Source organism: Pseudomonas putida, assembly GCF_028682395.1.
Lineage (GTDB): Bacteria > Pseudomonadota > Gammaproteobacteria > Pseudomonadales > Pseudomonadaceae > Aquipseudomonas > Aquipseudomonas putida_AB.
The window spans coordinates 1-57,671 of record NZ_JANHLC010000003.1 but is presented as its reverse complement, the minus strand read 5'-3'; the positions used below and the strand labels follow the sequence as shown (position 1 = coordinate 57,671).

The 57,671-nt window shown below is 60.8% G+C and carries 47 protein-coding genes (1 of these 47 running past the window's edge); 18 read left to right on the top strand and 29 right to left on the bottom strand.

What is annotated here, in order from left to right; genetic code table 11:
• The 3 genes from creB to creD all read left to right on the top strand — a co-directional run.
• Nucleotides 1-10 carry the end of a two-component system response regulator CreB gene (gene creB, locus NPS46_RS08520; RefSeq protein WP_274106139.1) on the top strand. Its footprint begins 671 nt before the window's first position, so the window shows 10 of its 681 coding nt (coding positions 672-681); its start codon lies beyond the left edge, outside the window; the stop codon is at nt 8-10.
• Entirely contained in the window at nt 10-1,431 is a 1,422-nt protein-coding gene (gene creC / locus NPS46_RS08515; protein WP_274106137.1) for a two-component system sensor histidine kinase CreC, read from the top strand. The genes creB and creC overlap by 1 nt, the downstream gene beginning before the upstream one ends.
• Before the next feature lie 91 nt (nt 1,432-1,522).
• Complete coding sequence (gene creD, locus NPS46_RS08510; protein WP_274106135.1) at nt 1,523-2,899, top strand: cell envelope integrity protein CreD; 1,377 nt, start codon at nt 1,523-1,525, stop codon at nt 2,897-2,899.
• Between the two features lie 77 nt (nt 2,900-2,976).
• On the opposite strand, the gene NPS46_RS08505 is transcribed toward creD, so the two are convergent.
• From NPS46_RS08505 to NPS46_RS08470, 8 genes are all read right to left on the bottom strand, one after another.
• Nucleotides 2,977-3,606: a glutathione S-transferase gene (locus tag NPS46_RS08505; RefSeq protein ID WP_274106133.1), complete on the bottom strand. Its 630-nt coding sequence runs from the start codon at nt 3,604-3,606 to the stop codon at nt 2,977-2,979.
• A gap of 85 nt (nt 3,607-3,691) precedes the next feature.
• Nucleotides 3,692-3,868, bottom strand: a complete 177-nt coding sequence (locus NPS46_RS08500) for a hypothetical protein (RefSeq protein WP_274106131.1) — start codon at nt 3,866-3,868, stop codon at nt 3,692-3,694.
• The gene (locus NPS46_RS08495) at nt 3,865-4,971 is read right to left on the bottom strand and encodes a PepSY-associated TM helix domain-containing protein (RefSeq protein ID WP_274106129.1); all 1,107 of its coding nucleotides are present in this window, start codon (nt 4,969-4,971) and stop codon (nt 3,865-3,867) included. Before NPS46_RS08495 ends, NPS46_RS08500 begins: the two co-directional genes overlap by 4 nt.
• An 87-nt stretch (nt 4,972-5,058) precedes the next feature.
• Complete coding sequence (locus NPS46_RS08490; RefSeq protein ID WP_274106127.1) at nt 5,059-7,470, bottom strand: TonB-dependent siderophore receptor; 2,412 nt, start codon at nt 7,468-7,470, stop codon at nt 5,059-5,061.
• 206 nt (nt 7,471-7,676) lie between these two features.
• Complete coding sequence (locus NPS46_RS08485) at nt 7,677-8,666, bottom strand: FecR domain-containing protein (RefSeq protein ID WP_274106125.1); 990 nt, start codon at nt 8,664-8,666, stop codon at nt 7,677-7,679.
• Nucleotides 8,663-9,181 carry an RNA polymerase sigma factor gene (locus tag NPS46_RS08480; protein ID WP_274106123.1) on the bottom strand — a complete coding sequence of 173 codons (519 nt, stop codon included), beginning with the start codon at nt 9,179-9,181 and terminating at the stop codon, nt 8,663-8,665. Before NPS46_RS08480 ends, NPS46_RS08485 begins: the two co-directional genes overlap by 4 nt.
• 111 nt (nt 9,182-9,292) lie before the next feature.
• On the bottom strand, nt 9,293-10,000 hold the full coding sequence (locus NPS46_RS08475) for a 3'-5' exonuclease (RefSeq protein ID WP_274106121.1): 708 nt from the start codon (nt 9,998-10,000) through the stop codon (nt 9,293-9,295).
• Nucleotides 9,997-11,937 carry a putative nucleotidyltransferase substrate binding domain-containing protein gene (locus tag NPS46_RS08470; RefSeq protein ID WP_274106119.1) on the bottom strand — a complete coding sequence of 647 codons (1,941 nt, stop codon included), beginning with the start codon at nt 11,935-11,937 and terminating at the stop codon, nt 9,997-9,999. Before NPS46_RS08470 ends, NPS46_RS08475 begins: the two co-directional genes overlap by 4 nt.
• A gap of 224 nt (nt 11,938-12,161) precedes the next feature.
• Here NPS46_RS08470 and NPS46_RS08465 point away from each other — a divergent pair, with 224 nt between their 5' ends.
• Entirely contained in the window at nt 12,162-12,608 is a 447-nt protein-coding gene (locus NPS46_RS08465; RefSeq protein WP_274106117.1) for a response regulator, read from the top strand.
• Between the two features lie 81 nt (nt 12,609-12,689).
• Here NPS46_RS08465 and NPS46_RS08460 read toward each other — a convergent pair whose 3' ends face one another.
• Nucleotides 12,690-14,867, bottom strand: coding sequence for a malate synthase G (locus NPS46_RS08460; protein ID WP_274106115.1), 2,178 nt, complete (start codon nt 14,865-14,867; stop codon nt 12,690-12,692).
• Nucleotides 14,868-15,291: 424 nt separating this feature from the next.
• Here NPS46_RS08460 and NPS46_RS08455 point away from each other — a divergent pair, with 424 nt between their 5' ends.
• The gene (locus NPS46_RS08455; protein ID WP_274106113.1) at nt 15,292-15,810 is read left to right on the top strand and encodes a glycine cleavage system protein R; all 519 of its coding nucleotides are present in this window, start codon (nt 15,292-15,294) and stop codon (nt 15,808-15,810) included.
• A gap of 216 nt (nt 15,811-16,026) precedes the next feature.
• Here the strand turns inward: NPS46_RS08455 and rarD are convergent, their stop codons facing one another.
• The 5 genes from rarD to NPS46_RS08430 all read right to left on the bottom strand — a co-directional run bounded on the left by rarD (nt 16,027) and on the right by NPS46_RS08430 (nt 21,745).
• Complete coding sequence (gene rarD / locus NPS46_RS08450) at nt 16,027-16,914, bottom strand: EamA family transporter RarD (protein WP_274106111.1); 888 nt, start codon at nt 16,912-16,914, stop codon at nt 16,027-16,029.
• 160 nt (nt 16,915-17,074) lie between these two features.
• Nucleotides 17,075-18,049 carry a serine/threonine protein kinase gene (locus tag NPS46_RS08445; RefSeq protein WP_274106109.1) on the bottom strand — a complete coding sequence of 325 codons (975 nt, stop codon included), beginning with the start codon at nt 18,047-18,049 and terminating at the stop codon, nt 17,075-17,077.
• Nucleotides 18,050-18,175: 126 nt separating this feature from the next.
• Complete coding sequence (locus NPS46_RS08440) at nt 18,176-20,077, bottom strand: PhoX family protein (protein WP_274106107.1); 1,902 nt, start codon at nt 20,075-20,077, stop codon at nt 18,176-18,178.
• Between the two features lie 106 nt (nt 20,078-20,183).
• On the bottom strand, nt 20,184-20,948 hold the full coding sequence (locus NPS46_RS08435; RefSeq protein ID WP_274106105.1) for a TOBE domain-containing protein: 765 nt from the start codon (nt 20,946-20,948) through the stop codon (nt 20,184-20,186).
• Nucleotides 20,949-21,004: 56 nt separating this feature from the next.
• Nucleotides 21,005-21,745 carry a ComF family protein gene (locus NPS46_RS08430; protein WP_274106103.1) on the bottom strand — a complete coding sequence of 247 codons (741 nt, stop codon included), beginning with the start codon at nt 21,743-21,745 and terminating at the stop codon, nt 21,005-21,007.
• Between the two features lie 93 nt (nt 21,746-21,838).
• Between NPS46_RS08430 and bioB the strand changes: the two genes are divergently transcribed.
• The 9 genes from bioB to NPS46_RS08385 all read left to right on the top strand — a co-directional run bounded on the left by bioB (nt 21,839) and on the right by NPS46_RS08385 (nt 32,432).
• Complete coding sequence (gene bioB / locus NPS46_RS08425; protein ID WP_274106101.1) at nt 21,839-22,894, top strand: biotin synthase BioB; 1,056 nt, start codon at nt 21,839-21,841, stop codon at nt 22,892-22,894.
• 104 nt (nt 22,895-22,998) lie between these two features.
• Nucleotides 22,999-24,171: an 8-amino-7-oxononanoate synthase gene (gene bioF / locus NPS46_RS08420; RefSeq protein ID WP_274106099.1), complete on the top strand. Its 1,173-nt coding sequence runs from the start codon at nt 22,999-23,001 to the stop codon at nt 24,169-24,171.
• Nucleotides 24,164-24,895, top strand: coding sequence for an alpha/beta fold hydrolase (locus NPS46_RS08415; protein ID WP_274106097.1), 732 nt, complete (start codon nt 24,164-24,166; stop codon nt 24,893-24,895). Before bioF ends, NPS46_RS08415 begins: the two co-directional genes overlap by 8 nt.
• Nucleotides 24,888-25,700, top strand: coding sequence for a malonyl-ACP O-methyltransferase BioC (gene bioC, locus NPS46_RS08410; protein WP_274106095.1), 813 nt, complete (start codon nt 24,888-24,890; stop codon nt 25,698-25,700). The genes NPS46_RS08415 and bioC overlap by 8 nt, the downstream gene beginning before the upstream one ends.
• A complete protein-coding gene (bioD, locus tag NPS46_RS08405) occupies nt 25,697-26,377 on the top strand; it encodes a dethiobiotin synthase (RefSeq protein ID WP_274106094.1) in 681 nt (226 codons plus the stop codon). Before bioC ends, bioD begins: the two co-directional genes overlap by 4 nt.
• 107 nt (nt 26,378-26,484) lie before the next feature.
• Nucleotides 26,485-26,781 carry a pyrroloquinoline quinone biosynthesis protein PqqE gene (locus tag NPS46_RS08400; RefSeq protein ID WP_274106092.1) on the top strand — a complete coding sequence of 99 codons (297 nt, stop codon included), beginning with the start codon at nt 26,485-26,487 and terminating at the stop codon, nt 26,779-26,781.
• Nucleotides 26,782-27,040: 259 nt separating this feature from the next.
• Entirely contained in the window at nt 27,041-28,846 is a 1,806-nt protein-coding gene (locus NPS46_RS08395; protein ID WP_274106090.1) for a phenylacyl-CoA dehydrogenase, read from the top strand.
• Nucleotides 28,847-29,124: 278 nt separating this feature from the next.
• A complete protein-coding gene (locus NPS46_RS08390) occupies nt 29,125-30,417 on the top strand; it encodes a GGDEF domain-containing protein (RefSeq protein ID WP_274106088.1) in 1,293 nt (430 codons plus the stop codon).
• 236 nt (nt 30,418-30,653) lie between these two features.
• Entirely contained in the window at nt 30,654-32,432 is a 1,779-nt protein-coding gene (locus tag NPS46_RS08385) for an acyl-CoA dehydrogenase C-terminal domain-containing protein (RefSeq protein WP_274106086.1), read from the top strand.
• Between the two features lie 223 nt (nt 32,433-32,655).
• Here the strand turns inward: NPS46_RS08385 and NPS46_RS08380 are convergent, their stop codons facing one another.
• Nucleotides 32,656-33,585 carry a LysR family transcriptional regulator gene (locus NPS46_RS08380; RefSeq protein ID WP_274106085.1) on the bottom strand — a complete coding sequence of 310 codons (930 nt, stop codon included), beginning with the start codon at nt 33,583-33,585 and terminating at the stop codon, nt 32,656-32,658.
• A 102-nt stretch (nt 33,586-33,687) separates the two neighbouring features.
• Between NPS46_RS08380 and NPS46_RS08375 the strand changes: the two genes are divergently transcribed.
• The 4 genes from NPS46_RS08375 (at nt 33,688) to NPS46_RS08360 (ending at nt 36,729) form a co-directional block, all read left to right on the top strand.
• A complete protein-coding gene (locus tag NPS46_RS08375; RefSeq protein WP_274106083.1) occupies nt 33,688-34,386 on the top strand; it encodes an MOSC domain-containing protein in 699 nt (232 codons plus the stop codon).
• Entirely contained in the window at nt 34,383-35,663 is a 1,281-nt protein-coding gene (locus NPS46_RS08370) for an aspartate aminotransferase family protein (protein ID WP_274106081.1), read from the top strand. The genes NPS46_RS08375 and NPS46_RS08370 overlap by 4 nt, the downstream gene beginning before the upstream one ends.
• Nucleotides 35,664-36,389: a type 1 glutamine amidotransferase gene (locus NPS46_RS08365; RefSeq protein WP_274106079.1), complete on the top strand. Its 726-nt coding sequence runs from the start codon at nt 35,664-35,666 to the stop codon at nt 36,387-36,389. It begins immediately after the preceding gene.
• A 181-nt stretch (nt 36,390-36,570) separates the two neighbouring features.
• Nucleotides 36,571-36,729 (top strand): YqaE/Pmp3 family membrane protein, encoded by a 159-nt coding sequence (locus tag NPS46_RS08360; protein ID WP_003228885.1) that lies wholly within the window; start codon nt 36,571-36,573, stop codon nt 36,727-36,729.
• Nucleotides 36,730-36,756: 27 nt separating this feature from the next.
• Here the strand turns inward: NPS46_RS08360 and NPS46_RS08355 are convergent, their stop codons facing one another.
• From NPS46_RS08355 to NPS46_RS08290, 14 genes are all read right to left on the bottom strand, one after another.
• Nucleotides 36,757-38,592, bottom strand: a complete 1,836-nt coding sequence (locus NPS46_RS08355) for a S9 family peptidase (RefSeq protein WP_274106077.1) — start codon at nt 38,590-38,592, stop codon at nt 36,757-36,759.
• On the bottom strand, nt 38,558-39,733 hold the full coding sequence (pqqE, locus tag NPS46_RS08350; RefSeq protein WP_425312714.1) for a pyrroloquinoline quinone biosynthesis protein PqqE: 1,176 nt from the start codon (nt 39,731-39,733) through the stop codon (nt 38,558-38,560). Before pqqE ends, NPS46_RS08355 begins: the two co-directional genes overlap by 35 nt.
• Nucleotides 39,705-39,980, bottom strand: coding sequence for a pyrroloquinoline quinone biosynthesis peptide chaperone PqqD (gene pqqD, locus NPS46_RS08345; RefSeq protein ID WP_274106075.1), 276 nt, complete (start codon nt 39,978-39,980; stop codon nt 39,705-39,707). Before pqqD ends, pqqE begins: the two co-directional genes overlap by 29 nt.
• On the bottom strand, nt 39,977-40,729 hold the full coding sequence (pqqC, locus tag NPS46_RS08340; RefSeq protein WP_274106073.1) for a pyrroloquinoline-quinone synthase PqqC: 753 nt from the start codon (nt 40,727-40,729) through the stop codon (nt 39,977-39,979). The genes pqqD and pqqC overlap by 4 nt, the downstream gene beginning before the upstream one ends.
• A 286-nt stretch (nt 40,730-41,015) precedes the next feature.
• Nucleotides 41,016-41,090, bottom strand: coding sequence for a pyrroloquinoline quinone precursor peptide PqqA (pqqA, locus tag NPS46_RS08335; RefSeq protein ID WP_274107098.1), 75 nt, complete (start codon nt 41,088-41,090; stop codon nt 41,016-41,018).
• A 152-nt stretch (nt 41,091-41,242) separates the two neighbouring features.
• Complete coding sequence (pqqF, locus tag NPS46_RS08330) at nt 41,243-43,708, bottom strand: pyrroloquinoline quinone biosynthesis protein PqqF (protein WP_274106071.1); 2,466 nt, start codon at nt 43,706-43,708, stop codon at nt 41,243-41,245.
• 49 nt (nt 43,709-43,757) lie between these two features.
• Nucleotides 43,758-44,552, bottom strand: a complete 795-nt coding sequence (locus NPS46_RS08325) for a carbon-nitrogen hydrolase family protein (RefSeq protein ID WP_274106069.1) — start codon at nt 44,550-44,552, stop codon at nt 43,758-43,760.
• Between the two features lie 69 nt (nt 44,553-44,621).
• On the bottom strand, nt 44,622-46,304 hold the full coding sequence (locus NPS46_RS08320) for a flavin monoamine oxidase family protein (protein WP_274106067.1): 1,683 nt from the start codon (nt 46,302-46,304) through the stop codon (nt 44,622-44,624).
• Nucleotides 46,305-46,456: 152 nt separating this feature from the next.
• Nucleotides 46,457-46,918 (bottom strand): Lrp/AsnC family transcriptional regulator, encoded by a 462-nt coding sequence (locus NPS46_RS08315; RefSeq protein ID WP_274106065.1) that lies wholly within the window; start codon nt 46,916-46,918, stop codon nt 46,457-46,459.
• Nucleotides 46,919-47,708: 790 nt separating this feature from the next.
• Nucleotides 47,709-49,619, bottom strand: coding sequence for a DUF4365 domain-containing protein (locus NPS46_RS08310; protein ID WP_274106063.1), 1,911 nt, complete (start codon nt 49,617-49,619; stop codon nt 47,709-47,711).
• Between the two features lie 39 nt (nt 49,620-49,658).
• Complete coding sequence (locus tag NPS46_RS08305) at nt 49,659-51,422, bottom strand: ATP-binding protein (protein ID WP_274106061.1); 1,764 nt, start codon at nt 51,420-51,422, stop codon at nt 49,659-49,661.
• A complete protein-coding gene (locus NPS46_RS08300) occupies nt 51,419-52,363 on the bottom strand; it encodes an SIR2 family protein (protein WP_274106060.1) in 945 nt (314 codons plus the stop codon). The genes NPS46_RS08305 and NPS46_RS08300 overlap by 4 nt, the downstream gene beginning before the upstream one ends.
• 196 nt (nt 52,364-52,559) lie before the next feature.
• On the bottom strand, nt 52,560-53,480 hold the full coding sequence (locus tag NPS46_RS08295; protein ID WP_274106059.1) for a restriction endonuclease: 921 nt from the start codon (nt 53,478-53,480) through the stop codon (nt 52,560-52,562).
• A gap of 32 nt (nt 53,481-53,512) precedes the next feature.
• Nucleotides 53,513-56,959, bottom strand: coding sequence for a class I SAM-dependent DNA methyltransferase (locus NPS46_RS08290; protein WP_274106057.1), 3,447 nt, complete (start codon nt 56,957-56,959; stop codon nt 53,513-53,515).
• Nucleotides 56,960-57,671 lie beyond the last annotated feature (712 nt).

Sequence of the window (57,671 nt, the reverse complement as noted above, 5' to 3'; positions counted from 1 at the left end):
ACACAGCTGATGCCGCTGGGGCTGCGGATCTTCCTGGTGTACTTCCTGTTTGTCGGCCTGACCGGCTTTTTTGTGCTCAACACCGTGATGGAAGAGATCCGCCCGGGTGTGCGCCAGTCTACCGAGGAAACCCTGGTGGACACGGCTAACCTGCTGGCCGAGATCCTGCGCGACGACGTCAAGGCCGGCACCCTGGGCCAGAGCCGTCTGCCCGAGCTGCTCAAGGCTTATGGCGAGCGCCGTCCGGCGGCGACGATCTGGGGGCTGGCGAAAAACCAGGTCAACCATCGCATCTATGTCACCGACGCCAGGGGCATTGTCCTGCTCGATTCCAGCGAACTGGCGGTGGGCCAGGATTACTCGCGCTGGAACGATGTCTACCTGACCCTGAGGGGCGAGTATGGCGCGCGTTCGAGCCGCAGCGTGGCCGATGATCCGAACTCCTCGGTGATGCATGTCGGTGCGCCGATTACCGACCAGGGGCGGATCATCGGCGTGGTCACGGTGGCCAAGCCCAACAGCTCGTTGCAGCCCTATGTGGACCGGACCGAGCGGCGCCTGCTGTGGTACGGCGCCGGTTTGATCGGCCTCGGCCTGCTGTTCGGGGCGTTGCTGTCGTGGTGGTTGAGTGCATCGTTGCGGCGCCTGACCGCCTATGCCCAGGCCGTCAGCGAAGGCCGTCGGGCCGAGCTGCCGCATTACCGTGGCGGTGAGCTGGAACAACTGGCCACGGCCGTCGAGCAGATGCGTACGCAGTTGGAGGGCAAGGCCTATGTCGAGCGCTATGTGCATACCCTGACCCATGAACTGAAAAGCCCGCTGGCGGCGATTCGTGGTGCTGCCGAATTGCTCCAGGCCGAGATGCCGAGCGCGCAGCGCCAGCGCTTTGTCGGCAATATCGACAGTGAAAGTACGCGGATGCAGCAGTTGATCGAACGCTTGCTGAACCTGGCCCAAGTCGAGCAGCGTCAGGGGCTGGAAGAGGTGGTGGCGGTGCCACTGGCGGCGTTGGTCGATGAGTTGTTGCAGGCCCAGGCGGCACGGATTGAAGGGCGGCGTTTGCAGGTCGAGCAATTGATTCCGGCCTCGCTTCAGGTGATGGGCGAGCCGTTTCTGTTGCGTCAGGCCTTGGCCAATCTGTTGGAAAACGCCTTGGACTTTACTCCGGTCGCGGGCGTTCTGCGTTTGCGCGGGCGCCAGACCCAGGGCTGGATCGAACTGAGCCTGTTCAACCAGGCCGAGGCCATTCCCGACTATGCCCTGGCCCGCCTGAGCGAGCGTTTCTACTCCCTGGCCCGTCCCGATAATGGCCGCAAGAGCACGGGGCTGGGGCTCAATTTTGTCGAGGAAGTGATGAACCTGCATGGCGGCCAACTGCGCATTGGCAATGTCCCAGGCGGCGTCGAGGCCACGCTGGTGTTGCCACACTAGCGCGTATTCTCCACACACTCTCCAAACAATCCCCATCAAGGCTCCACGGGGCTGACCCAGACTCCCTGGCATTCCAACAGGGAGAACCCCCATGAACCGTAGTCTTACCGTGAAACTCGGGGCCATTGGCCTTTTGATTCTGCTCTTGCTAGTACCGTTGCTGATGATCGGCGGCCTGATCGACGACCGCCAAAGCCTGCGCGACGGTGTGCTTGAGGAGATCGCTCGCAGCTCCAGTGCCAGCCAGCAAATCAGTGGGCCGGTGATGGTGCTGCCGTATCGCCAGACCATTCGCGAATGGAAGGCCAATGAAAAGGGCGCCGGGCGACATCTGGAGACTCGGGAGGAAAGCGGCCGGTTGTATTTTCTGCCCGAGCGCTTCGATCTCGATGGCAAGGTCCGCACCGAGCTGCGCGCACGGGGTATCTACGAGGCCCGTCTGTTTCATGCGAGCAACCGTATCAGCGGCCATTTTCAGCTGCCGGCCCAGTACGGTCTCGGCGAGAACTTTGCCGACTACCGTTTCGAGCAGCCATTCCTGGCGGTCGGTATCAGCGATGTCCGTGGCATCGAAAATGCCCTGAGCCTGGAGCTGGGCGAGCAGCGCCTGGCGTTTCTCCCGGGGACGCGCCTGGGCTGGCTGGGCGACGGTGTGCGGGTGGTGCTGCCGGCAACCGCGGCCAAGCCGGGCAGCCGCGTGGATTTCGCGTTTGACCTGGCGTTGCAGGGCACCGGCGCGCTGCAGGTTCTGCCGGTGGGCAAGGCGACCCAGGTCCGTCTGGCGGCCGACTGGCCCCATCCCAGCTTTATCGGCAATTACCTGCCGACCCAGCGGGAGGTGACTGATCAGGGCTTTATCGCCAATTGGCAGACCTCGTTCTTCGCCACCAATCTTGAGGAGGTCATGGCCCATTGCTGGTCGACGAGTCGCTGCGCGGAGTTCAACGGGCGCGGCTTTGGCGTGAGCTTTATCGACCCGGTGGACCAGTACCTCAAGGCCGACCGGGCGATCAAATACGCCTTGTTGTTTATTGTCCTGACCTTTGCCGGCTTCTTTCTTTTCGAAATCCTGAAAAGCCTGGCGGTCCACCCGATCCAGTACGCCCTGGTCGGTGCGGCGCTGGCCTTGTTCTATCTGTTGCTGTTGTCGCTGTCCGAGCACCTGGGCTTTGCCCTGGCCTATCTGTTGTCGGCCAGTGCCTGTGTGTTGCTGATCGGTTTCTATGTCAGCCATGTACTGCGCAGCCTGACCCATGGCCTGGGCTTTGCGGCGGCGCTGGCGGCGTTGTATGGCCTGCTGTACGGGTTGTTGAGTGCCGAGGATTACGCCTTGCTGATGGGCGCATTGCTGCTGTTCTGCCTGCTTGGGGTGTTTATGGTGCTGACGCGTAAGCTCGACTGGTATGGCGTGGGGCTACGCAAGCCGAACGAACCCCTGGACTTCGACCTGGAGGCCGTCCATGAGTAAGTCGGTCGGTTTGCGCGAGGAGCAACGGCTGGGCGCGGCCCTGGCATGGCGCATCGCCCAACTGTTCCCGCCACGGCCTAGGCCGTGGGTTGGGTTGCCAGCAGGGAAGGACGCTGGCTGACTTCCAGGTACCAGGCGGCGAGTTGCGGGCAGCGCTCGCGCCAGGCCAGGTCCGGGTGGCGAAAGTCCAGGTAGCCGAGGGCGCAGGCCAGGCCGATGGCGGCGATATCAAAATGGCTGGCGAGTTCGGCAATGGCCTCGGCTTCGAACACATCCAGGGTCCGGCGGATTTTCTCGCGCTGGTTTTCCAGCCACAGGTCCCAGTGTTTTTCCGGGGCCCGCAGGGCGGTTTCGTAGCGCACCAGGACGGCGGCATCGAGAATGCCGTCGGCCATCGAGGCCAGGGTCAGGCGTCGCCAGCGGGCCGAACCGTCGCGGGGGATCAAGGGGTTGCCGACGTGCTGGTGGTCGAGGTAGTCGAGGATCACCCGGCTGTCGTGCAGGACGCTGCCATTGGCCAGGCGCAGGGCGGGGATCTTGCCCAGGGGGTTGTCGAGGTTGAGCTGGCTGTCGGGATGGACCGGGCTGAGCTGGCTCAATTGCAGGGCGACGCGCTCGGACTGGCCGGTCTCGTGCAGCAACACGCGAACCTTGCGTACGTAGGGCGAGGCGGGGTTGTGGAACAGGGTCATGGTCGCAACGGTCATGGCGCTTCCTCGATGGGCAGTGCGGCTAGCCTAAACCACGCCGCGCCTTGAATGCACCGACCTTGTAGGCATTGCCGCCGGTGGGTTAGCGCCCCAGCAGGCGATACACCCCAAGCCCCGCCGGAATGCCCAGGCCGATCCAGCTCAGGGCATCCCACACGCCATCGCCCAGCAGCGCTGCGAACAATCCCGCCGCACTCAACACGGCAATCGCCAGGGGCGCGGTAAAGACCTTCCAGAAACTCGACTGCCGCGGTCTCATCGCCTGCCCTCCGCTTTGCGCCGCACCCACCAGAGGTACAGGCCGCTACCGAGCACGACGATCGTCAGCCCATCGAGCACTGCCCAGAGTATCTGCATGGGCCGTCCGCCGTAGTCGCCAAAGTGCAGCGGTTGCGACAGCCCCATGGCGTCCATGTACCAGGGCCGCTCGGCGATGGCGGTCACCTGCAGGGTACTGGCGTCGATCAGCACCGGGGTCAGCAGGTGCGACGTCAGGTGGCTGCTGCCCTTCATAAAGACCGCGTAGTGATGTTCGCTGGAAAATCGCGTGCCGGGGAACGCGATAAAGTCCGCGCGCATGCCCGGGGCCGCTTCGCTGGCGATCTCCAGCAGGCGTGTGGCGGGGGCCAGTTGGATCAGCGGCGGGGCGTCTCGATAGGGCTCGACCATGGCGCTGAGGCTGTCATTGCGCCAGGCCTCGATCAGCAGGTCGGCGCAGGCGCTGATCACACCGGTGATGCCGACCACCAGCGCCCAGGTCAGGGTGACCACGCCGATCAGGTTATGCAGATCGAGCCAGCGCAGGCGGGTGGATTTGTCCCGGCGCACGCTGGCGAATTTCAGCCGGCGCATAAAGGGCAAGTACAGCACCGTGCCGGAGATGATCGCCAGCACGAACAGGATGCCCATAAACGCCAGCAGCAGCTTGCCCGCCAGCCCGGCGAACATATCCACATGCAGGCGCAGGATGACCATCATCAACCCGCCATTGGCCGAGGGCATTGGCACCGCTTCACCGGTACGGGCATCGAGCATAAAGGTGTGGGACGAGTTGGGCTCGGTGCCGGCCGTGGCGGCCATGATTGCGACCACGCCGTTGGGGTCGTCGTCATCCCAGCCAAAATACTGCATGACCTCATGGGGCCGATGAGCCTGGGCGGCACTGACCAGTTCCTGCAGATTGAGGCGCGGCGTGTCGGCGGGCATTTCCCGCAGTTGCGGCGCATCGCCGAGCAGGTGCTCGATTTCATGGTGAAAAATCAGCGGCAGGCCGGTCAACGCCAACAGCAGCAGAAAGGCAGTGCAGATCAGGCTGGTCCAGGTATGGATAAACGACCAGCGGCGGATGGTGTGGCTTTTCATGGGAGCTTTCCAGGTCGGCAAACCAGACAGGCAAAACCGGGCTGCGGATCGCCGCAGCCCTTATTTCAACGCCTGGGTGCTAGTGGCTTACCACTTGTAGTTCACGCTGGCGACGACGCTGCGTTCGTCGCCGTAGTAGCACCAGGAGCCGTCGCAGGTGGACAGGTAGTCCTGGTTGAAGAGGTTCTTGGCATCCACGGCGACCGAGGCGCCCTTGAGCGCGTTGCCCAAGCGGCCAAGGTCGTAGTGCACCGAGGCGTCGTAGACGGTGTTGGAGCCGACATGGCCCAGGTAGGTGTTGTTCGCGTCGCCGTAGGTGTCGCCGACATAGCGCACGCCGGCACCGACGCCGAAGCCGTCGAGCGGGCCGTTGCGCCAGGTGTAGTCGGCCCACGCAGTGGCTTGGTTGCGCGGGATCTGCTTCATCCGGTTGCCTTTGCCTTCACCTTCGAGGACTTGCGTGTCGGTGTAGCTGTAGGAGCCGACCAGTTTCAGGCTTTCGGTCACATCTGCCGTGGCTTCCAGTTCCAGGCCGCGCACCTGCACTTCGCCCAACTGGCGGGTGATGTTGTTCTGGGCGAACTTGACGTTCTTCTGGCGCAGGTCGAACACCGCTGCGGTGAAGAGCATCCGCGTGCCCACCGGCTGGAACTTGAGGCCGGCTTCGTACTGACGGCCTTCGGTCGGCTTGAACGACTGGTCGGCGCGGGTCTCGGCGCCCATGGCGGGTTGGAAGGACTCGCTGTAGGACAGGTAAGGGGTAAAGCCGTTGTCGAACACGTAGCTGAGGCCGGCGTTGCCGCTGAAAGCCTGGTCACGCTGGGTCGCCTTGGCGCCGGTCTGGTTGAAGGTGGTGTCGGTGTGGACCCAGTCTTCGCGGCCGCCGAGTGTCAGGCGCCAGTTGTCCAGGGCCATCTGGTCCTGGACATAGAGGCCGGTCTGGGTGGTTTTCTGTCCGTAGTCGTTATAGGTGGTAAAGGCGACGTTGGAGAAGTCCTGGCCGTAGATCGGCCGATTGACGTTGGACGTCGGCGCATTGCCATAGGCGTACTGCCATTTGTAGTGGGTATTGGAGCGCTGGTGGTCCAGGCCCAGTAGCAGGGTGTGGCTCAGGGCGCCGGTCTGGAAGTCGGCCTGGAAGTTGTTGTCCACGGCGAACTGGCTGATGTCTTCATCGATGATGCTGGCGTCGCGGGTCAGGGTGCCATCGGCAGCGACGGTGCTGCTGCCCAGGGACGCGGTGACGCCCTGGAACGCCAGGTCGCTCTTGGTGTAGCGCAGGTTCTGCTTGAACTGCCAGACATCGTTCAGGCGGTGATCGAAGGCATAGCCGAGGGTGTAGTAGGTGCGGTCGTAGAATTCCCAGTCCGGGTCACCCAGGTTCTTGTGGTGGGAAATCTTGCCGAAGGACGACGGTAGCTTGGTGCCCTGGATCGGCAAAAACTGCCCGGTGATGCCGGTGTCGTCACGGGTGTACTGGCTGATAAAGGTTAGGTGCGTGTCGTCGTCGATGTTCCAGGTCAGGCTCGGCGCGATGTTGTAGCGCTTATCCGGGATATGGTCGATGGGCGCGCCGCTGTCGCGCACGGTGCCGCTGACGCGATAGAGAAAGCGCCCTTCATCGTCGACCCGACCGGTGCTGTCGAAGTTGATCTGCTTGTGGTTGTTGCTGCCGGCCTGCAGTTGTACTTCATGGCTGCTTTCGTCCTGGGGCCGGCGGCTGACCATATCGAGCATGCCGCCGGGTGGGGTCTGGCCATAGACCGACGACGAAGGGCCGCGCAGTACGGCGATGCGCTCCAGGTTCCAGGGCTCGATCTTCGGGTTGGCGAACGACCCCCTGGGCAGCGGCAGGCCGTCGAGGAATTGGGTCGGCTCGAAGCCGCGAATACGTAGCCAGTCGGCCCGGGAGTCGGCGCCATAGCCGCTGCTCATCACGCCGGCGGTGTAGCGCAGGGCATCGTTGAGGCTCAGGACCGAGCGGTCGTCCATCTGTTCGCGGGTGATCACGGAGATCGAGCGCGGTGCTTCGACAATCGGCGTATCGGTCTTGCTCCCGGCGGCCGTGCGGGTCGCGGTGTAGCCTTCAACCGGGCCCCAGGCGCTTTCCGCATCGGCGTAGCCGCTGATGTTGGTGGCGGGTAGGGCCATGATGCCTTCGGGAATCGCTTCCAGGCTAAAGGTACCGGCGCTGCTCTGGTTCAGTTGCAAGCCGGTGCCGCGCAAGGCCTGTTGCAGGGCCGTCGGTGCATCGAACTGGCCCTTGACCGGTGCCGAGGATTTACCCGAGGCCAGTGCGGGGTCGAGGGACAGGGCGAGGCCGGCCTGGCTGGCGATCTGATTCAGGGTGGTCGCCAATGAGCCCGCCGGCAGATCGTAGGCGCGGACATGGCTTGCCTGGTCGGCGGCCATCAGGGCAGGGCTGGCCAGCGGCGCGCCGAGGGTGATGGCCAGGGCCAACAGACTGGGGCGTAGCAGGGTGTCGAGCGAGCGGGGCATGGAGTGGCTCCTGAATGGAAACGGTTCTCAATGCCTGTGTGCCGAACGAGAATCGAAAAGTGATAGGGCTGATTGAAAATAATTTAGATTTAGAACGTTGCAGCGTGAGTCTCGTCCTGTTTAGGCGCTGGGTGCGCAGGCTCAGTCGCGTTATTCCAATGCATTAGGCGTAGCCGTTGCCGCGCGGCTCAACCAGGTGGCAACGGCTACTGACGCAGTAGATCGGCTTCGGCCTTGGCGCTTACCGTGGTCCACCAGGACGTGTGCTGTTCGATCCGTACCGGCAGGGTCGGCAGTAACGCGGCCAGTGCCAGGTCGGTATCGTTCAACGGGAAGCTACCCGTGATCCGCAGGTCGGCGACCTGCGGGTCGATGCCCAGGTAGCCCTTGCGATAACGCGCCAACTCACCGATCACCTCGCCCAGGCGTACGTTGTCGACAACCAGCATGCCGCGGGTCCAGGCATCCGCGCCGGCCGTGAGGGCCTGCTGCGAGCCCAGGCCGTCGCGACGGATCAGCACTTGCTGGCCCGCGTTGAACACCTGCTCCCGGGGATGCTCCTGTGCCTGGGCTGCCACGGCCGACTGCAACACGCTCAGGCGCGTGCCGGCCTCTTCGCGCTTGACCAGGAACCGTGTACCCAGGGCTCGCATGGCACCTTCGCGGGTCTCGACGATGAACGGCCGGGCATCGCCATGACCGGTTTCGATCAGGATCTCGCCATCGATCAGCACGATGCGGCGGGTCTTCTCGTCGAACTTCACGTCCACGGCGCTATGGGTATTCAATTCGATCTGTGTGCCGTCGCTCAGGTGCAGGGTGCGTTGTTCACCCGTGGCGGTGCGCTGGTCGGCCAACCAGTAGCCCAGCGGCGCATAGCGATCGCCGACAAACACACCCAGCCCGCAGACCAGCGCGATACTGGCCAGGCCGCTGCCCAACTTGCGCAGGCGCCGGTGCAGCCCTTCGCGGGACTTGATCAGCGCGCTGCGTGCTGGGCCGGCCGCGACGCTGAAGCGCTGGTCAAGCATGCCCAATTGCCGCCAGGCGCGGGCGTGTTCTTCCTGTGCGCCGTACCAGCGGGCGAATTCGGCGTGTTCTGCGGGGCTGCCATTGCCCCCGTCCAGGCACAGTTGCCAGGCAATCGCGGCGTCGAGCACGCAGGCCGAGACCGGTCTGGAGCTGAGCGCACTCATACCGGTTCGCCGTACAGTGCGATGTAGCATTGGCGAATACCCTGGGCCAGGTACTGCCGCACCCTGGGCACGGAAACGCCGAGGCGCTGGGCGATTTCGGCGTGGCTCAGCCCATCCAAACGGTTATAGAGAAAGGCGGCGCGGGCCTTGCTCGACAGTTTGCCGAGCAGGCGATCGATGGCCTTGAGGTCTTCGAGGATCAGGTGCTGCGCTTCGGCCGAGGGCTGCTCGCTTTCGGGGATCAGCATCAGCTCGGCCAGGTAGGCCTGTTCCAGCGCAGCGCGGCGAAAGTAGTCGAACAGCAGGCCACGGGCAATGGCGGCAAGAAAGGCACGCGGCTCGCGCGGGCTCTTGAGTTCTTCGCGGCCCAGCAGGCGCACGAAGGTGTCCTGGCTAAGGTCTTCGGCCCGTTGCGGGCACGCGATATTGCGTCGTAGCCAGCCCAGCAGCCAGCCGCGATGGTCGCGGTACAGCTCACCGACCAACTCGCTGTGGGGGCTTCGGGCTGACGACACGGTAATCACCGATTAGAAGTACTTAAGCTAAAGAGAACTATTCGCGATTGTGTCAGAGGCCCGGGGCGGGTGCAATTGGCGCCGGTCGGACGGTCTCGGCGTGTCGCCCCCCTAGAAAGCGGGCGACTGCTGGCGGCGTTTCCATTGGCTCAGGCGCTGTTGCAGGTTCAGCGGGCTATGGATCTGTTGCTGGCGGGCACGGCTGAACAGGATCAACGCCAGCTCGGCAGTGGCCAGGGCGTCGGCGCTGGCGTGATGACGCTCGCCGACCTGCAGACGGAAGTGGTTGATCCAGTCGTCCAGCCCGGCCTCGCGAAAATGTGCCTGGGGGCAGAGTAACGGGGCGATATCAGCCACATCCAGAAACGTATGTTGCAGGCGATACCCCAGGCTGTCCTTGAGCGCGCGCGTCAGCATGTGCTGATCGAACGGCGCATGGAACGCCAGTAATGGGCTGTCGCCAACAAACTCCATAAAGTCCAGCAGGGCCTCGGCCGGGTCGCAGCCGGCGGCGATGGCGCTAGGCCCCAGGCCGTGGATCAGTACGCTGGGGCTGACCTTTTGCTGGCTGCGATGCAGGGTGCGCTCGAACTGCTGGGCAAAGTCGATGGCGCCGTCCTCGATCACCACGGCGCCGATGGACAGCACCAGGTCGCGATTCAGGTTCAGCCCGCTGGTCTCAAGGTCCACCACCACCCAGCGCTGCTCGCGCAGCGTACGCTCGTCCAATGGTGAGGGCGCTGGCAACTGCTGGACGCGACTTTGCTGCTCGCCATCAAGGCTCGGGCCCTGGGGGCGCAGCCAGGGAAACAGTTTCATAGCTGATACCGCAGGGCCAGGCTGCTTTGCAGGCGTTGGGCCTGGCGCAGGGACTCGCGCAGGATGCGCCGGTCCAGGTGGTTGAGGCTTTCCGGGTCGACCCGGTTGGAGTAGGGCAGGTTTTCCCGGGTTTGTAACTGATGCTGCTGCATGCGGGTCTGCTGGATAAAGTGATAGGCCTCTTCATAGGCGGCGCCGTCGAGGGGTTCGATCACTTCCCGGGCGACCAGTTGGCTGAGGCGCTCCAGGGTGTTGTTGGCTTCCACGCCATTGGCCAGGGCCAGCAGGCGGGCGCCGTCGACAAAGGGTGTCAGGCCCTGGACCTTGAGGTCCAGAGTGGCTTTGTCGCTGCCTTTGCGGGTCAGGACAAACTCGCGGAAACGCCCCACGGGCGGGCGCTGACGCAGGGCGTTCTCAGCCATCATGCGTTGGAACAGACGGTTGTCGCTGACCTGTTCGAGAATGCCCCGACGCAGTTGCTGGCAGCCCTGTTCGTCACCCCAGACCACGCGCAGGTCGAAGTAGATCGTCGAGCCCAACAGATTCTCCGGAGTCGCCTCGCGGATGAAGCCGGCAAAACGTCGGGCCCACTCGGCTCGCGACAGGCAGAGTTCGGGGTTGCCGGCCATGATATTGCCCTTGCACAGCGTAAAGCCGCACAGCGCCAGGCTCTGGTTGATCTGCTGCGCCAGCGGCAGCAGCTTGCCGCGAAGCTCGGCCGCATGGGCGGCATCGCGGGCCTCGAACAGAATGCCGTTGTCTTGGTCAGTGTGCAGGGTTTGCTCGCGGCGGCCCTCACTGCCGAAGCACAACCAACTGAAAGGCACGCCGGGGTCGCCCTTGTCGGCGAGCGTCAGTTCGATGACCCGGCAGACGGTATGGTCGTTGAGCAGGGTGATGATGTGGGTGATCTGGGTCGACGATGCGCCGTGGGCCAGCATGCGTTCGACTAACTGACCGATCTCGCCGCGCAGCGCCACCAGGTTGTCGAGCCGTGGCGCACTGCGGATGGTCCGGGCCAGGTGGACCAGGTCGACCCGTTGCAGGGAAAACAGATCGCGCTCGGAGACCACGCCACACAGGCGACCGTCCTTGACCAGGCAGACGTGGGCGATATGCCGCTCGGTCATGGCCGTGGCGGCATCGAAGGCACTGTGATCCGGCGACAAATGAAACGGCGCCTGGGTCATGTGCTGGGCGATGGTTTGGCTGAAGTCGCTGGTGCCATCGGCGACCACCTGGCGCAGGTCGCGCAAGGTGAAGATGCCGACAGGGGCCTTGTCTTCGTCAACGACGACAATGCTGCCCACCTGTTGGTCGTGCATCAGCTTCACGGCTTCACGCAGGGGGACGAGGGGCGAGCAGGTCACGGGATGGCGCATGGCCAATTCGCCCAGGCGGGTATTGAGCGAATACTGGGTGCCCAGGGTCTCTACGGCCTTTTGCTGGACCTGCTGGTTGACCTGGTCGAGCAGGCTGCTGACCCCGCGCAAGGAGAAATCGCGAAAGCTGCCCGAGAGGGCGAACAGCTTGATGAAGGCGGCCTTGTTCAGTTGCAGGCAGAAGGTGTCCTCGGCCGCCAGGTGTTCGGTGCGGGTAGCCCGTTCGCCCAGTAGTGCGGCCAGGGGGAAGCATTCGCCCTGGGTAATTTCGAAGGTGGTCTCGGTGCCACCGCGGGCGCTGTGGGGCCGTTCACCGACCACGCGGCCCTGCTTGACGATATAGAAGTGCTCCACCGGACCGTCGGCCGGCGTGATGATGCTCTCGCCGGGGGCATAGAAGCGCAGTTGGCACTGCTCCACCAAATAAGCCAGGTGGGCGTTTTCCATCTGATTGAAAGGGGGGAAACGCTGCAGAAACTGCATGGTGCCGTGGATGTTCTGCAACACCGCGGTTTTCCCTGCCTGGGTGAAAGCGTCCTCTTTACTCATGAGCATGACCGCATTGTTTTAGTTGTTTTAGCCATGGTCGGTCGGCTGGGAGCCCGTGCCCATTGGACGTAAGTCTAGGGGCTGGAGAATTCCCATTGATCACTCGGAAAATTCTTCGCTCCGGCCCACTTGGAAAAAATTCCGACGAAGTGCACATTGTCGAAACGAATAGCGATGTCTGACTGCAGTGCTAGGGGATTGTTAATACAACTAGGAATATTGAAGCGCGTATGCCCGACCACGATATTTTGAGCGACGCCGAGCGCGAAGCCTTGAACGAGGTGATGTTGGCGGCGGCATTACCGGCGCAACGGGTGCTGATTGTCGATGACGATCAGGATGCGCGCGAGCTGTTGTCGGAGATCCTCGCCCTGGATGGTATCCACAGCCTGATGGCCGCCAGCGTGGCGGCGGCGCTGGGGTTGCTGGAGTCGAATCGCTCGATCGGGCTGCTGATTACTGACCTGCGCATGTCGCCCAGTGATGGTCTGGAGCTGATTGCCAAGATTCGCGAGTCGGAGCGCGCCGCGCTGCCGATCATCATTATTTCCGGCGACGCGGATGTGCGTGATGCGATTGCTGCGATGCACCTGAGCGTGGTGGATTTCCTGCTCAAGCCGATCAATACCTCGCACCTGCTGACCCTGGTCAAGCGTGAGCTGGGCATGACGCCCTGAGCCAGGCTCAAGCCGCCGTCGCCACAGACAAGAAAGCCCCACTCATTACTGAGCGGGGCTTTCTGGTTTACGGCGGTTTAGTTACAGGCCGTTCTTGGCCTTGAACTCACGGCGACGGCGGTGCAGCACCGGCTCCGTGTAGCCATTGGGCTGCTTGGTCCCTTCGATCACCAGTTCGACCGCTGCCTGGAAGGCGATATTGCTGTCGAAGTTCGGTGCCAGCGGGCGGTACAGCGCATCGCCGGCATTCTGCCGATCGACCACGGGTGCCATGCGCTTGAGGCTTTCCATGACCTGGGCTTCGTTGACGATGCCGTGACGCAACCAGTTGGCGATGTGCTGGCTGGAGATACGCAGGGTCGCGCGGTCTTCCATCAGGCCGATATCGTTGATGTCCGGCACTTTCGAACAACCCACGCCCTGGTCGATCCAGCGCACCACGTAACCGAGGATGCCCTGGGCGTTGTTGTCCAGTTCGTTGCGGATGTCTTCGGCCGACCAGTTGGTGTCGGTCGCCAGCGGGATGGTCAGGATATCGTCGACCGAAGCCCGTTCGCGCTTGGCCAGTTCAGCCTGGCGAGCGAACACGTCGACCTTGTGGTAGTGCAGCGCGTGCAGCGCGGCGGCGGTCGGCGAAGGAACCCAGGCGGTGTTGGCACCGGCCAGTGGGTGGGCGATTTTCTGTTCGAGCATCGCGGCCATCAGGTCGGGCATCGCCCACATGCCTTTACCGATTTGCGCACGGCCCTGCAGGCCGGTGCTCAGACCGATATCGACGTTCCAGTTTTCGTAGGCACTGATCCATTTCTCGGCCTTCATGGCGGCTTTACGCACCATCGCGCCGGCTTCCATGGAGGTGTGGATCTCGTCACCGGTGCGGTCGAGGAAGCCGGTGTTGATAAACACTACGCGCTCGCTCGCGGCCTTGATGCAGGCCTTGAGGTTGACGGTGGTGCGCCGCTCTTCGTCCATGATCCCGACTTTGAGGGTGTTGCGCGCCAGGCCGAGCACTTCTTCGATACGGCCGAACAGCTCGTTGGTAAACGCCGCTTCTTCAGGGCCGTGCATTTTCGGTTTGACGATGTAGACCGAACCGGTGCGGCTGTTTTTGCGAGCGCTGGTGCCGTTGAGGCTGTGGATCGCCGCGAGGCTGGTCATCAGGCCGTCGAGGATGCCTTCAGGGACTTCGTTGCCGTCCTTGTCGAGGATCGCGTCGATGGTCATCAGGTGCCCGACGTTACGCACGAACAGCAGCGAACGGCCGTGCAGGCTCAGGGTCGAGCCATCCAGTGCGGTGTACTGGCGGTCGGCGTTCATGGTGCGGGTAAAGGTTTCGCCGCCCTTGGACACTTGTTCTGCCAGATCGCCCTTCATCAGGCCGAGCCAGTTGCGGTAGATCACCACTTTGTCATCGGCATCGACGGCGGCGACGGAGTCTTCGCAGTCCATGATGGTGGTCAGCGCGGCTTCCATCAGCAGGTCTTTGACGCCGGCAGCGTCGGTCTGGCCGACCGGGCTGCTGGCATCGATCTGGATTTCGAAATGCAGGCCGTTGTTTTTCAGCAGAATCGCGGTAGGCGCGCCAGCCTGACCCTGGAACGCGATCAGTTGGGCGTCGTTGCGCAGGCCGCTGTTGCTGCCACCCTTGAGCGCGACGACCAGCTTGCCGTCAACGATCTTGTAGCTGGTGGAGTCGACATGGGAACCGGCCGCCAGGGGCACGGCTTCGTCGAGGAAGGCGCGGGCGAAGGCGATGACCTTGTCGCCGCGGACCTTGTTGTAGCCCTTGCCCTTCTGGGCGCCGTCGGCTTCGCTGATGGCGTCGGTGCCGTAGAGCGCGTCGTACAGCGAACCCCAGCGAGCGTTGGAGGCGTTGAGCGCAAAGCGCGCGTTCATCACCGGTACCACCAGCTGCGGGCCGGCCATGCGGGCGATTTCATCGTCGACGTTCTGGGTTGTAGCCTGGAAATCCGCCGCTTCTGGCAGCAGGTAACCAATATCTTGCAGGAAGGCTTTGTAAGCCACGGCGTCATGGGCCTGGCCGGCCCGGGACTGGTGCCAGGCGTCGATCCGAGCCTGGAAATCATCGCGTTTGGCGAGTAGGGCTTTGTTCTTCGGCGCCAGGTCATGGATGACCTTGTCGGCACCGGCCCAGAACTGGTCGGCATTGAGACCGGTACCGGGAATGGCTTCGTTGTTCACGAAGTCGAACAGGACTTTGGCGACCTGAAGGCCACCGACTTGAACGTGTTCAGTCATTGCTTGCCTCACTCTGCTCAGCTATTCAGCTCTTCTATTTAAGCCTTACGCGCTTCTCTAAACACGGTGCCAGAGCATGCCCTCAAGGGCGGCTGGGCGGGCGCCGTCAGCGCTTGCCGGCGGGGCTTTCCGTGGTTTCACAGGCACTTGGGCAGACATCCATCCAAGGTTATGTAGTCCGCGCTGCGGCATACTACATGATGCGTCGTGGTTGTGAAAATTAGACTAAATACGTCGTTCTGCGACCATTTGGAACTATCCGGTCACGCAGCGGCGGGTAATGTTCTCAAAAAATGTATGGATTGTTCCAGATAATTCTAAAAACCGTACACAATTGTTTTTCCGTCGCTCAGGCAGCGAGGCCATCGAGCCGCCCGATGTCGGCCTATACTCAAGCGTTTACCTGCCCACAGAGGACGATTCCATGGAGCATCTGGTATTGACCGTATTGGCCCCGGACAAGCCCGGCCAGGTTGAGCGAATTGCGCAATGTATCGCCGAACAGGGGGGGAACTGGCTGGAAAGTCGCTTGATGCGCCTGGCCGGGCAATTCGCCGGAATCCTGCGGGTCGGTGTGCCGGCCGAGGCGCACGATGCCTTGCTGGCCGCGCTGCAGGCGCTGGCGAGCCAGGGGATCCGGGTGCTGGTGGCCGAGGCGGGGATCGAGCAGTCCTGTACCTGGAAACCGATTGCCATGGAACTGGTAGGTAACGACCGCCCGGGCATCGTGCGCGATATCACCCGCTTGCTGAGCGAGCAGGGCGTGAACGTCGAGCGACTGGTGACCGAAGTACGCCCGGCACCGATGAGCAGTGAGTCGTTGTTCCATGCCGACGCCTTGCTGGCGGTGCCATTGACCCTGTCGCTGGCGAGTCTGCAGGCCCGCCTGGAAAGCCTGGCCGATGATCTGATGGTCGAGTTGGTATTGCGCAGTGAAGACTGAGGCCGGTTATCCCAGTTAATCGTGGATGTGCCTGTGGATAACCTGGGGAGATAGCCGCTGGCCCCAGACGGGCCGGGGCTTTTCGTCAGTTGAGCAAAAAACGTTCAAATTCAGGGGCTTGTGCACAAACGGCGTGGACCTGCCTGTGGATAAGCTTGGGAAAAACAGCTACAGGCCATGCTGAGCGGGGTCTGTAGCCGTTTGATCGTTTTTTGTTCAGCTGCGGTTGCGCAGGCTCAGCCAGGCATCGATGCTGTAGACCGCCAGGCCGGCCCAGATAAACATAAAGGCTACCAGGGTGCTGGGGGCCAGATGTTCGTTGAATAACAACACGGCCTGCAGCAGCACCAGAGTCGGCGCCAGGTACTGCAGGAAGCCCAGGGTGGTATAGGGCAGATGACGCGCGGCGGCGTTGAAGCACACCAGCGGCACCAGGGTGATCGGCCCGGCGGCCGCCAGCCACAGGGCTTCGGAGGTGGTCCAGAACTGCGCCTGGGCACTGGCGGCTTCGGGATTGAGCAGCAGCCAGCCAAGGGCGATCGGGACCAGCATCCAGGTTTCCACCACCAGCCCCGGCAGGGCCTTGACCGGTGCCTGCTTGCGGATCAGACCATAGAAGCCGAATGACAGCGCCAGCACCAGGGACACCCACGGCAGGCTGCCGACCTGCCACACCTGCTGCGCCACGCCGACGGCGGCCAGGCCGACCGCCAGCCATTGCAGCCGGCGCAGGCGCTCGCCGAGCAGCAGCATGCCCAGCAGCACATTGATCAGCGGATTGATGTAGTAGCCCAGGCTGGCTTCGAGCATGCGTCCGTTATTCACCGACCAGACATAAGTCAGCCAGTTGGCGGCGATCAGCGTGCCGCTCAGGGCCAGGATTGCCAGGCGCTTCGGGTTCTCCCGCAGCTCGCGCCACCAGCCGGGATGCTTCCAGACCATCAGCAGCAGTGCACCGAACAGGGCCGACCACAAGACGCGGTGGACGATGATTTCGACGGCGGGAACGGCGGCAATAGCCTTGAAGTAGAGGGGGAAGAGACCCCAAATGATGTAGGCGCTAAGGCCCAGTACATACCCGCGCCGCGGGTTGGTGGCTTGCATGCTGAGTCCTTGCTTAGGTTGCTAACTAATCGGCAATTATTATTGAGCGATCAAGCATGTAGCAAATTGTTTCTTGGTGCTTGGGAAGGCCCCGATGGCGCAAAAAACCTGTAGGCGTGCTCTGGATCAGGCCAAGCGCTCGCGCCTACAGGGACGGAGGTCAGAACAGTTTGAGTGGCTCTTCGTTCAACGCCGCCAACTGCTCACGCAGCGCCAGTACCTGGTCGCCCCAATAACGTTCACTGCCAAACCAGGGGAAGCTGTGGGGGAATGCCGGATCATCCCAGCGGCGTGCCAGCCAGGCGCTGTAGTGCATCAGGCGCAGGGCCCGCAACGGTTCGATCAGCGCCAGTTCACGCGGGTTGAAATCGTGGAATTCGCTGTAGCCGTCCATGAGTTCGCTGAGCTGGCCCAGGCACTCCTGGCGGTCGCCGGCGAGCATCATCCAGAGATCCTGCACGGCCGGGCCCATGCGGCAGTCGTCGAGGTCGACGATATGGAACACCTCGTCGCGGCACATCATGTTGCCGGGGTGGCAGTCGCCATGCATGCGGATGTTCTGGTGCGGGGTGGCCTGGTAGACCTCTTCCACACGCTTGAGCAGGTCCCGGGCCACTGACTCGTAGGCCGGCAGCAGGCTGCGGGGGATAAAACCGCCTTCGAGCAGGGTGCTGAGGGAATCATGGCCGAAGTTCTTCACGCCCAGTGCTTCGCGGTGTTCGAACGGGCGGGTGGCCCCTACGGCATGCAGACGCCCGAGCAACTGCCCGAGGCGATATAGTTGGTCGAGATTGCCCGGCTCCGGCGCACGGCCGCCACGGCGTGGAAACAGGGTGAAGCGAAAACCGGCGTGCTCGAACAGGCTCTCGCCGTTGTGCAGCAGCGGTGCAACGACCGGGACTTCGCATTCTGCCAGTTCGAAGGTGAAGCGGTGTTCTTCCAGGATGGCTTCATTGGTCCAGCGCTGGGGCCGATAGAACTTGGCGATCAGCGGCTCCGAGCCTTCGATGCCGACCTGATACACACGGTTTTCATAACTGTTGAGGGCGAGCACGCGGGCGTCGCTAAGGAAACCGATGCTTTCGACGGCGTCGAGCACCAGATCGGGGGTAAGCGTTTCGAACGGATGGGACATGCTGACTCCTGCGCGCAGCAGGCTGCCGCGTCCGGCCCGGCATGGTAGCGCACCACAGCGGCGAAAGGGCATTGCCCTTGACCGCTCCCGCCGGGCCACAGCACGGGAGCGCGTCAGGGCATGGCATCAAGTGCCGACGATACCGCCATCGTCACGACGAATTGCCATGACCGAGGAACGCGGTTTGCCATTGGGCAGGTGCTCGGGGAAGGTCGAGCCGCCGTTTTCGCCAGGATGCTGGATCCCGACAAACAGGGTCTTGTGGTCCGGCGAGAAACTGATGCCGGTGACTTCGCAGCCAATCGGGCCGACCATGAAGCGGCGAATTTCACCGGTCTGCGGGTCGGCGCAGAGCATCTGGTTATTGCCCATGCCGGCAAAGTCGCCGCTGTTGCTGACATCGCCATCGGTGAGAATCCACAGGCGGCCGGCCTGGTCGAAGCCCAGGCCGTCCGGGCTGTTGAACATGTTTTGCGCGGTGATATTGGCCGAGCCAGCTTTTGCGGTCCCGGCGTGGACGCTCGGGTTGCCGGCGACGACAAACAGGTCCCAGTCGAAGGTCGGCGCACCGTGGTCGCCCTGGGTGGCCTGCCAGCGCAGGATCTGCCCGTAGACGTTTTTCTCCCGTGGATTCGGGCCACCGACCGGCTGGCCGTCTTCGCCGCGCTTGGCATTGTTGGTCAAGGTGCAGTAGACCTGACCGTCCTGGGGGCTGACGACAATCCACTCGGGGCGGTCCATGCGCGTGGCCTTGACCGCACTGGCTGCCAGGCGGGCATTGATCAGTACTTCGGCCTGGCTGGCAAAGCCTGCCGCGGCATCGATGCCGTTTTTGCCATGGCTCAGCTCGACCCAATGGCCCTGGCCCTTCGGCCGGTCGGGGTTGGCGTCGCCATTGTCGAACAGCGCTACATACAGTGTGCCGTGGTCGAGCAGGTCGCGATTGGCCTTGGGGTTCTCGTGGTTGATCTTGTCGCGACTGATGAACTTGTAGATAAATTCGCCGCGCTCGTCGTCGCCCATGTACACCACTGCACGGCCATCGCTGGTTTCGGCCAGGGCGGCGTTCTCATGCTTGAAACGGCCCAGGGCGGTGCGTTTGATAGGCGTCGACTGCGGGTCGAAAGGGTCGATCTCGACAACCCAGCCGTGACGGTTGAGCTCGTTGGGGTTTTTGGCCAGGTCGAAGCGTGGATCGTGCGGGTGCCAGTTGATGTCTTTGCTGGCGGCGACCACGCCGTAGCGCTTCTGTGCGGCATTGAAGGCCTGGCTGGCGTCGCTGCTGCCAAAGCAATCGGTGAAATTTTCTTCGCAGGTCAGGTAGGTGCCCCAGGGCGTCTTGCCATTGGCGCAGTTCTGGAACGTACCGAGGACTTGCTTGCCACTGGGGTCGGCGGCGGTCTTGAGCCAGGCATGGCCGGCTGCAGGTCCGCCGAAGGCGATGGGGCTGTTGCCGTGGATGCGGCGGTTGTAGCGCGAACCCTGGACAAACTGCCAAGCGTCGCCCTGGCGTTTGATTTCGATGACCGAAACGCCTTCGCTGGCCTGGGCCTTGTGTACGTCTTCGGCCGAGCCGGGTTGGCCGCCATGCTCGTAGAGGTAGCGATAATTGGTGTATTCGTTGTTGATCGCCATCAGCGCCCGTTGATCGTCACCGGGAAAGGCAAATAGGCTCATGCCGTCATTGTTGTCGCCAAATTGCACTTCCTGGGCAGCGGCAGTGCCCTTGCCGCTGGGGTCGAAGGCCGGGCCGCCGGCCTGCAGCGGTTGGCCCCAACTGATCAGGACCGAGGCGCTGTAACCCTTGGGCAGGGTGAGCGTGTCGGTGGTCGCCGTGGCGATGCCCTCGAAGCCCAGCAGAGGGTTCGAGGCCGCGCTGACACTGGCGGCCAGCACGCTGCGGCTCAGCAGGCCGCCGCCTAGAAACAAGGCCGCGCCGCAGAGGGCGCCGGCGCCGATAAAGCCGCGACGGCTCAGGCCGACCATGTGTTCGAGATCGGTAAGTTGGTTTTCTTCTAGTAGGTTCATCACAGGCTTCCTGCTGGTTAGGCAGCCACCTTAATAAGGCTGTGTGACGTAAAGGTTTCAACGTAATGCTTTGGCACACTCGCTGGGTTGGGTGGGCGATACGGGCCTACACCGGCGTGCCCAGCAGCACGAAGGACGGAGCGAACTGCACGCGGACCGGGCTGCCGACCTTGAGGCGGCGCTCCAGGAGCCGGGCCGGTTCTGTCAGAGAACAAAGCACCTGCTGACTGGGTAGCAGGATCCGGACTTCGGTGGGTCCCTGTGGGTCCTCGACCATCTGTTCGATGGTGCCGTTCAGGACGTTGTGCGCGGGGGTTGCCGGCTCGTCACTGCCCAGCAACTCCAGCCAGCCAGCCTTGATCAGCGCCACGACCTCACTGCCGATCTCCAACTCCAGGCGCTGGGTGCTGTCGTGGGTGATCTGGGCCTGGATGATCAGCCCGCCGGCCAACTCCAGATGGATCAGATCATTGCGTCCCAGGCCTTCGATGGCGTGTACGCGGCCATGCAGCTGGTTGCGCGCGCTGGTGCGCAGCATCAGGCGGCCAATCAGGTCGAGGTCGCGGCTGTCTTCGGCGGCTTCCAGCACCTGGGCCTGCAATGCCTGCAAGCGTTGATAAAGGCGCAGCACGCGCTGGCCTTCATCGGTGAGCCGGGCACCGCCGCCGCCCTTGCCGCCCACGCTGCGCTCGACCAGCGGTTGCTGAGCGAGATTGTTCAGTTCGTCGATAGCGTCCCAGGCCGCCTTGTAGCTCAGGCCGGCGCTTTTCGCGGCGCGGGTGATCGAGCCTTGTTCGGCGATATGGTGCAGCAGGCCGATACGTTGGGGGCGGCGAGCAATATGCTGGGTCAGGAGGCTGGGCAGGGGCATGGCAAGGGCTTTGGGTGATGGGCTGTGGGCAACGGTGCCCGCTGAGGGAGATTGCGTCAAGCCAGGGCGCCGGGCTTGGGCGTGCGCGCCAGGCAATAAATATCCACACGCGCCGCACCGGCACGCATCAGCAAACGGGCCAGGGCCTGGGCCGTGGCACCGGTGGTCAGGACATCGTCGACCAACGCCAGGTGCAGGCCTTCCACCTGCGCGGCGGGCGCCAGGGCGAAGGCTTTGAGCAGATTACGCTGGCGGGCCCTGGCATCGAGTTGCTGTTGCGCAGGGGTGTCCTGCACGCGCCGCAACAGATCCTGTTGGCAGGGCAGCGCCAGGTGTCGGCCCAGCCATTGGGCCAGCAGGGTTGCCTGGTTGTAGCCGCGGCGGCGCTGGCGGCGGTCGGTCATGGGCACAGGCAAGAGTGCACTGGGGCGTATCAGGCCATGCTCGAAGCGATCCTGCAGGGATCGGCCGAGCAGTTCGGCGAGCAGGTAGCCAAATGGAAAGTGGCTGCGATGCTTGAACTGGCTGATCAGGCTGTCGATGGGGAAGCCGTAGATCCAGGGGGCGTGCACTTGCTGGAATGCCGGTGGTCGTTTCAGGCAGTCAGCGCACAGCAGGCCCGTCTGGCCCATGGGCAGGGCACAACGCGGGCAGCAGTCGAGTAGCCAGGGCAACTGCTGTTCACAGGGGTGGCACAGGGGCAGGGCAGTGTCGGTCATTTCATCGCACAACAAACAGAATTGTTTGTTTTCTAACCAGATGTAAACCTCTTTATTCTTGCGTGGTTGACAGCTCATGACGCTTCCTTAAATATGCCGGACATCCGTGTCGGGGCTTTGGAAATGCCGTTTTCCTGCCCCCTGCCCAAGCATAAACAAGAGAGCCGCCCCATGAGCGCCAGCACCACTGCCACCTTGCGTCACGACTGGAACCTCGCCGAGGTCAAAGCGCTGTTTGTCCAGCCGTTCAATGACCTGTTGTTCCAGGCGCAGACGGTGCATCGGGCGCATTTCGACGCCAATCGGGTGCAGGTGTCCACGCTGCTGTCGATCAAGACCGGCGCCTGCCCGGAAGATTGCAAATATTGTCCGCAGTCCGGCCACTACAACACCGGGCTGGAAAAGGAAAAACTGATGGAGGTGCAGAAAGTCCTCGAAGAGGCTGCACGGGCCAAGGCCATTGGTTCCACGCGTTTCTGCATGGGCGCGGCCTGGAAACATCCGTCGGCCAAGGACATGCCCTACGTGTTGAAGATGGTGCAGGGCGTCAAGGCCTTGGGCCTGGAGACGTGCATGACCCTGGGCAAGCTCGACCAGGATCAGACCGAGGCCCTGGCCAAGGCGGGCCTGGATTACTACAACCACAACCTCGATACCTCGCCGGAATTCTACGGCAGCATCATCACCACGCGGACCTACAGCGAGCGCCTGCAAACCCTGGCCTATGTGCGCGATGCCGGGATGAAGATTTGCTCGGGCGGGATCCTTGGCATGGGCGAGTCCCTCGACGACCGTGCCGGCCTGCTGATCCAGTTGGCCAACCTGCCCGAGCACCCGGAGTCGGTGCCGATCAATATGCTGGTCAAGGTGGCCGGTACGCCGCTGGAAAATGCCGACGATGTCGACCCCTTCGACTTTATCCGCATGCTGGCCGTGGCCCGCATCCTGATGCCGCAGTCCCACGTGCGCCTGTCCGCCGGTCGTGAAGCGATGAACGAACAGATGCAGGCCCTGGCGTTTCTCGCTGGCGCCAATTCGATCTTCTACGGCGACAAGCTGCTGACCACCGCCAACCCCCAGGCGGACAAGGATATGCAGTTGTTTGCTCGTCTCGGCATCCTGCCCGAAGCCCGCGAAGAGCATGCTGACGAAGTCCATCAGGCGGCCATCGAGCAGGCGCTGGTCGAGCACAAGAGCAGCGAGCAGTTCTATAACGCCGCGGTTTAACGCGCCAAGGCTGTGACTCGACCGGCAGGGAGGCGTTAGCCGACCCTGTCGGTTGGGTGCCTGCTGCGAGTGTCCTTGCTCCAACGATCTGTTCCGAGGTCTGCATGCCTTTCGATTTAAATGCGCGCCTTGCCAGCCGTCGCGCCGACCATCTCTATCGCCAGCGTCCATTACTCGACAGCCCGCAGGGGCCTTGTGTCGTGGTCGATGGCCAGCCCTTGCTGGCTTTCTGCAATAACGATTACCTGGGCCTGGCCAATCATCCCCAGGTGATCGAAGCCTGGCAGGCGGGCGCCGCGCGCTGGGGCGTTGGTGGTGGCGCTTCCCACTTGGTGGTCGGGCATAGCGGTCCGCACCATGCCCTGGAAGAAGCCCTGGCCGAGCTGACCGGACGTCCGCGGGCGCTGCTCTTCAGTACCGGCTACATGGCCAACCTCGGCGCCGTCACGGCCCTGGTCGGGCAGGGCGACACAGTGCTCGAAGACCGCCTCAACCATGCGTCTTTGCTGGATGCCGGCCTGCTGTCCGGGGCGCGTTTCAAGCGCTACCTGCATAACGACCCGCAAAGCCTGGCCACGCGCCTGGAGAAAGCCACGGGCAATACCCTGGTGGTGACCGACGGGGTGTTCAGCATGGACGGCGACCTGGCCGACTTGCCGGCTTTGGCCCGTGAGGCCCAGGCCCGTGGTGCCTGGTTGATGGTCGATGATGCCCACGGGTTTGGTCCGCTGGGCGCTACCGGCGGTGGGATTGTCGAGCATTTTGGCCTGAGTCTGGAGCAGGTACCGGTCCTGGTCGGCACGCTGGGCAAGGCCTTTGGTACGGCCGGCGCTTTTGTCGCCGGCAGCGATGACCTGATTGAAAGCCTGATCCAGTTCGCCCGGCCCTACATCTACACCACCAGCCAACCGCCGGCCCTGGCCTGCGCGACCCTCAAGAGCCTGGAGTTGCTGCGCAGCGAGCATTGGCGCCGCGAGCACCTGCAGGCGTTGATCTACCAGTTCCGCGAGGGCGCGCAGCAGATTGGCCTGAAGTTGATGGACAGCTTTACGCCGATCCAGCCGATCCTGATCGGTGACAGTGAGCGGGCCATGCGCCTGTCGCGGTTGTTGCGTGAACGTGGATTACTGGTCACGGCCATCCGTCCGCCGACGGTGCCGGCGGGCAGCGCGCGGCTGCGGGTCACTCTGTCGGCGGCGCATAGCGCGGCCCAAGTGCAGCTATTGTTAGAGGGCTTGGCAGAGTGTTACCAACAGTTGGAGCCGAACCATGCGTGATCGCCTGATTCTGTTGCCTGGCTGGGGCCTCGGTGTCTCGCCGCTGGAACCGCTGGCTGCGGCCCTGCGCGGGCTGGACGAACACCTGCACGTCAGCATCGAGCCCTTGCCGACGCTGGACAGTGCGGCGCTGCCCGAGTGGCTCGACGAGCTGGATGCGACCTTGCCCGAAGATGCCTGGCTGGGCGGCTGGTCCCTGGGCGGTATGCTGGCCAGTGAGCTGGCGGCGCGGCGGGGTGAGCGTTGTTGCGGGTTGCTGACCCTGGCCAGCAACCCGTGTTTTGTCGCCCGCGATGCCTGGCCCCAGGCAATGGATGGCGCTACGTTTTCAGCCTTTGTCGAGGGCTGTCGGGCAGACCCGGTATTGACCCTTAAACGCTTTGCCCTGCTCTGCGCCCAGGGCAGCCAGGATCCGCGTGGACAGGCGCGCCTGCTATTGGGGGCGGCTCCCCAAAGCGCGCCAGCGCAGTTGATGGCCGGTCTCCAGGTGCTGGGCCAACTGGACACGCGTGAGGCCTTGCAGGCCTTTGCCGGGCCGCAGTTGCACCTCTATGCCGGGCTTGACGGCCTGGTGCCGGCCGAGGCCGCGCCAGCCTTGCTTGGCTTGTTGGCGGATGTGGAAATCGGCCTGATCGAACAGGCTGGCCATGCCTTTATTCTGGACGACCCCCACGGAGTGGCAGCGGCGATCCAGGCGTTCTTGCACGAGGCGGGCGATGACTGATCTAGCGATTCACTCGGTCGCCAGCGTGTTGCCGGACAAGCGGCAAGTGGCGGCTTCGTTCTCCCGTGCGGCCGCCAGCTATGACAGCGTGGCTCAGTTGCAGCGCGATGTCGGTCATGAGTTGTTGAGCCGCTTGCCCGAAGGGCTGCAGCCGCTGCGCTGGCTGGATGTGGGCAGTGGCACGGGTTATTTCACGCGTGCCCTGGCGCAGGCGTATCCACGTAGCCAGGGGGTAGCCCTGGATATCGCCGAGGGCATGCTTGCCCACGCCCGGCCGCAGGGGGGCGCCGCGGCTTTTATTGCCGGCGACGCCGAGCACCTGCCGTTGCGGGCCCAGTGCTGCTCGTTGTTGTTCTCCAGCCTGGCGGTGCAGTGGTGTGCGGATTTTGCCGCAGTGCTGGCCGAGGCTCGACGGGTACTGCAACCCGGTGGGGTGCTGGCATTTGCCAGCCTGTGTACGGGCACGTTGCAGGAGTTGCGTGATAGCTGGCGGTCGGTCGATGGGCGGGTGCATGTCAATCGCTTCCGTGCGCTGGGCGACTATCATCGCTTGTGCGAGGCCAGTGGGCTGCGTGTGGTCAGCCTGGAGTGCCGACCCCATGTGCTGTATTACCCGGACGTGCGCAGCCTGACCCATGAACTCAAGGCCTTGGGTGCACACAACCTCAACCCGGGGCGCCCGGGTGGGTTGACCGGGCGGGCGCGGGTGCTGGGGTTGATGGACGCCTATGAGCGCTTTCGACGGGTCGACGGTTTGCCGGCGACTTATCAGGTGGTCTACGCCGTACTGGAGAAACCGCTATGAGCCCTGCGTACTTTATTACCGGCACCGACACCGATGTGGGCAAGACCACCATCGCTGCCGGCCTGCTCCACGCGGCGCGGCTGGCCGGGTTGAGCACCGCCGCTGGCAAGCCGGTGGCTTCCGGCTGCACGGTGACCCCCAAAGGGCTGCGCAATGCCGACGCCCTGGCGTTGCTGGCCGAGTGCTCAGTGGCGCTGGACTATGCCGAGGTCAATCCGCTGGCCTTTGAACCCGCGATTGCACCGCACCTGGCCGCCCGCGAAGCCGGCGTGGCGCTGACGGTACTCTCGCTGCTCGGGCCCATGCGTAACGTGCTGGCCAAGGGCGCCGATCTCACCCTGATCGAAGGTGCCGGAGGCTGGCGGGTGCCGTTGGCGGATCAGGCGAATATTTCCGATCTGGCCATGGCCCTGGACCTGCCGGTGATTCTGGTGGTGGGTGTGCGCCTGGGGTGTATCAGTCATGCCTTGCTCACGGCTGAAGCCATTGCCCGGGATGGCCTGCAACTGGCGGGCTGGGTCGCGAATATCATCGACCCCAAGACATCCCGCTTAGAAGAAAACCTGTCGACCCTTGCCGAACGCCTGCCGGCGCCGTGCCTGGGGCGCGTGCCGAGGCTGCGGCCGGCCAGTGCGCAGGCAGTGGCGGCTCATCTGCAACTGGACCTGCTGGACTAGTTTTTGCCTATCACCGGGCACAAAGCCATTAGTGTTTTTGACGGGCCTTTCCCGGATGTATCTGCTTCAATACAGGTCGTTGTCCTTGTCCAAAGTCGAGTACGCCCATGGAAATTTCGGGAAATACCGCCTTCTATGCTGGCCTGAGCAGTATTCAGAGCGGGCAGAATCGCGTCGACCAGGCGGCCAGCCAAATCGCCAGTCAGACCGTCGAGCGCTCGGTGGCCAGCCAGTCTTCGCCGACCCAGGTCAACCGTCTGCTTGCCGTCGACCGCAGCCAGCAATCAGACCTGGAGAGCAATATGGTCGACCTGACCCTGGGCAAGCTCCAGGCCGAACTGGGCGTCAAGGTCGCCAAAGCTTCGGATGAAGTCCTCGGTACGCTGATCGACACCTACGCCTGATCTCTACGGGCCCCTCTTTTCCAATGCTTTTGTAGGCGCTCGATCACGAGCGCCTTTTCGCGTTTATTTCATTTCGGTTTACCCGGCCATGGGCCGAAGGCTTTTGGCTGTCTGTCGTCTGCTTGAACGATGACGAACGGCGCGTGCGCGATGCTTGACAAGAATTCGGCGTAAACGTATGTTTCAAACAACTGTTTGACCGCTACAATAAATCCACGCGGTTGTTCATTCCAGGATTCATCAGCAGAGGTTTATCGCTATGCCTGACTACAAGGCCCCCTTGCGTGATATTCGTTTCGTACGTGACGAACTGCTCGGCTACGAAGCGCACTATCAAAGCCTTCCGGCTTGCCAGGACGCTACGCCCGATATGGTTGACGCCATTCTCGAGGAGGGCGCCAAGTTCTGTGAGCAGGTACTGGCACCGCTGAACCGCGTTGGCGATACCGAAGGCTGCACCTGGAGTGAATCTGGCGTTAAAACCCCGACCGGCTTCAAAGAAGCCTACAAGCAATTCGTCGAAGGCGGCTGGCCAAGCCTGGCCCACGACGTGGAGCACGGCGGCCAGGGCCTGCCGGAGTCGCTGGGGTTGGCGGTCAGTGAGATGGTTGGCGAAGCCAACTGGTCGTGGGGTATGTACCCAGGCCTGTCCCACGGCGCGATGAACACTATTTCCGAACACGGTACGCCTGAGCAGCAAGAGGCTTACCTGACCAAGCTGGTGTCCGGCGAATGGACCGGCACCATGTGTCTGACCGAGCCACACTGCGGTACCGACCTGGGCATGCTGCGCACCAAGGCCGAACCGCAGGCTGACGGTTCCTACAAGGTTTCCGGGACCAAGATCTTTATCTCGGCCGGTGAACACGACATGGCCGACAACATCGTCCATATCGTCCTGGCCCGCCTGCCGGATGCTCCGGCGGGTACCAAAGGCATTTCGCTGTTTATCGTGCCCAAGTTCATGCCTAACGCCGATGGCAGCGTCGGTGCGCGTAACGCCGTTTCCTGCGGTTCCCTGGAACACAAGATGGGCATCCACGGCAACGCGACCTGCGTGATGAACTTTGACGGTGCCACCGGCTTCCTGATCGGCCCGCCGAACAAAGGCCTGAACTGCATGTTCACCTTTATGAACACCGCTCGCCTGGGCACCGCGCTGCAAGGCCTGGCCCATGCCGAGATCGGCTTCCAGGGCGGCCTGAAGTACGCTCGCGAGCGTCTGCAAATGCGCTCCCTGACCGGCCCCAAAGCGCCGGACAAAGCCGCTGACCCGATCATCGTGCACCCGGACGTACGTCGCATGCTGTTGACCATGAAGGCCTTTGCCGAGGGCAACCGGGCGATGGTGTACTTCACGGCCAAGCAGGTCGATATCGTCAAGTACGGTGTGGACGAAGAAGAGAAGAAGAAAGCCGATGCACTGTTGGCCTTCATGACGCCAATCGCCAAGGCCTTTATGACCGAAGTCGGTTTCGAGTCGGCTAACCATGGTGTGCAGATCTATGGCGGCCACGGCTTCATCGCCGAGTGGGGCATGGAGCAGAACGTTCGCGACAGCCGTATTTCGATGCTGTACGAAGGCACCACCGGTATCCAGGCGCTGGACCTGCTCGGCCGCAAAGTGCTGATGACCCAGGGTGAAGCGCTCAAGGGCTTTACCAAGATCGTGCACAAGTTCTGCCAGACCAACGAAGGCAACGAAGCGGTCAAGGAATTCGTTACGCCTCTGGCTGCGCTGAACAAGGAATGGGGCGAGCTGACCATGAAGGTCGGTATGGCGGCCATGAAGGATCGCGAAGAAGTCGGTGCGGCTTCGGTCGACTACCTGATGTACTCCGGCTACGCCTGCCTGGCTTACTTCTGGGCTGACATGGCGCGTCTGTCTGCCGAGAAACTGGCGGCCGGTACTGGCGACGAGGCGTTCTACACCGCCAAGCTGCAGACTGCGCGCTTCTACTTCCAGCGTATCCTGCCGCGTACCCGTACGCACGTTGCCACCATGCTGTCGGGCGCCAATAACCTGATGGACATGAAGGAAGAGCACTTCAGCCTGGGCTACTAAGTCCGACTGAGTAGGCTTGAAAAACCGTTTCCCTTGTGTGGGAAGCGGTTTTTTTTCGCCTGGCATTCGGTGGGTGCAGGAGGCCGGGCGGGCGAATCATGGTCGACGGGTACAGGGGGAAAATATCGACAAAAAATATCCTAGCAAAACACTAAGAAAATCCTGATCTCTGCCGTTAAAGAAACGGCATTCACGCCACATCCGCCGGGGTGAGTGTGCTTTACTGGGTTAAGTAAAGGCACAGTGCTACTATTTATTGCCGGGTCGGAGTTCTACCCTTGTCACGTCCTTCCGCTGCACGTTTGAGTCATTTCCTTCCTTCGTTGTTCTTGCTTCTTGCCGGGTTGGCTGCTGCCTACGTCAAGGATCTCAACGTCTTCTTCACGTCCCTGTTCAACGTTCTGCCGACCCTGGTGTTGTTGCTCGGCGGCGCCTACTGCGCGGTGTACCGCCGCCAGCGCGAACTGTTCCTGATGGTCACGGTGTATATCGCCTACTACCTGCTCGATACCCAGACCGACTACTACCGCGACAATGGCCGGGTGCGGGAGGATGCCGCGGTGGTCTTCCATCTCTGTTGCCTGCTACTGCCCCTGTTGTTCGGCCTGTTCGCCGCCTGGCCCGAGCGCACGCACCTGTTCCAGGACATGGTCGCGCGCTTTGCCGTGCTGTTTGCCGTGGGCAGTGTCGCGTTGGGGCTGGAGCAAAGTTATCCCCAGGCGCTGCTGGCCTGGCTGGCGGAAATCCGCTGGCCGGCGCTGCATGGCGCGTGGATGAGCCTGATCCAGTTGTCGTATCCGGTGTTCCTGGCGGCATTCATTCTGCTGGCGGTGCAGTACTGGCGTCACCCGCGGCCCCTGCATGCGGCCCAATTGGTGGGGTTGCTGGGGATTTTCTGGATGTTGCCCAAGACCTTTATCCTGCCGTTCACCCTCAACATCATGTGCAGCCAGGTGATGCTGATGATCGCCGCTGCGGTAGCCCATGAGGCCTACCAGATGGCCTTTCGCGATGAGTTGACAGGCCTGCCGGGGCGCCGTGCATTGAATGAGCGTATGCAGCGGTTGGGGCGCAACTATGTGCTGGCGATGACCGATGTCGACCACTTCAAGAAATTCAACGATACCCACGGCCATGATGTGGGCGATCAGGTCTTGCGCCTGGTGGCCAGCAAGCTGGCGAAGGTCACTGGCGGTGGCCGTGCTTATCGATACGGCGGTGAAGAGTTCGCGGTGGTGTTTGCCGGCAAGACGCTGGAGGATTGCCTGCCGCACCTGGAGTTGATTCGCGAAACCATCGCCCACTACCAGATCCAGTTGCGCAACAAGGACAACCGTCCCCAGGACGATCAACAGGGGCGCCAGCGGCGCGGTGCAGCGGGGGCATCGAGCGTCTCGGTGACCGTCAGTATCGGTGTCGCCGAGCGCCAGCCGGAGCACCGCAGCCCCGAAGAAGTCCTCAAGTCGGCGGACCAGGCCCTCTATGCGGCCAAGGGCGCTGGGCGCAACTGTGTCATGGCTCACGGCCAGAATCGCCGTGGGGCGGTGCGTCAGGACATGCCGGGGAGCTGATCCAGCATTGCTGTGGGGTCAGTGTCGACAGGTAACCAGATCGCGAGCAAGCTCGTTCCTACAGGTTTCCATTGGATTTCTGTAGGAAGGAGTGTGCTCGCGCTCTATTGCGTGACCAAAAATTACAAAAAGGTCATATGCCGACCCTATGTGTCTCAAAAGTTGTTCGGTTACACTCGAGCCTTCGTTAAAGCGGGCCGTTCGAGCCCTACCGACTAGATCTTGCGAGGTTTGCCATGGCTGACTACAAAGCCCCCCTGCGCGATATGCGCTTCGTCCTCAATGAAGTGTTCGAGGTCGCTAAACTCTGGGCCCAGTTGCCGGCATTGGCAGACAGCGTGGACGCCGAAACCGTCGAGGCGATCCTTGAAGAGGCCGGCAAGGTCACGGCCAAGAGCATTGCCCCGCTAAGCCGCAGTGGCGATGAAGAGGGCTGTCGCTGGGACAATGGCGCGGTCAGCACGCCGATCGGCTTCCCCGAGGCCTACCAGACCTACGCCGAAGGCGGCTGGGTGGGCGTCGGCGGTGACCCGGCCTATGGCGGCATGGGCATGCCCAAGGCGGTCTCGGCCCAGGTCGAGGAAATGATCAACTCCTCCAGCCTGGCATTCGGTTTGTACCCCATGCTGACGGCCGGCGCCTGCGTGTCGATCAACACCCACGCCAGTGAAGAATTGAAGGCCGCCTATCTGCCGAATATGTACGCGGGCCTCTGGGCCGGCTCCATGTGCCTGACCGAGCCGCATGCCGGGACCGACCTGGGGATTATTCGTACCAAGGCCGAGCCTCAGGCTGACGGTTCCTACAAGGTATCCGGAACCAAGATTTTTATTACCGGCGGTGAGCACGACCTGACCGAGAACATCATCCATCTGGTTTTGGCCAAGCTGCCGGACGCTCCAGCCGGGCCAAAAGGTATCTCGCTGTTTCTGGTGCCCAAGTTCATGGTCAATGCCGATGGCAGCCTCGGTGCGCGTAACCCGGCGAACTGCGGTTCCATCGAGCACAAGATGGGGATCCAGGCGTCGGCGACCTGCGTGATGAACTTCGATGAAGCTGTTGGCTATCTGGTCGGCGAGCCGAACAAGGGCCTGGCGGCCATGTTCACCATGATGAACTACGAACGTCTGGGGGTCGGTATCCAGGGCCTGGCCACCGGCGAGCGTTCTTATCAGAACGCGATTGAATACGCCCGTGACCGCCTGCAGAGCCGCTCGCCAACCGGTCCGCAAGCCAAGGATAAAGCCGCTGACCCGATCATCGTCCACCCGGATGTACGGCGCATGCTGTTGACCATGAAGGCGGCCAACGAAGGCGGTCGCGCGTTCTCCACCTACGTGGCGATGCAACTCGACACGGCCAAGTTCAGCGAAGATGCGGCCACGCGCAAACGTGCCGACGAACTGGTGGCGTTGCTGACGCCGGTGGCCAAGGCGTTCCTGACGGACCTGGGCCTGGAAACCACCGTGCACGGCCAGCAGATCTTTGGTGGTCACGGCTATATCCGCGAGTGGGGCCAGGAACAATTGGTGCGTGATGTGCGGATTACCCAGATCTACGAAGGCACCAATGGCATCCAGGCGCTGGACCTAGTGGGGCGCAAGATCGTCGGTAACGGCGGGGCGTTCTACCAGTTGTTCGCTGATGAGATCCGCCACTTTATCGGCACCGCCGACGCCAGCCTGGGCGAGTTCACGCAACCGCTGAGCGAAGCCCTGGGCCAGCTCGACGACCTGACCCTCTGGGTGCTGGATCGCGCCAAGGGCAACCCCAATGAGATTGGTGCGGCTTCGGTCGAGTACCTGCAAGCCTTTGGCTATGTGGCTTACGCCTACATGTGGGCGTTGATGGCCCGGGCGGCGCTGGGCAAGGAAGGCGAGGACGATTTCTACGCCAGCAAACTGGGGACCGCGCGGTTCTATTTCGCCCGCTTGTTGCCGCGTTTCCACTCCTTGAGTGCGTCGGTCAAGGCCGGTAGCGAATCGTTGTACCTGCTGGATGCCGCACAATTCTGATTCAAACTGCGTCACGTAAGCATTTGCTTACATAACGTGCGGCGGTTCGTCCCTATCGCCAAATTGGATCCACGGCTAATCTACTGCTCATGGACGTCGAGCAGGAAGCTCAAAGCAACAACAGGGACACGTAGGATTCTGCCAGGAAGGCGGAGCGAAATGGATGTCAGGGAAACAGTCTGTAAAACCCCGCTTCGGCGGGGTTTTCTTTTGCCTCGATTTTTTACTCGCGCAACCCTTCGATGGCCGGCGTAGCCAGGCGCGTATCCGGGCCATTGAGCCCATCCTCAAGCAGCGTGCGCAACAGCTCCAAGGTTGCTTGCTGGCGCTGCACGTCACGGCAGACCAGGCCCACCCTGAGCGGCACGCGCGGTTCACTCAGCGGTTTCCACAGCAAGGCATCATCGTCATGGGCCAACCGCGAGCGTCCGGGTAGCACCGTGGCCAGGCGCGTATGGGGCAGGCTGTCGAGAATCCCGGCCATATTGTTCAACTCCGCCTGGACTTGCGGTCGCCGGCCAAGATTGGCCAGCTGCGTCTGCCAGATCTGCCGCACCTGGAACTCTTCACCCAGCAGCAACATGGGCAGTTCCGCAGCCTGGCTCAGGGACACCTTCTTGAATTCACGCAAGGGATGATCGGCCGGGATGACCAGTTGCAACTCATCCTCGTACAACTGCACCCCATGCAGGCCCGGCTGGCGCGCGGGTAGATAGCTGATGCCGATATCCAGCGAGCCATTGAGCAGCCGTCGCTCGATCTCCAGACCAGTCAACTCGTAGATCTGCACCACTAGGTGAGGCTGGGCCTGGCGCACCCGTTCGAGCATCTGCGGGACCAGGCTGGTGTGCACGGTCTGCAGTACGCCGATGGCCAGGGTGCGCAGGGCCTGGCCCTGGAAGTTGCGCAGGGCCTCGCGGGCCCGCTGCAAGCCATCGAGCAGTGGCAGGGCGTGGTTGTACAGGGTATGCGCGGCCAGGGTGGGCAGCAGGCGTTTGCTGCTGCGCTCGAACAGGCTCACATCGAGGTTGTGTTCCAGCTGGCGGATCTGCTGCGACAGGGCCGGCTGGGAGATTGACAGGCGTTCGGCAGCGCGCCCGACATGGCCTTCTTCATACACCGCGACGAAATAACGCAGTTGCTTAAAATCCATAAGTATTGCTTATCGAAAATGCTGGAAAATCGAAATGGCTGTGAGCCTGTAGGGAGCCTAGTCTACCCCCTATTCACAGGGCTTACAGGGCCAGAGAGTAAGATGAGCAGCGTGGGCGTGGACGGCGTTTACATAGGCAAGGCAAAAAACCTGGGGCAGGGTTTGTTCGGTGATACCGACAAACATCGTGTTGCCAACCGACTCTGGTTATGGCCACAGGGCCTGGGCAGTGACGAACATGGTGATCCACGTTTTCACACCGGCCCTGAACGGGCGCTGCATCACTACCCCGCCGAACACTATGCCTACTGGCGCAAACGCTATCCGCAGATTGGCTGGTGCGCGCCGGCCTTTGGGGAAAATCTGTCCACCCACGGCTTGAACGAAGAACAGGTGTGCCTGGGCGATATGTTTCGCTGGGGGGGCGCCTTGTTGCAGATCAGCCAGCCGCGCTCGCCGTGCTATCGCCTGAGCCATCGCTGGGGGCTGCATGATTTGCCGCAGCAGGCTCAGGACAATGGGCGCTGTGGCTGGTTCTATCGGGTCCTGAAACCAGGCTTTGTCAGTGGCGACCAGCCTTTCGAGCTGATCCAGCGCAGCTATCCCGGGTTGACCGTGGCCTGGGCCCTGCGCGCTTTCTATCGGGAACCGCTCGAGCACGCCGGTCTGAAGAAGTTGGTGGACTGCCCGGCGCTGGCGTCTCGCTGGCGCGATATCGCCATCAAGCGCATGCGTACCGGTCGAGTCGAAGACTGGACCGCGCGCTTGCTTGGCCTGCCACTGGAGGGGTTGCGCGCATGAACCTGTTCAATCTGCGACGTCCGGTGCCGAGCCTTGACGACCTGCGCGTCGATGACGAGCCGCCCGGTGACCCTGCCCTTGCCCGTGAGTACCTGATGCCCAGTGTCGAGCGTCCTCAACCCGTGTTTGTGCGTGGCCAGGGTTCCTGGTTGTGGGACAGTGAGGGCCGTGCCTATCTGGATTTCACTCAGGGCGGCGCGGTCAACAGCCTGGGGCACAGCCCTTCGGTGCTGGTCGATGCGCTGACGCGCCAGGCGCAGTCGCTGATCAACCCGGGGCCGGGACTGTACAGCCGTGGCCTGCTGTCGCTGGCTGAGCGTCTGTGTGAAAGCACCGGCAGCGATCAGGTGCATTTCCTCAACAGTGGCGCCGAAGCCTGTGAAGGCGCGATCAAGCTGGCGCGCAAATGGGGCCAGCTTCACCGTGGGGGGGCTTACCGTATTATCACGGCCAGCCAGGGGTGCCATGGCCGCAGTCTGGCGATGCTCACCGCGTCGGCCAATGACGCCGTCGAGAACCGCTTCGAGCCCGGGTTGCCGGGGTTCAGCAGCGTGCCCTTCAATGATTTGCCGGCGTTGCACGCGGCGGTGGATGCCCAGACCGTGGCGATCATGCTCGAACCGATCCAGGGCGAAGCCGGGGTGATCCCGGCCAGCGAGCATTACCTCAAGGGCGTCGAACGGCTGTGCCGTGAACTGGGCATCCTGCTGATCCTCGATGAGGTGCAGACCGGCATGGGGCGTTGCGGCGCGCTGCTGGCTGAGCAGAATTATGGCGTGCGTGCCGATATCGTCGCCCTGGGCAAGGGCCTTGGCGGCGGCGTGCCATTGGCCGCCTTGCTGGCCCGGGGCAGCGCCTGCTGTTTTGACGCCGGCGAGTTGGAAGGTAGCCATCATGGCAATGCACTGATGATGGCCGCAGGCCTGGCCGTACTGGATACCGTGCTCGACCCGGGCTTTCTCAAGCAGGTTCGCGACAACGGCCAGCATCTGCGCGAGGGCCTGAGCCGTCTGGCCCACCGCTATGGTCAGGGCGAGTTGCGCGGCCAGGGCCTGCTCTGGGGGCTGACGCTGGCCGATGATTCGGCGGAGCAGGTGATCAAGGCGGCCCGCTATGAAGGGTTGCTGCTCAACGCGCCCCAGGGCAATTGCCTGCGTTTTTCGCCAGCGTTGACGATCAGCAAGGGCAGTATCGATGAAATGCTGCTGCGCCTGGCACGGGCCTTTGCCCGGGTGCGTACCGCCCAGTTGCAGTGTCGCAAGGGAGTGGCGGTTTAAATGCGCGTCCTGATCCTGCAACATTCGCCGCACACGGGGCCCGGGCATATCAACCAATGGTTGCTGGAACATGCCAGTGCCGTGCATATCTGCCATATGTATGCCCAGGCCCGCGTGCCTCGCCTGTCCAGTTTTGACCTCTTGATTGTGCTGGCCGGCGTCTTCAGCGTGCATGACGAGGCGCGTGTCACCTGGCTGGCGGGCGAGAAGCGTCTGCTGAAAAATGCCCTGGCTGCCGGCAAGCGCGTGTTGGGCATCGGCTTTGGCGCCCAACTGCTGGCCCAGGCCCTCGGCGCCGAAGTGCGGCCCAGCGTGGCAGCGGAAATCGGTTGGTGGCCGGTAGAGAAATACCCCAGTGCCGGGCAGTCGCCGTTGGGCCAGGCATTGCCGCAACGATTGATGGCTTTTCATTGGCACGGTGAAAGCTTCGAGCTGCCCAAGGGCGCATTGCCGCTGTATCGCTCGGCAGCCTGCGCCAACCAGGGGTTTATCTGGCAGGAGCGCGCCATTGGCCTGCAATGCCTGCTCCAGAGCAATCTGCAAAGCATCGAAGCTTTGCTGCACAGCAAGCCCAAGGCCTGGTTGAGTGCCGAGCAGGCGGCGATGCCCAATAGCGTCGAGGACTACCAGGCGATTCGCGAAGGTATCCCCCATTGCAACGGCGCGAGCCCGACGTTGTTTCGAGTGCTGGATTACCTCAGCGGGCCCCAGGCCCAATTGCGCTAAGCGAATTTTACGAACCGTCTCGCGGTAATAACGCATCGCCCCGTGCCTGATTCTTTCGGCGCGGGGCGTTTTTTTTGGGCTTGAAACAACGATGCAGGCCAGGCGGACTGAACCCTGAGCGCGAGAGAGAGGTCGATTAGCTGAGTGGCTCGTTCGAGCCCACCCTTATCAGGAGCTGCCCATGGACTTTATTCGAATCATTATCGCGATCCTGTTACCGCCTTTGGGGGTGTTTCTGCAGGTCGGATTCGGTGGCGCGTTTTGGCTGAATATTCTGCTGACCTTGTGCGGCTACATCCCGGGGATCGTGCACGCGGTGTACATCATCGCCAAGCGCTGAGCGGGCTAGCGCGTGCGCTCGCTTCTTCTACTGCGATGAAGTGAGCACGCGCTGATAAAACCGCCATTCCTGTTCCAGCGCATGGGCCTGGTTGCTGGCTTTGCGAAACCCGTGGCGTTCATCCGCATAGTAATGGGCCTCGGCCGCTACGCCTCTGTCCTGCAGGGCCTTGACCATGTCCCGGGTCTGCTGTGGGACCACTACGGCGTCCAGTTCGCCCTGAAAGAAAATCACTGGCACGTCGATGTTCTGTGCGTGCAACAGCGGCGTACGTGCCCGATAGCGAGCGGCATCGCGCTGCGGGTCGCCGATCAGCCAATCCAGGTAATCGCCCTCGAACTTGTGTGTCGCCTGCCCCAGTGCCAGGGGATCGCTGACGCCATACAGGCTGGCGCCGGCGCGAAATACCTGGTGAAACGCCAGGGCGCACAGGGTCGTGTAGCCACCGGCGCTGCCGCCGCGGATAAAGGCTTGTGTTCCGTCGATCAGGCCTTGGCCGGCGAGGTGCGCGACCACGGCGCAGGCGTCCTGCACATCGACCACGCCCCAGTTCAGGTGCAGGGCTTGCCGGTAGGCCCGGCCGTAGCCGCTGCTGCCCCGGTAGTTGAGGTCGGCCACGGCGAAGCCGCGCTGGGTCCAGTACTGGATGCGCGGGTCGAGGATCGGGTAGCAGGCCGAGGTCGGGCCGCCATGGATAAACACCACCAGCGGCGGGGTGGGGGTGTCGTTCATGGCGGGATAGAAGAAGCCATGGGCTTCGTCGTCGCCGCTGGAATAACGCAGGGTCCGGGGCCGGCTGATGCGCTCCGGCGGCAACGGCGCCTTACCGCCCGCCAGGACCCGGCGATGGCCGCTGGCACGTTCGATGGCCAGCACCGCCGAAGGGCTGATGGGCGACGCCGCGATGCAGTAGAGGTACTCGGCATCCAGCGCCAGGCTCCGAAAGCGGCTGTAGTCGCCGGTAAAGTCCTGCAGCGTAGCGTCGGTACGCGCCAGGCCCAGGCGAGCAAAGCCGTGTTCATTCCAACTGGCCAGATAGCCGCCATCGGCCAGGGGCAGCCAGGTGTTGGTGCCCAGTTGCCAGGGGGCTGGCGCATGGTCGGCCGCCGCGCTGGGCACGGCGTGCAGGGCGCCCGTTGCGGTTTCCTGCCAGGGTTGCCAGAAACCGCCCCGATCCGTGAGGCAGCCCAGTCGCCCCTGGGCATCGAAGCGCGGCTGCTGCAACGCTTCCGGCAGCTCGTCGCCGGCCACGCAGCGGGCGCGGTCCCAGCGGCCATCGGCCAGGCGTTGGCAGCTCATCAGGCGGGTAGCGGTCCAGGGTTGATGGGGTCTGTCCCATTCGATCCAGGCCAGGCGCGTGCCATCCGGGCTGAGGGTCGGTGCACTGTAGAAGTCGGCACCTTCGGCCCAGACCTGGCGCTCGCCGTTGCGCCCATGGATGGCCACCAGGCGATGGCTGTTGCCTTGTTCCTCCACGGCCAGTACCCAGCCATGGCCGAAGCTGAGGTCTCCATAGCGACAGTCGCCCTGGCTCAACGCCGAGGGCATGCTGCCGGCAAGATCTTGCCGATAAAGCTGCTGGTCGGTTTCGTTGACGAAGACCAGCCCTTCATCACTCAGGCAGAAAGCCCCGCCGCCATATTCGTAGACCCGCGAGCGTACGCTGAAGCCGGCGGGTGTCAGGCAATGGGCCTGGCCATCGCGCCAGTGCCAGATCCGGCAACTGGCGTCGCTGGGGCGGTATTCATTCCAGAACAGCCCCGCCGCGCCATGGCGCAATTCGGCAAAGTCGACACCGGCGGCCACCGCCTGCTCGGCACTGAAGGGGTCAGCTTTTAACGATAAGGCGTGAGTTTCGTTCATTGCGAAAGGCCAGTTGTTCGATGGTCTGGGTAGCATGCTCGGCGTCTTCACGAGCCTTGAGGATGATCCCATGATCCGCCGATTTGCTGCACACCGGATCGGCCTTGCTGGCGTCGCCCGTGAGCATGAAGGCCTGGCAGCGACAGCCGCCGAAATCCCGTTCCTTCTCGTCGCAGGAGCGGCACGGCTCGGGCATCCACTCGTAGCCGCGATAACGATTGAAGCCGAACGAGTCGTACCAGATGTGCTGCATGCTGTGTTCGCGCACATTGGGGAACTGCACCGGCAGTTGCCGGGCGCCGTGGCAAGGCAGGGCGGTGCCATCCGGCGTGACGGTGAGAAACAGGCTGCCCCAGCCATTCATGCAGGCCTTGGGGCGCTCCTCGTAATAGTCCGGGGTGACAAAGATCAGCTTGCACGGATGCCCTTCGGCTTCGAGCTTGGCGCGGTATTCGTTGGTGATGCGTTCGGCCCGGGTGAGTTGCGCCTGGGTCGGCAGCAGGCCGACGCGGTTAAGCTGGGCCCAGCCGTAGAACTGGCAGGTGGCGAGCTCGACAAAGTCGGCTTCCAGGGCGATACATAGCTCGATGATGCGGTCGATGCGGTCGATATTGTGCCGATGGGTCACGAAGTTCAGCACCATCGGATAGCCATGGGCCTTGACCGCCCGCGCCATTTCCAGCTTTTGCGCGAAGGCTTTTTTCGAGCCGGCCAGCAGGTTGTTCACCTGCTCGTCGCTGGCCTGGAAGCTGATCTGGATATGGTCCAGGCCAGCCTTTTTGAAATCGCTGATCTTCTGCTCGGTCAAGCCGATGCCGGAAGTGATCAGGTTGGTGTAGAAACCCAGGCGGCGTGCCTCACCGATCAGTTCGGTGAGGTCCTGGCGGACCAGCGGTTCGCCGCCGGAGAAGCCTAATTGCGCGGCGCCCATTTCCCGGGCTTCGCGAAAAACCTTGAACCACTGCTCGGTGCTCAGCTCCTGGCCCTGGGCGGCAAAGTCCAGTGGGTTGGAGCAGTACGGGCATTGCAGCGGGCAGCGATAGGTCAGTTCGGCCAGCAGCCACAAAGGTAGACCGACTTCAGGGGTGGCGGGTAGCGTTGGCGTGCTGCTGTCAGCCGAGCTCGATCCAGTGCTGTGCACGGGCGACCTCCATAAATTGCTCGATATCGCTGCCCAGTTCAGGCACGTCGGGGAACTGGCGCCCCAGGTCGGCGATGATCGCGGCCACATCGCGCTGGCCGTCGATCAGGCCACCGATCAGCGCCGCGCTGTCATTGAGCTTGATCATGCCTTCGGGGTACAGCAACACATGGCCCTTTTGCGCCGGTTCATACTGGAAACGGTAGCCGGGACGCCAGGTGGGGGTCCGGCTGCGGTCGAAACTCATAAGGCGATTCCTGTGTGCCAGACCCGTTCCGTGGTCACGCTGTGATAGGGCGGTCGGTTCAACTCGTAGGCCATGCTCATGGCATCGAGCATGCTCCAGAGGATATCGAGCTTGAACTGCAGGATTTCCAGCATACGCTGCTGGCCTGCCACGGTCGTGTAGTGCTGCAGGGTGATTGCCATCCCGTGTTCCACGTCGCGGCGTGCCTGGCCGAGACGATTGCGAAAGTACTGATAGCCGGTCGCATCGATCCAAGGGTAATGCTGTGGCCAGGTGTCGAGGCGCGACTGGTGGATCTGTGGTGCGAACAGTTCAGTCAGCGAGCTGCTGGCCGCCTCCTGCCAGCAGGCGCGACGGGCGAAATTGACATAGGCGTCCACGGCAAAGCGCACGCCGGGCAGCACCAGTTCCTGGGAACGCAGCTGGTCCGGGTCCAGGCCCACCGCCTGGCCCAGGCGTAGCCAGGCCTCGATACCACCTTCCTCGCCTGGGGCGCCATCGTGATCGAGCAGGCGCTGGATCCAGCCACGACGCACCTCGCGGTCCGGGCAGTTGGCCAGGATCGCCGCATCCTTGAGGGGAATATTGACCTGGTAGTAGAAGCGGTTGGCGACCCAACCCTGGATCTGCTCGCGGGTCGCGCGGCCTTCATACATCGCCACGTGGTAGGGGTGGTGGATATGGTAATAGGCGCCCTTGGCGCGTAGGGCCTGTTCGAATTCAGCTGGGGACAGCGGTGTATCGGTCATTGCCGGGCTCCAGAACGAAGAGGGCGCCTGGGAGACCCAAGTCGCGTGTAGGAGCGAGCTTGCTCGCGATGTCGGTGGCAGCTCAATACTCATTCCGTCTTGGGTCACTTAAGCCTTTCGGCCTACAGGTTCGACACGTTCGGCGCAGCCCAGTGGCGGTGCGAAAACCGCCAGCCTGCCTGTATTGGTGCACCCGGGGAGTCAGGTCCGCATGGGCCGCCTCACCGCCACGAAGCCGGTAAACAAAAACGCCTCGGCGAACCGAGGCGTGATAGTGCGCAAGCGATCAACGGTTGGCGAAGTACAGGGTGACTTCAAAGCCGATCCGCAGATCGAGATAGGCAGGTTTGCTCCACGACATAAAGTGACTCCTGCAGGTGGCCGGGCGAATGTGCCCTATACCTATAGCCCACCTGGGCAAGCATGGACCGATGCATAGGCGATCAGGCGAGCCTTTTTAATAACCCGTGACGTCGGCCTGGCGAAGAACGCCCGTTGCAATCAGGGTCATGATCATTGGGCGGCCTGCCAGGGCGTGCCGGGCATCGGGGCGTTGGCCAGGCAGAGCCGGCCAGCCTCGGCGTCGCGTAGTTGGCGGGCGGCCTGGTGCAGTTGCGAGGGCGTGAGCCCGAGTACTTCGCGGCGCAGGCTGGCGAGATAATCTGCCGGATGGCCGGCCAGCCGAGCCTGCCAAAGCAGCTCGGCAGCGGTCGCAGTGGGCATGGCGTGCGTGTCGAACTGCGCGGCAAGTGCTTCGCAGCGGGCTTGCCATTCGGCAGGCGACAGCGCTTCGATCAGCGTCGGCAGGCGCTCGATAAAGTCCCGCAGATGTTCCAGGATTTCTGTGTGACGCGCTTGGGGGGATTGCACGCCGAACAGCAGGCCGATGTGGCCACTGAGCTGGCGCACACCACTGAATACGCCATAGCCCAATTGCAGCTCGCCGCGCAGGCGTTGATAGAACGGTGCCTGGCCAAGTTGGCCGAGCAGGCGCCACGCCGCTTCATCCGCCAGATGAGCGCTCGGCACCGGACAGAACAACAGCAGGGCCTGTTCGGCGGAGTCGTCGGTGATGGCATGCCACAAGTGCCTTGCGCCGAGCGATGGCGGTGCAGACGATTCGGTTCGAGGCTGCCCGGGAAGCTGCTTGAGAGGGTTGGCCAGCGCGCTTTGACACGGAGCGGGCAGGCCAATTGCCAAGCCTTCCCACACGGCACTCGACCATAGCGCAAGGTCCGCGCTCAGCGCGTGTGCGGGGCGTGCGTTGGCACATTGCAGGTGGACAGCAGGCAGCGCCTTGAGCAACTCGCGAAGAGGGATCTGCCTGGCGCTGGGAGAGGGCCGCGCGAGTGACTCGCTCGCGCTCAGGGGGGCGTTCAACAGGCTCACGGCCTGTTCAAGAATGCGCGGCATGGGCTCATGGACGCCGCAGGTTCTGACTAGCCACTGGTTGCCTGTGGCTTCGAATGTCAGTTCGACACCGGCCTGCTGCGCCTGCTCGCGCAGATAGCCCAGGCGCTGTGTCAGTGCCTGGAAGGCCTGCGCACCAGGCGCGGTCTCAAACCGCCAATTCAGATAGATCGCGCCTTCCTCGCGGTCTTCACCCAAGGCCTGGCTGAAGACCATGGCCGAGCTGTCGCGGCGTTTTTGCAGGCGGTCCTGGGCAAAGGTCCGCAAGCCCCGGTGGGCGCTGGTCTGCCCGCGAATCAGGCCAGGGCTTGCCGCTGGCGTCACGGGGCATAGAAACGGGTTGGCCGGTGGCAGTTGCCAGGCGTGGAGGCTGGGTTCGGCAGCCTTGGGATGCAATTGGCGCAGAATCGCCTGGAGCGCCGTTTCGCCTTGGGTTGTCAGTTCCCAGAGCACGTGCTCGCTGTCGCGACGGGACAACGCCAAGGCACTGCTGACCTGCTCTCGACGTGTCTGGAGTCGCGAATACTCTTCACTGAGGGCGGCTGCGGCGTATTCGGCCTGGAAGAATGCCAGCCAGTCGAGCAGCAGCGCGTTGAGTCCGTCCAGCGCCTGGGTGCGCTGGGCGCCACCGCTGAGGTCGATTTGCAGCAAGGCCTGTCCGGCGAACTGATAGGGCGTCGAAGCATTCAGGTTGTCGGCCCACTGCTGCTGGCGCAAGGCATCCAGCAAACCGCCAGGATGGGGGGAGTTGAGCCAGGTACAGAGAAAATCCAGGGCCTGGGGTGCGCCTTGGGCCAGCGATTCAAGGCTGAAAAGTAGGCTTGTAGCCTGTGTATCGCTGGTCCGGTAAACCGTCGATTGGCCGTTGCCCAAGGTGGGAGGCAACGCGTGAGGCCGTTGCGGGCCACTGGCGAAATCGCTGGCGAAGGCTTCGGCCAGGCTTTTCAGTTCGGCGAGCGGCTGGGGGCCGGCCAGGCTCAAGGTCATTTGCCCGGTGTGATAGTGGTCCTGGTAGAACCGGCGCAGGGCGCTTTGGAAGGCCGGGTTGGGCACCGGCAGGCTATAGCGATTACCGGCGTGGAAGGCCCGCAGCGGGTGTTCGGGGTTCAGGCCGGCGAACAGGGCAAACTGCCGCTGGGCGGCAGGATCCCGGGACCAGGCGAGAAACTCGGCGTGCAGCACTTCCCGCTCACGCAGTTGATCGGCCAGTGCCAGGCGCGGCCGGGCGAGCATATCACCCAGGCGTTGCAGGCCTTCGGCGAAGGTCTGGGGGGCGAGTTCAAAGAAGAAGTCGGTACTGCGCTCACGAGTGCTCGCATTGATCTGGCCGCCATGGCGTTGCACATAGGCCATCAGCCCATCGGCGGCGGGGAAGCGCTCGGTGCCGAGAAAGAACAGGTGTTCGAGAAAGTGCGCGAGCCCTGGCCAGGCCCGCGGCACATTATGGCTGCCCGCCGTTACGCGCAGTGTCGCGGCGCAGCGCTTGAGGCGCGGCGCATGGCGTAAGGAAACCCGTAGCCCGTTGGCCAAAGTGACCCATTCGGGGGTGAGGTTGGTCGGCGCAGACATAAGCACTTCCGTTACAAATTAAGTGCTTATGCTAGCGGATAACGCGCAGTCAGTCCTCGCCAAGGCGGCGATACAGCGCCGGGCGTCGGTCCGGCAGATAGGAGGTCGTAGCCCGCGAACGTTCCAGCAGCTGGCGATCCAAGGTGCCATACGTCAGGGCGGTATCCTGTTGGGCCTGGGCAAGGCAACTGCCGTCCGGCGCGGCGATGCTGCTCAGGCCGCAGTAGTGGATAGAACCTTCATGGCCGCAGTAGTTGGCATAAGCCACATAGCACTGGTTTTCATGGGCGCGAACCCGGACGGTGAGCTCGGCGATAAATTCATAGGGCCGCATATTGGCGGTGGGTACGAGAATCAGATCGGCCCCGGCCAAGGCCAGGCGCCGGGTATTTTCCGGGAACTCCAGGTCGTAGCAGATCAGTACGCCGAGCTTCCAGCCATTGAGTTCGAACACCGGGAAATCATCTGCCCCCGGGCTGAACATGCCACGGTCCAGTTCGCCGAACAGGTGGGTCTTGCGGTAGTTGCACAGGCTACGACCCTGGGCATCGAAGACCTGTACGGCATTGTAGAGGGCGCCGTCCTGGCCGCGCTCCGGGTAGCCATAGGCGATGGCGATACCGGCTGTCCTGGCCATTGTGGCAATGCGTTGTGCCGCGCTGCCATCCCGGGCCTGGGCCAGCCGATTCACGGCCTCGTGGCCAATGTTGTAACCGGTCAGGAACATCTCCGGCAGCACCAGCAGATCGCTGCCGGCGCTTTGCTCGAGAGCGTCCTGCAGGCGTTGCAGATTGGCGTCGATATCCAGCGGTAGTGGCGGGCATTGGTACAGGGCTAGGCGCACTGGCGGGCTCCTTTACAGGCGGCTTGACCGCTCGCCCCGAACGCTGGGGCAAGCGGATATGGCGCGATACTAGTCGGCAAGCGCGATGGGGCCAATGGCCTCGAACACATCGCCCGGCCCAGGGTTCTCGGCGGGGGATTGGCCACCGAAGTGAGTCATGATGCCCCACACCGCATTGAGCGAGGTCTGTACGGCACCTTCGACCCAGGCCGGGGTCCAGGACACGTCATCACCAGCGATAAAGATGCCCTTTTGCTGCGCCGGCAAATCCTGCTGCATAAAGTGCGCGTACATGCGCTGGTTGTAGCGGTAATGGCCAGGTAGAGCGCCCTTGAACGCGCCGAGGAAATGCGGGTCGGCTTCCCAGGAAACGGTGATCGGATCACCAATGATGCGTGCGGCGATATCGACCTTGGGATAGATCTTCTTCAAGGCATCCAGGGCCAGTTTCACGCGCTTGTCGATGGGTTGCGGAAGCATCTTCAGCGCGTCGCTCATCCACGAGTAGGACAGGCAGATGACCCCCGGTTTATCGTCACCGTTATCGAACAGGTAGGTGCCACGGGTCAAACGATCGGTCAGGGTCATACTCATCAGGTCGCGACCGGTTTGCGGGTCCTTGTCCTTCCAGAAAGGCCGGTCGACCATGACGAAGGTCTTCGAGGACTGCATGTAGCGCGTGCGATCCAGGGCCATCCACATCTTTTGCGAGAACAACGATTCTTCGCAGTCGATCTGGGTGGTCAACAGCCAGCTCTGGCAGGTGACCAGCACCGCGGCGTATTGGCGGGTGTCGCCCCAGTTATCGGTCACTTCGAAGCGGCCATCGGCGCCACGGGCAATGCGCTTGGCGCCGGTACGCGGTGCGCCGTGGTGCAGGCCGCTCAGGCTGGTGCCCGCGGGCCAGTGTGCGCAACGCTCGGGCACATGGCGCCAGATGCCCAGGGGGACCTGCTCGACGCCACCGACCACCAGATGCTGGTGGTCGTCGCAATTGGTCATGACCACGCGGAAGATTTCCAGCATCGAATTAGGAAAGTCCGAGTCCCAGCCGCCGGTGCCGAACCCCACCTGGCCGAAGACTTCCCGGTGCTGGAACGACAGTTTGGCAAACGCCTTGGAGGTGGCGACAAAGTCGTAGAAGGTGCGGTCGTCCCACAGCGGTACCAGGGTGTTCCACAGCGCCTTGAGGCGGGGCACATCGCGGTCGCGAATGGCCTGCTGAATATCGGCGAATTGCGAGCCGGCCTCCAGCGCGTCGGCCCAGGCATCGGCGACCTCCTGGAACAGCGCGGGCAGGTCGGCCAGGGTCTGGGCGTAGAAGGTCTCGCCTTCGAGGTCGATCACGGTGCTACCGGAAGCGGGCGTCAGCGGGTTCGGGAAGGGCTTGGTCTGCAGGCCGAGTTTGTCGACATAGTGATAGAAGGCCGTGGACGATACCGGGAAGCGCATGCCCCCCAGTTCCGCAATCACCCCCTCGGCGCCTTCGAAGGCTTGGGAGCGCAGGCGGCCACCCATTTTCGAGGCCTCGTAGACCACCGGCTTGAGGCCCAGCTTCATCAGCTCGTAGGCGGCGACGAGGCCGGCGATACCGGCACCGACAATGGCGACTTCCTGGCCGTGCTGCTCGGCGGGAATGCTGCCCAGGCCGGCGGGGTGCTCGATCCAGTCGTCAAAGGCGAACGGAAAGTCCGGGCCGAAAATGGTGATCGGTTTCTTGCCGTCGGCAGGATGACGATTGTTCTTGTTCATGGCGGACCTTGCAGGCAGGCGGGATAAGGAAAATGAGACTGCCGATAGTGTAGGTAACCGCGAAAACGTTAATAAGGCGCAAATTGTCGTCGTTTTGTATTAATTTTGAACAAAGTGACGATGGTTGTTTGCTTAGTGATGCGAGGTTGCGTTCAGACCGGCTGACCGCGATCGACCTTGCTACTGAGAATGATAGAAGTCGTGGTCTTCTCCACGCCCTCGACACTGCCGATCTGGTCCAGCAACTGGTCCAGCTGTTCCGGCGAGTCGCTGCGTAGCCAGGCGACATAGTCGAACTCACCGCTGACCGCGCACAGCTGCTGGATCTGTGCCATGGCGCTGAGCTTGCGCACGACCTCCTTGCCGGAGCGCGGCTGCACGGTGATCCCGACGTACGCCTGCAGGCCGCCGTCGACCACCCGTTGGCCCAGCCGCACCCCGTAGCCGGTAATGGCCTTGCTCTTTTCCAGGCGCGCCAGGCGTGAAGTCACCGTGGTTCGGGCAATGCCCAATTGCCGCGCGAGCATGGCCACGCTTTCCCGGGCATTGATCTGCAGGGCGGCGATGAGCTGCCGGTCGACTTCATCAAGGGCAGGGGGGCGGTTGGTGGACACGGTGCAACTCCGGTATGGGCTGGACAGCCCGCGATCTTACAGGCAGCACCGTCTGATGGGCGAGTATGGCCGGTCGTTCGATAACCTCAAAAGAACGCTCGTTTTCTGATAGGCGGGTACTGCGCTCATACGCTACTGCATCAAGACACATTGCGGTGGGGTGATAAGTTCTTGAGCTGCCGAATATGGCCTTTGAAATCAGCTACGAAAAGGCCAAGAGCAACGCACCTGATTTCTCAGTGCTGAAACATCAGGAGCAGGCGAGTTTGAGAGGCTATAGAGGGGGCGGCCTCATGACTGCGTATGAGCAAGGCGCCATCGGGCCGCAAGGGCGAACCCTGAGCGTAGAAAAGCCGCGCAATGCGCGGCTTTTAATGTGGTGGGCCCACACGGACTTGAACCGTGGACCAAAGGATTATGAGTTGCCTAGAAACGCTGCAAGCCCAGAGAAATCGTTCGTAGTTTAATATAGGTACAGATAGTTGGAAGTAGCGTAAACACTGGTGTTGAGCGTAATTTGGCGAAATGGGTAGAAGCTGGGCAATGTACCGCTACTGTACTGATCGCTTGCTCAATCAAGAAGTCCACGGTCAAGAATGAGCCGAGGTTTTGTTCGTTCACCTGGTTTGTTGCGCAAGTGGCTGAAGCGAATCACTGCTGTGTCCGCTTCGGTCAGCTGTATTCCCCCATCAGGTACGGAAACCCTTGATCAGAACTTAAACCCTGCAGGTGTACAGCTGTCAACGATAGGGCGTGAGCCGCTCTATAGATGGGCGTGATACATATATTTTTATATATTTTGATCAGGGTAGCTGTTGGCCATTTCGTTTATGTCAACTCCGTTAACTCTGAATGTAATAGGTTTTTTTTCAGATTTGTCCAAGGATCTAATTAGCTCTACTATACTTTCTTGGAACTCACCATGAAGCTCTTCAGGCATATCTGGTGGAGGTGAAATTGCCTCAAAAATTGTGCTGAGCAGTTTTTCTCCTACATGGAAGTAAGCTGTTTCTATCAGCAGGGCGAGAATCTGCGTTTCTCCATCTTGGAGTGCGGCGGCAATTGCAAGTGACCAAGCTTCTGCATCGTCTGTCTGTCTGAGTGCGCATGTGAGGAAGCGATAGATTGCAATATTTGGTTGTCCAGAACTCAGCGCGTAGTGGCCGCAATTAAAAGATGTAAGTGGATCAATCGCATTAAGCTCAAGAAATGGCTGAAGGTTTTTAATTGTAGTTTCAGTATTTTTTGTAATGGCGAGGCGTACTAGCTTATCTTGAAGCGAGTCCTCGATGGGTATTATGGTTTGCCCCTTTATTCCCCATCTTGATACTATTTCGTCGCAAAGCATCGCTATAAGTGAAACGTATGATTTGAGATTTTCGGTTTCATTAGTTGCACTTTTAAGGAGGTTAAGAGCCGATTCGTATTGGCCTGAGTGAAGCAGAGCGTCGCCTAGTCGCCACTTGATTTCTGAATCAGGATTTATATTGAATGCCATCCTGTAAGAGTCTGCAGCTGAGCTTGCTTGCCCTGATTCAAATTGAGCGGCAGCTAATTCTACCCAGAAATACTCTCGTGTAAGGTATTCTGGGTCTCGCTCTCCAGCAAGTAAGTAGTATTTTGTTGCGTCCGTCCATTGACCCGTATGGGCAATAGAGTTTGCATAGTTATAAGCTGCTGAGGAAGCCACTTCCGGGTAGGGTGGGATGTCTGCCCATTCTTTTAATTGAATTTGCCATAAGTCTAATTGGCCATAATTTTGGCTCGCACGCAGGCCTGCGAAATTTAAAATGGCCCAAATTTCTTGTTTGCTTTTGGCGATGCCTTGTGAAAGTACCGAAGAAATTGCTTGGGGTACCCCGTTGGAATAAATAAGTCCGTCTATAAGCAGTGCCAAAAGTTGACCGTTTGCTGATTTGAAAAGAGAAGGTAGCGCTTGGCGAGATATGCTTTTAGATATAGTGCTTTTGTCGTACCGGCAAGCAATAAGGAACAGGAAAAAAATAGCTATTTCGCCAATGTTTTCAAGATTATCTACGTCGTCACACGAGACAACAAAACCTGGAAGCCCGAGATAGGTTATGCAGAGCTTTTCTCCTTCTAGGAGCACGTCGAAATGGCAAGGGGTAGTGGGTGTGCCTAGAACTTTAAATAGACTGTCATTTAGTTCTTTGCCAATTATTTCTGCCAATTTTAAGCTGGTGGTTACACTGTTTTTTACTTTTATAGATATCGAGGTTGGCGAGGCTGTCTGTTGTGATCTCGTCTCTCGCCTGAGTTTTGCTAGGTCTTCAAATTGCTTTGGTGTGAGTGCCGGATTGAAGGGTTTTAGATGTTTGCTGGCGTTAACTGAGGCCGTATCAGGTTTCAGATGCCATTCGATTTCATGCATCCAACACCATTTAAAGGTTTTGGTTTGCGCATAGAAACGTAAGAGTAATACAGGGTCTGAGTGTGCCGACCAGTATTCGAAGTGTTCGCGGTCTAAGTACAGTTTATCATCGTACTCAGTACTGTCTGTTGCTTTTAGCTGCCCATAAATACGCAGTCCAGTTGTTTTTCCGTTTGGTTCGAAAATTTCAATTTGAACGTCTATGCCATAGTCATTTTCATAGTTGTGTATGATCCACATGTCAGGGAGTGTAGAGCGAAGCCCAGTTATTGACATGTCTTCAAGGACATGATTTCTGTGTCTCTGCATGTGTCTCTCAATTATTAGATCGAATTTGGTTGTAGAGGATCAGTTGTTTTTATGCCTAGTCTGACTTCTCAATGACTCAACTGCTTTTGTCAGCGCGTCCTCATCAGGAGCTTGGGAGCCCCAGTCTTTCCAGAAGTCCCGAGTTGCGCTATCTGGCTTGATAGTCGGTAAGTCTAGTTTGATACGCGATGGTAAAAGTACTGCGTCACCAAGCATCAACGCCTCGCCTGTATCCAGTAGGGGAAGAATGCTGGTTAGCCCCGCTAGAGAATCAGGCATTAATCGTTTGATGACACCTTGATCCGTATCGTTTGTGAGCCGAAGCGATAGAAAATTGTTGCACTGACTCAAAATGGTTCGACTGACATCTGAGGGGCGTTGGCTGACTACAAGCAGTGAAAAACCATACTTTCGCCCTTCTTTCGCAATTCTCTCAAAAGCTCCGAGGGCTTGCCGTTGAACTGCATCAGCATCATCGCGAACAGGTAAGTACAGGTGAGCTTCGTCACAAAGCAAAGTAACAGGGGTACGCTTCTCTGCAGTCATCCAGAATTGCACGTCGTACAGCAGCCGCGCTAGTGTTCCAGTTACTACTGGCAATACATCAGAAGGTACTTCTGAAAAGTCGATGATTTTTATGCCCTGGCCACCTGCCGCACCGAGGAGTCGGACGATTTGCGCTGCCAACCATCCATACGTATTTGCTACTGCAGGGGGCGTGAACATGAATCCGTAGCGGCGGTCATCAAGCTTTGCTTCCATTCTTGATATGAAACGAGTCAGCTTGTTTTCCCACTCTCCTATGATTGGTGCGCCATTCTTTCCTACACCCTTTGTAGTGTTATCTGCGTTCAGAACGGCAAGGAGATCGTCGATTGCATAGGGAATTGGTGAGTCAACGGTAAAAGTCTTCGCCACATCGACTTGACCCTCAGTTTCAAGGGTTTTTTGCTTCAATTCCCGAACATGAGACGTGAATCTTGACGCTTGATTCGGTGCGTTTTGGTCGCTACGGTCGAGAATCATCGACAGCATCTCGTCGCGGTTTAGCAACCAGTAGGGCAGGAACAATGCGTCGTCATTTGGGGTTACCAAATCACCAGGCCCAGCGATGCGCAGGCGTGTCGCGAAGCCGCCGTTGGGTACATCGGCGAGTGGGGCATATTCCCCATGCATATCAAAAACAATAATATTCGGGTACTTGAGTTGAGCTGCGCGCTCCAGAATTAGCGCCACTGCATAGCTTTTACCAGAGCCTGTGCTACCCAGAATTGCCGCATGCCGCTGAAAAAATTTGTCACCGCTAACAATCGCTTCAGCTGTGCGGTCAGCGACAAAGACCCCTAGCTTCAAGCGTTCGTTTTCAGGGTAGTCCGCACCAAGGATGCCCATGAATCGTTGAAGATTGGCAGCCTCAATTACATAACACTCTCGATCGATCTGCGGAAAGCTATCAGCCCCTCGTTTGAACGTGTTGCTCTTGCCCCCATCGACTGTCCGAAAGGTTCCAATCAGCGCCCCCCGCACCGTGTCTGATGGTACGGCAGTTAGAGGCAGCTCCTCACGCTCAGGAGGGAGTTCATCAGGAAGGTCTTCGCTCAACGTTCGGGTAACGCGCTCGGCAATGGCGATTAGGAATTCACGTTCAGTGCTGCCTTTGATAGCGATGAGATTGCCTATGCCAATTCGTGTTAGCAGTGTGGAGTTCGATACGTCTATAGCGACACGGCTCGTATCAACTGAAGAAACACGACCCAACAAGTCAGTATCAGCAAACTGCAGCGCGGCGGGCGTAGTAGTCATGGCTCCATAACCTCCGTTACAAATAAATCCACGTCCCAAATTCCGGTGTTCGGAAAGAAGAACTCCTTTTTCTCAGCAATAACGGCGGTACCTTCGGCCCCATCCACTGTCGAGTATTCGAGTGCAATTACGTTGGCATGCGTGAGCGCAAGCTGTCTTGCCGTGGCAGACAAGGAACGTGTGAGCATCAGAGTGGGCTTGCCACTTTTGATACCAGGCGTCAGGTGTGTTTCCAGATGGTCATCATTGAATCCGTAGCCAAGAATCAAGTAGCGGCTGGCCCGATCAATTGCATCATTAGCTCGCGCGCGATGAAGGTCGAATGGGCTTTCATAACCATTTCTAAACTTGTTCTGGCCGGGAGTGATAATTAGTCGAGTAGCACCCGGTAAGTCACCCGCATAAAAGACAGGGCGACCAGCTCGAACATACCAATCAAGACTGCCATGCGGCTTACAGATCAATGCTCGCGATCGATATTGAAGTGAAACTGTTGTTCTACGGGGTTTGACTGTGGCTCCGCGGCAGAAGCTCATTTGACTCTCGCGCTCGTTTAGCTGCCCAGCGAAGCGCCCGACGAACATTGTGTCTGCGCCTATGCCCGCTTCCTCGACAGCAATTTCGACAAGGCGATCATAGTTTGTCGTTACGATTGTCATGCCTGTTGCCGGCTTGACTAAGTGCGCCAGCAACCGTGTCAGTCGCAGAGTCCTAGTGCCTGCAAATACCTCAGAAACGACGGTGCGTTCCCGCTCTGATATAAGTCGGCCAGTCTCCGCTGATATCGACGCTTCAAGCGGCGGTGTGGGTGGTGCAGCGAGTAACGCTGCTTCCAAACCCTTAGTAGTGATAAGCTGCGCTGCTGCCGTCCATGCAGCAGCGTCAGCGCCTGTCAATACATGACCAACATTGGTAAGCAGATGATCAGCAAGTTCACCCATACCAGGCAGGCCCTCTGCACAAGAAAGCCCGGATCCCACGATAGTGACAAGCCCATCACTTAAATGGGCCTGTAGGCGAGCCTTCAATGTATGTAGGTCCATTTTTTAACCGTTTATTACTGGCATATCGTTCTCTAAGTAATGGCTAACCGAGTGATCAATCACTAGCTGCAAACGATAGCTCGCCGATTTGTAGTCATTCTTCATAGAAGTAATCGCTATCCAGCTTCGGTAACTTGAGCAGGCGTGATGTCACACCGACCTCATGGTCCATCATCAAGTTGACCAGTCGAACGCCATCAACCAGTATCATGCCCTCCACTGAACGAGCAAATTCGATTGCCTGCGCTGTAAAGCCTGAGGTGGTAATAAACACACCGCGTTTGGCTTTTTGTCCGGCAAGTGCGCCATAAAAGGCTTGCAGCTCTGGTCGGCCTACCGTGCCTTGCCAGCGTTTGGCTTGGACGTAGACCTTTTCCAGACCAAGCTTGTCGAGCGAAATCACTCCGTCGATTCCGCCATCACCGCTGCCACCGACGCGCTGCAGATCGTTGCGGCTAGCGCCATAACCAAGGCTATGCAGCACGTCCAGGACAATTACTTCAAAGCGATTGGGGCTAACTTGCAGAAGGCTATCCAGTAAGTCTGCAGCCGTTGCTTCTCGGAGTTCACGCAAAGCCTGATCCAGTCGATCGTCAGGGCTGACAGTGGCTGAGCTGGCTGCTGGCGCAGGCTGCTCTTGCCCATCGAGAGGGACGGCGTCAGTCGGGCTCTTCAGTTTTACATTCATAAAAGCAATGGCGAGCTGTTCGACTTTATCTGCAGTCAGAGGGTAGGGGTGCTGCGCAGTATAGGTAATGCCAGCGTCAGTCAGCTTCCAGTATCCGCGCTTGGCGCTGCTGGATAAGCCGGCGCGCTTGAGGCGGTCATGGGCCCAGCCCGCACGGTTCTTGTACGTGGCCTGGCCGCTGGCAATCAGCTGTTGGCGTTGTGATTCCGAAAGGTTCAGTGCAATGGCAGCGGCTTCATGGGCGTCACGCGCTGTTGCACCTTCGGGTGTGGCTGCCAGGTAGCGGAGGATTGGTTCAATGAACTGGTCGTAGGTTGGGACGGACATTGCCACTCCAGACGCAGGGTTGATGATATACATCAGCTGGCCAGCCTGTACTGGTATGCATCCTGCTGCACCATACCCAGTTCTTCCAAGGCATCCAGAACCGCCTGTACAGCGATCTTGGGCGAGCGCTTGAATTGCGCCGCAAGTGCTTCGGCAGGGAGTGGACCTTGGCTGAGTGCGTTACGCACGGCGGCGACCTGTTCGCGCATTTGTTTGGGCCAGATAAGTTTACCTATGAAGGCTGCGGGGGCAGGGACTGACTCGGAATCCGTTGTGTCATCCCACTCGGCTTCGCTCTGTTTCGATTTGATAGCAGCGCTTGGATTTTGGTACTCGGGGCGCAGCCAACGGATATGGCCGCGGGCTTCCTCGGCAGCGCGTTCGCTGTTCAATGCCACAAGGCGGTAGAGCAAATCTTCTTCTGCTTCAGCTTGTGCTTCGGGTTTGTTCGGCAGAGGCGTGGTAGCTCCGGGTTTCCCCACGAGTTGTTCGGCCAAATCATCCCAACCGTAGGCAGCGAAGACGCCACGATCTAGCTCGTCGTGTAGTTCGCGCAGCAGGGAGATCAAGCCCTTTTCGTGAATGGTCTTATCCTTAGGTGTCAGCGGCTCGCCGGAACGCAGCTTTTCCAGCACGTTGTACATGCCAGTCAGAGTTAGCTCAGAGTGCTGGGCTTGTTGGCGTTTTCGGTGAGCGTCTATACGTTCCGCAAGGTCACGGATTATTACTTGTCTTTCGGGAGTAGAATCAGGGGAGGGGAATGTTGCAAAGCAACGGGTATTGTTAAAAACTGGATCGTTACCAACACCCATCCGACCTCCTGCAGCTAACGCCCAAAGTGCGCTTATGCGCGAAGAAAGTAAGCCGAGCACAAAAGCGCTCTCAGAGGCGATTGCATACAGTTTGTGATCTGGGCAAAAAGGCATAGGCTCAAAAACGAACACACGATGTTTAGCTGTTTCAGGCGTTAGCACGACACGGGGTAACCCTGCCCAGGCTTTTCGTAGTCGACCTACTGGCTCACCAAATAGCCACCAATTACGACGGCGTGAGTCCCGCTTGTTCTGGTCGCGCTCTGGCTTAACTCGAGCCAGTAATCTGTTGTAGAGACTGGGGTATTGTTCTTGGGCTTCTTCAGCATTCAACCCAAACAGATCAATGACCCAGCAAGGTTCGCCATTTTGCATTAGGTCGCGTGCGTTGAAGTGTGGCTTGATTACTTCGGGTAGCGCAGCTGCGTCATAGCCTAAATCTGTGATTTCTTCAGCAGCGACTCGAAACCCCTTGCCAACTAGATTCATGCCTTGGAAGCAAATACCACTGTTCGCGATCAGTGGTCTGGCTCGACTGACAGCAGCACCCACCGACAAGTCAGCATGGATTTCGCCGGTGCGAGTTGCAAATCGTACATCGATCTCATCGTCGGCACCTTCCGTTTCGGCAATCACTTTTGCCAATGTGCCGGGCAAGCCACTAGAAGTGCCAACAGTCATGGAGATCCGCACTTGAGCCCCATCTGCGGCATCTACCCAGGGATGATCAGGGATGGCAAATGCCAGGCATATGGGGTTCTTGGCCGATAGGTGATGTTCCAAAACTTTACGGCTGAAGATTTGTTTGAGACTGTTTGTGGTGATAAATCCAAAGCGTTTCAACTCACCGTTGCGTACCAACTCTGCAGATTTATCCCACCAATACATAACAAAGTCTGAGGTGTCAGGTACTTCCTGCCAGTTATCGCGTACAGCATCCACGTAACCGTCCCCTAGCGCTGTTCGCATCCGCTTGTTGCCAATAAACGGAGGATTTCCCACAATATAGTCTGCCTTTGGCCATTCGGCCTTTTGTGGGTTGCGATAGGTGTACTGCTCGACTTGTGCGGACTCATCTGGAACCTGCTCGCCGGTAATCGGGCTGGTCTTGGTGGTGACGCCGTCCCAGCGTGTAAGCGGTTTACCGCTTTCGTCAGTTACCAAATCCACAGCGTCGTATGTAATCAGCGCGTCTCGATGCTCGATATTGTGGAAGTCGCGCAGTACCGGCTCGGGAGGGTTCACTTTGCCGTGGGTGCGGAAGTGCCATTGCAGGTAGCCGATCCATAGCACCATCTCGGCAATGCGGGCTGCACGTGGGTTGATTTCCAGACCGAGGAACTGATGCGGGTCGACGGTGAGGCCTTCGGTGTCCAACATGCCAGTCTGGCCCAAGTCACCTAACAGGTTGAGCACTTCGCCTTCGAGGCGCTTCATATGTTCCAGAGTCACGTAAAGGAAGTTACCGCTGCCGCAGGCCGGGTCGAGTACGCGCACATCGCAAAGATGGCGCTGAAAGGCTTTTACTTCCTCAACGGCTTCCTTGTGCTTTCCCAGGCTCTCATATGTCAGCGCTGCGGCTTGTACTTCCTTCCACTCGGCGCGCAGTGGTTCGATTACGGTGGGCAGGACTAGGCGCTCGACATAGGCGCGAGGGGTGTAGTGCGCACCCAGCTTATGGCGCTCACGAGGATTGAGTGCACGTTCAAGTAAGGTGCCAAAGATGGCTGGCTCCACATAGCGCCAGTCGGCTTCGGAAGCCTTCAGCAGCAAATCCATCTGATCGCGGTCGAGTGCAATTGCAGATGCATCGGCGAACAGGCCGCCGTTGAACTTCAGCAGTGTGCTTTCCAGGATCGGTGAGAAACCGCCACTGTTCATGGTTTGCCAGAGGTGTTCGAGCATCGGCGCGAAGGTATCGGGCTTGTTCTTTAGGCGAAGTAGCAGCTCGGTGAATCCACGCGCGGGCAACAGCCCCACATCCTCGGCGAACATGGTAAATAGTGCGCGCATTAGGAAGCTGGACACCAGATGTGGGGAATGACCAACCGCCTCCAGGGACTTCGCCAGTTTTGCCAGCTGGTCCGCAATCTCGCGGGTGACTTTGGCTGAGCGGCGCGCAGGGTCTAGGCTGAGCGGGTCAAGCCAAACCGCGCTCAGACGCTCGCGGACTTCTTCTTTGCGCAGGTCTTCCAGACGGATGCGATGGCTGCGTGCGTCCGGATAGGGTGTGTAGGTGGCCCCGGAGCGGCTGAACTCGGCGTACAGCTCAATATTGCGACCAACATCTACGACCAGGATGAAGGGCGGGCGGCCTTCATCGGGGGGCAGGGCACGGGCGTACTGGTCGGCCTGGTTGTGGGCTTTGAGCATGGCCTTGTCCCAGCCGGTGCTGTCCAGGGTCTTACCGGTTTGTTTGGCTTCCAGTACAAAGCTGCCCCGCTTGTATAGGTCAATAAAGCCATTGTTGCTTGAGCCATCCGGTTGGTTGATGACTACACGGCGCTCAAACACATAAGCGTTGTCGCGGGTGTCATCGCCGGCGGGTTCTGGCAGTGGTAGGTCAAGCAGACTGCATAGTTCAGTGAGGAACAGTTGGTAGTTGGCGCGCTCAGTACCACCTGCTTTGCTCCAGCGGCTGAGGAAGGTGTCCAGGTGTTCCGTCACGGTATTGCTCCGAGTGCGTTAAAAGCTTGGATTCTATCGGCTTGTACGTTCAAGAGCTAAGCCTGGTTTTGAGTAACGAGCCTTTGGAGCTTGTGCGTGAATCGGTAGCGTAAAGCGGAGGAGGTGGATGAGCCATTCCAGACTTTGGGGGGGATAATTGTTCAAGAGCCTCTTGCACAATTGCCCAGCCTGTCCACGCCTCGACAAAGGTGAATGGTTGGAGAGGCGTGTGTTCGTGGTGTCAGCTTTACACTCGGCTCGTAGAGCCTGGGGTTTCAAAGGGAGCACCCTTTGGCACCGGATGTGTATACATCCATGGCGTGCCTGTATTTTTTTATTGAGTTGCTGCTTTTGCCTGGCTGTCATGTGTTTGTCAGGCCTTTGCAGGACATTTGTCAGAATCGAATGCGCTGTCAGGCATTTGTCAGGCATTTGTGGGGACATTGTCATGCGTTTGTCAGGCTTAGCTAAATTTAGGAGCCAAAGTAAATGCTTGATGCGCGGATCAGGGAAAGGGGGAAAGATTCCGGCTATCTCTTGGTACTTGCTGAGTGAAGAGGGCGCGAAGGTCAATGGGATAGCAGGGCCATTTATCAGTTGATAGTGGTGACTACCGAGCTCTCAGGGCTGATTACTAATTATCACCAATGCGACAAGCCATCCGAACTGTCCCCGCTGCCGATGTCATTTGACTGAGCCGGTGTATCTAAAT

Excerpts from the sequence above, each read along its gene's own strand:
- creC (WP_274106137.1), top strand. The coding sequence starts at position 10 with ATGCCGCTGGGGCTGCGGATCTTCCTGGTGTACTTCCTGTTTGTCGGC.
- creD (WP_274106135.1), top strand. The coding sequence starts at position 1,523 with ATGAACCGTAGTCTTACCGTGAAACTCGGGGCCATTGGCCTTTTGATT.
- NPS46_RS08505 (WP_274106133.1), bottom strand. The coding sequence starts at position 3,606 with ATGACCGTTGCGACCATGACCCTGTTCCACAACCCCGCCTCGCCCTAC.
- NPS46_RS08500 (WP_274106131.1), bottom strand. The coding sequence starts at position 3,868 with ATGAGACCGCGGCAGTCGAGTTTCTGGAAGGTCTTTACCGCGCCCCTG.
- NPS46_RS08495 (WP_274106129.1), bottom strand. The coding sequence starts at position 4,971 with ATGAAAAGCCACACCATCCGCCGCTGGTCGTTTATCCATACCTGGACC.
- NPS46_RS08490 (WP_274106127.1), bottom strand. The coding sequence starts at position 7,470 with ATGCCCCGCTCGCTCGACACCCTGCTACGCCCCAGTCTGTTGGCCCTG.
- NPS46_RS08485 (WP_274106125.1), bottom strand. The coding sequence starts at position 8,666 with ATGAGTGCGCTCAGCTCCAGACCGGTCTCGGCCTGCGTGCTCGACGCC.
- NPS46_RS08475 (WP_274106121.1), bottom strand. The coding sequence starts at position 10,000 with ATGAAACTGTTTCCCTGGCTGCGCCCCCAGGGCCCGAGCCTTGATGGC.
- NPS46_RS08470 (WP_274106119.1), bottom strand. The coding sequence starts at position 11,937 with ATGCTCATGAGTAAAGAGGACGCTTTCACCCAGGCAGGGAAAACCGCG.
- NPS46_RS08465 (WP_274106117.1), top strand. The coding sequence starts at position 12,162 with ATGCCCGACCACGATATTTTGAGCGACGCCGAGCGCGAAGCCTTGAAC.
- NPS46_RS08460 (WP_274106115.1), bottom strand. The coding sequence starts at position 14,867 with ATGACTGAACACGTTCAAGTCGGTGGCCTTCAGGTCGCCAAAGTCCTG.
- NPS46_RS08455 (WP_274106113.1), top strand. The coding sequence starts at position 15,292 with ATGGAGCATCTGGTATTGACCGTATTGGCCCCGGACAAGCCCGGCCAG.
- rarD (WP_274106111.1), bottom strand. The coding sequence starts at position 16,914 with ATGCAAGCCACCAACCCGCGGCGCGGGTATGTACTGGGCCTTAGCGCC.
- NPS46_RS08445 (WP_274106109.1), bottom strand. The coding sequence starts at position 18,049 with ATGTCCCATCCGTTCGAAACGCTTACCCCCGATCTGGTGCTCGACGCC.
- NPS46_RS08440 (WP_274106107.1), bottom strand. The coding sequence starts at position 20,077 with ATGAACCTACTAGAAGAAAACCAACTTACCGATCTCGAACACATGGTC.
- NPS46_RS08435 (WP_274106105.1), bottom strand. The coding sequence starts at position 20,948 with ATGCCCCTGCCCAGCCTCCTGACCCAGCATATTGCTCGCCGCCCCCAA.
- NPS46_RS08430 (WP_274106103.1), bottom strand. The coding sequence starts at position 21,745 with ATGAGCTGTCAACCACGCAAGAATAAAGAGGTTTACATCTGGTTAGAA.
- bioB (WP_274106101.1), top strand. The coding sequence starts at position 21,839 with ATGAGCGCCAGCACCACTGCCACCTTGCGTCACGACTGGAACCTCGCC.
- bioF (WP_274106099.1), top strand. The coding sequence starts at position 22,999 with ATGCCTTTCGATTTAAATGCGCGCCTTGCCAGCCGTCGCGCCGACCAT.
- NPS46_RS08415 (WP_274106097.1), top strand. The coding sequence starts at position 24,164 with ATGCGTGATCGCCTGATTCTGTTGCCTGGCTGGGGCCTCGGTGTCTCG.
- bioC (WP_274106095.1), top strand. The coding sequence starts at position 24,888 with ATGACTGATCTAGCGATTCACTCGGTCGCCAGCGTGTTGCCGGACAAG.
- bioD (WP_274106094.1), top strand. The coding sequence starts at position 25,697 with ATGAGCCCTGCGTACTTTATTACCGGCACCGACACCGATGTGGGCAAG.
- NPS46_RS08400 (WP_274106092.1), top strand. The coding sequence starts at position 26,485 with ATGGAAATTTCGGGAAATACCGCCTTCTATGCTGGCCTGAGCAGTATT.
- NPS46_RS08395 (WP_274106090.1), top strand. The coding sequence starts at position 27,041 with ATGCCTGACTACAAGGCCCCCTTGCGTGATATTCGTTTCGTACGTGAC.
- NPS46_RS08385 (WP_274106086.1), top strand. The coding sequence starts at position 30,654 with ATGGCTGACTACAAAGCCCCCCTGCGCGATATGCGCTTCGTCCTCAAT.
- NPS46_RS08380 (WP_274106085.1), bottom strand. The coding sequence starts at position 33,585 with ATGGATTTTAAGCAACTGCGTTATTTCGTCGCGGTGTATGAAGAAGGC.
- NPS46_RS08375 (WP_274106083.1), top strand. The coding sequence starts at position 33,688 with ATGAGCAGCGTGGGCGTGGACGGCGTTTACATAGGCAAGGCAAAAAAC.
- NPS46_RS08370 (WP_274106081.1), top strand. The coding sequence starts at position 34,383 with ATGAACCTGTTCAATCTGCGACGTCCGGTGCCGAGCCTTGACGACCTG.
- NPS46_RS08365 (WP_274106079.1), top strand. The coding sequence starts at position 35,664 with ATGCGCGTCCTGATCCTGCAACATTCGCCGCACACGGGGCCCGGGCAT.
- NPS46_RS08360 (WP_003228885.1), top strand. The coding sequence starts at position 36,571 with ATGGACTTTATTCGAATCATTATCGCGATCCTGTTACCGCCTTTGGGG.
- NPS46_RS08355 (WP_274106077.1), bottom strand. The coding sequence starts at position 38,592 with ATGAACGAAACTCACGCCTTATCGTTAAAAGCTGACCCCTTCAGTGCC.
- pqqD (WP_274106075.1), bottom strand. The coding sequence starts at position 39,980 with ATGAGTTTCGACCGCAGCCGGACCCCCACCTGGCGTCCCGGCTACCGT.
- pqqC (WP_274106073.1), bottom strand. The coding sequence starts at position 40,729 with ATGACCGATACACCGCTGTCCCCAGCTGAATTCGAACAGGCCCTACGC.
- pqqF (WP_274106071.1), bottom strand. The coding sequence starts at position 43,708 with ATGTCTGCGCCGACCAACCTCACCCCCGAATGGGTCACTTTGGCCAAC.
- NPS46_RS08320 (WP_274106067.1), bottom strand. The coding sequence starts at position 46,304 with ATGAACAAGAACAATCGTCATCCTGCCGACGGCAAGAAACCGATCACC.
- NPS46_RS08310 (WP_274106063.1), bottom strand. The coding sequence starts at position 49,619 with ATGCAGAGACACAGAAATCATGTCCTTGAAGACATGTCAATAACTGGG.
- NPS46_RS08305 (WP_274106061.1), bottom strand. The coding sequence starts at position 51,422 with ATGACTACTACGCCCGCCGCGCTGCAGTTTGCTGATACTGACTTGTTG.
- NPS46_RS08300 (WP_274106060.1), bottom strand. The coding sequence starts at position 52,363 with ATGGGTGAACTTGCTGATCATCTGCTTACCAATGTTGGTCATGTATTG.
- NPS46_RS08295 (WP_274106059.1), bottom strand. The coding sequence starts at position 53,480 with ATGTCCGTCCCAACCTACGACCAGTTCATTGAACCAATCCTCCGCTAC.